General features: G+C 35.2%; 58 protein-coding genes, 1 other RNA gene and 1 riboswitch (1 of these 60 only partly in view). Of the genes, 28 read left to right on the top strand and 31 right to left on the bottom strand.

Annotated elements, in window-relative coordinates; all coding sequences use genetic code 11:
- The 3 genes from prc to J3U27_RS01510 form a co-directional block, all read right to left on the bottom strand.
- On the bottom strand, positions 1–2,032 hold the 5' portion of the coding sequence (gene prc, locus J3U27_RS01520) for a carboxy terminal-processing peptidase (protein WP_267376646.1). It extends 41 nt beyond the left edge of the window; only the first 2,032 of its 2,073 coding nucleotides appear in the window; its start codon is at positions 2,030–2,032; the stop codon falls past the left edge of the window.
- A 9-nt stretch (positions 2,033–2,041) separates the two neighbouring features.
- A complete protein-coding gene (proQ, locus tag J3U27_RS01515) occupies positions 2,042–2,578 on the bottom strand; it encodes an RNA chaperone ProQ (protein WP_065562206.1) in 537 nt (178 codons plus the stop codon).
- Positions 2,579–2,642: 64 nt separating this feature from the next.
- The gene (locus J3U27_RS01510; RefSeq protein WP_065734288.1) at positions 2,643–2,999 is read right to left on the bottom strand and encodes a DNA-binding protein; all 357 of its coding nucleotides are present in this window, start codon (positions 2,997–2,999) and stop codon (positions 2,643–2,645) included.
- Positions 3,000–3,176: 177 nt separating this feature from the next.
- Here J3U27_RS01510 and J3U27_RS01505 point away from each other — a divergent pair, with 177 nt between their 5' ends.
- From J3U27_RS01505 to rnpB, 3 genes are all read left to right on the top strand, one after another.
- Complete coding sequence (locus J3U27_RS01505; protein WP_065562208.1) at positions 3,177–3,458, top strand: helix-turn-helix domain-containing protein; 282 nt, start codon at positions 3,177–3,179, stop codon at positions 3,456–3,458.
- A 209-nt stretch (positions 3,459–3,667) separates the two neighbouring features.
- A complete protein-coding gene (bamE, locus tag J3U27_RS01500; RefSeq protein ID WP_065562209.1) occupies positions 3,668–4,030 on the top strand; it encodes an outer membrane protein assembly factor BamE domain-containing protein in 363 nt (120 codons plus the stop codon).
- Positions 4,031–4,208: 178 nt separating this feature from the next.
- An RNA gene (rnpB, locus tag J3U27_RS01495) (RNase P RNA component class A) lies at positions 4,209–4,597 on the top strand.
- Between the two features lie 2 nt (positions 4,598–4,599).
- Here rnpB and J3U27_RS01490 read toward each other — a convergent pair.
- From J3U27_RS01490 to J3U27_RS01465, 6 genes are all read right to left on the bottom strand, one after another.
- Positions 4,600–5,286: a DedA family protein gene (locus tag J3U27_RS01490; RefSeq protein WP_065562210.1), complete on the bottom strand. Its 687-nt coding sequence runs from the start codon at positions 5,284–5,286 to the stop codon at positions 4,600–4,602.
- A gap of 30 nt (positions 5,287–5,316) precedes the next feature.
- Positions 5,317–6,774: a metalloprotease TldD gene (gene tldD, locus J3U27_RS01485; RefSeq protein ID WP_065734287.1), complete on the bottom strand. Its 1,458-nt coding sequence runs from the start codon at positions 6,772–6,774 to the stop codon at positions 5,317–5,319.
- Positions 6,775–6,823: 49 nt separating this feature from the next.
- A complete protein-coding gene (rng, locus tag J3U27_RS01480) occupies positions 6,824–8,299 on the bottom strand; it encodes a ribonuclease G (protein ID WP_065562212.1) in 1,476 nt (491 codons plus the stop codon).
- A gap of 12 nt (positions 8,300–8,311) precedes the next feature.
- Positions 8,312–8,803 (bottom strand): rod shape-determining protein MreD, encoded by a 492-nt coding sequence (gene mreD, locus J3U27_RS01475; RefSeq protein ID WP_065734286.1) that lies wholly within the window; start codon positions 8,801–8,803, stop codon positions 8,312–8,314.
- Positions 8,793–9,632: a rod shape-determining protein MreC gene (gene mreC / locus J3U27_RS01470; protein WP_065562214.1), complete on the bottom strand. Its 840-nt coding sequence runs from the start codon at positions 9,630–9,632 to the stop codon at positions 8,793–8,795. Before mreC ends, mreD begins: the two co-directional genes overlap by 11 nt.
- Positions 9,633–9,741: 109 nt before the next feature.
- On the bottom strand, positions 9,742–10,785 hold the full coding sequence (locus tag J3U27_RS01465; protein ID WP_065562215.1) for a rod shape-determining protein: 1,044 nt from the start codon (positions 10,783–10,785) through the stop codon (positions 9,742–9,744).
- Between the two features lie 368 nt (positions 10,786–11,153).
- On the opposite strand from J3U27_RS01465, the gene accB reads away from it, so the two are divergent.
- The 3 genes from accB (at position 11,154) to J3U27_RS01450 (ending at position 13,700) form a co-directional block, all read left to right on the top strand.
- A complete protein-coding gene (gene accB / locus J3U27_RS01460; protein WP_065562216.1) occupies positions 11,154–11,609 on the top strand; it encodes an acetyl-CoA carboxylase biotin carboxyl carrier protein in 456 nt (151 codons plus the stop codon).
- A 40-nt stretch (positions 11,610–11,649) separates the two neighbouring features.
- The gene (accC, locus tag J3U27_RS01455) at positions 11,650–12,996 is read left to right on the top strand and encodes an acetyl-CoA carboxylase biotin carboxylase subunit (protein WP_065562217.1); all 1,347 of its coding nucleotides are present in this window, start codon (positions 11,650–11,652) and stop codon (positions 12,994–12,996) included.
- 65 nt (positions 12,997–13,061) lie between these two features.
- The gene (locus tag J3U27_RS01450; protein ID WP_065562218.1) at positions 13,062–13,700 is read left to right on the top strand and encodes a bifunctional 4-hydroxy-2-oxoglutarate aldolase/2-dehydro-3-deoxy-phosphogluconate aldolase; all 639 of its coding nucleotides are present in this window, start codon (positions 13,062–13,064) and stop codon (positions 13,698–13,700) included.
- A gap of 46 nt (positions 13,701–13,746) precedes the next feature.
- On the opposite strand, the gene J3U27_RS01445 is transcribed toward J3U27_RS01450, so the two are convergent.
- Both J3U27_RS01445 and J3U27_RS01440 read right to left on the bottom strand, forming a co-directional pair.
- On the bottom strand, positions 13,747–14,517 hold the full coding sequence (locus J3U27_RS01445; protein ID WP_065562219.1) for an ABC transporter permease: 771 nt from the start codon (positions 14,515–14,517) through the stop codon (positions 13,747–13,749).
- Positions 14,510–15,448, bottom strand: coding sequence for an ABC transporter ATP-binding protein (locus J3U27_RS01440; RefSeq protein WP_065734285.1), 939 nt, complete (start codon positions 15,446–15,448; stop codon positions 14,510–14,512). The genes J3U27_RS01445 and J3U27_RS01440 overlap by 8 nt, the downstream gene beginning before the upstream one ends.
- Positions 15,449–15,559: 111 nt before the next feature.
- Between J3U27_RS01440 and mog the strand changes: the two genes are divergently transcribed.
- The 4 genes from mog to J3U27_RS01420 all read left to right on the top strand — a co-directional run bounded on the left by mog (position 15,560) and on the right by J3U27_RS01420 (position 19,034).
- Complete coding sequence (gene mog, locus J3U27_RS01435; RefSeq protein ID WP_267376645.1) at positions 15,560–16,138, top strand: molybdopterin adenylyltransferase; 579 nt, start codon at positions 15,560–15,562, stop codon at positions 16,136–16,138.
- A gap of 184 nt (positions 16,139–16,322) precedes the next feature.
- The gene (gene argR, locus J3U27_RS01430; protein ID WP_065734283.1) at positions 16,323–16,781 is read left to right on the top strand and encodes a transcriptional regulator ArgR; all 459 of its coding nucleotides are present in this window, start codon (positions 16,323–16,325) and stop codon (positions 16,779–16,781) included.
- A 97-nt stretch (positions 16,782–16,878) separates the two neighbouring features.
- A riboswitch (Lysine riboswitch) is annotated at positions 16,879–17,053 on the top strand.
- A 74-nt stretch (positions 17,054–17,127) separates the two neighbouring features.
- On the top strand, positions 17,128–18,489 hold the full coding sequence (gene lysC, locus J3U27_RS01425; protein ID WP_065734282.1) for a lysine-sensitive aspartokinase 3: 1,362 nt from the start codon (positions 17,128–17,130) through the stop codon (positions 18,487–18,489).
- A gap of 302 nt (positions 18,490–18,791) precedes the next feature.
- Positions 18,792–19,034, top strand: a complete 243-nt coding sequence (locus tag J3U27_RS01420; protein ID WP_065562224.1) for a GlsB/YeaQ/YmgE family stress response membrane protein — start codon at positions 18,792–18,794, stop codon at positions 19,032–19,034.
- Between the two features lie 111 nt (positions 19,035–19,145).
- Here J3U27_RS01420 and J3U27_RS01415 read toward each other — a convergent pair whose 3' ends face one another.
- Entirely contained in the window at positions 19,146–19,451 is a 306-nt protein-coding gene (locus J3U27_RS01415) for a hypothetical protein (protein WP_267376643.1), read from the bottom strand.
- Positions 19,452–19,562: 111 nt separating this feature from the next.
- Here J3U27_RS01415 and cysS point away from each other — a divergent pair, with 111 nt between their 5' ends.
- Entirely contained in the window at positions 19,563–20,954 is a 1,392-nt protein-coding gene (cysS, locus tag J3U27_RS01410) for a cysteine--tRNA ligase (protein ID WP_065734280.1), read from the top strand.
- Between the two features lie 47 nt (positions 20,955–21,001).
- Here the strand turns inward: cysS and trmJ are convergent, their stop codons facing one another.
- Entirely contained in the window at positions 21,002–21,739 is a 738-nt protein-coding gene (gene trmJ, locus J3U27_RS01405; protein WP_081299459.1) for a tRNA (cytosine(32)/uridine(32)-2'-O)-methyltransferase TrmJ, read from the bottom strand.
- Between the two features lie 246 nt (positions 21,740–21,985).
- Here trmJ and raiA point away from each other — a divergent pair, with 246 nt between their 5' ends.
- The 5 genes from raiA (at position 21,986) to J3U27_RS01380 (ending at position 27,032) form a co-directional block, all read left to right on the top strand.
- A complete protein-coding gene (raiA, locus tag J3U27_RS01400; RefSeq protein ID WP_065562226.1) occupies positions 21,986–22,315 on the top strand; it encodes a ribosome-associated translation inhibitor RaiA in 330 nt (109 codons plus the stop codon).
- Between the two features lie 94 nt (positions 22,316–22,409).
- Positions 22,410–23,561 carry a bifunctional chorismate mutase/prephenate dehydratase gene (pheA, locus tag J3U27_RS01395; protein WP_065562227.1) on the top strand — a complete coding sequence of 384 codons (1,152 nt, stop codon included), beginning with the start codon at positions 22,410–22,412 and terminating at the stop codon, positions 23,559–23,561.
- On the top strand, positions 23,561–24,595 hold the full coding sequence (gene mutY / locus J3U27_RS01390; protein WP_065562228.1) for an A/G-specific adenine glycosylase: 1,035 nt from the start codon (positions 23,561–23,563) through the stop codon (positions 24,593–24,595). The genes pheA and mutY overlap by 1 nt, the downstream gene beginning before the upstream one ends.
- A gap of 74 nt (positions 24,596–24,669) precedes the next feature.
- Positions 24,670–25,854, top strand: coding sequence for an MFS transporter (locus tag J3U27_RS01385; protein WP_220225059.1), 1,185 nt, complete (start codon positions 24,670–24,672; stop codon positions 25,852–25,854).
- Between the two features lie 137 nt (positions 25,855–25,991).
- Entirely contained in the window at positions 25,992–27,032 is a 1,041-nt protein-coding gene (locus J3U27_RS01380) for an NADH:flavin oxidoreductase/NADH oxidase (protein WP_267376640.1), read from the top strand.
- 45 nt (positions 27,033–27,077) lie between these two features.
- Here the strand turns inward: J3U27_RS01380 and J3U27_RS01375 are convergent, their stop codons facing one another.
- Entirely contained in the window at positions 27,078–28,262 is a 1,185-nt protein-coding gene (locus J3U27_RS01375) for an FAD-dependent monooxygenase (protein WP_267376637.1), read from the bottom strand.
- A 14-nt stretch (positions 28,263–28,276) separates the two neighbouring features.
- The gene (tatA, locus tag J3U27_RS01370) at positions 28,277–28,447 is read right to left on the bottom strand and encodes a Sec-independent protein translocase subunit TatA (RefSeq protein WP_141673909.1); all 171 of its coding nucleotides are present in this window, start codon (positions 28,445–28,447) and stop codon (positions 28,277–28,279) included.
- Positions 28,448–29,094: 647 nt separating this feature from the next.
- Between tatA and J3U27_RS01365 the strand changes: the two genes are divergently transcribed.
- Together J3U27_RS01365 and J3U27_RS01360 are read left to right on the top strand one after the other, a co-directional pair.
- Entirely contained in the window at positions 29,095–29,784 is a 690-nt protein-coding gene (locus J3U27_RS01365) for a LexA family transcriptional regulator (RefSeq protein WP_065562232.1), read from the top strand.
- Between the two features lie 245 nt (positions 29,785–30,029).
- Complete coding sequence (locus J3U27_RS01360; RefSeq protein WP_065734275.1) at positions 30,030–31,865, top strand: ABC transporter ATP-binding protein; 1,836 nt, start codon at positions 30,030–30,032, stop codon at positions 31,863–31,865.
- Positions 31,866–31,930: 65 nt separating this feature from the next.
- On the opposite strand, the gene dacB is transcribed toward J3U27_RS01360, so the two are convergent.
- Entirely contained in the window at positions 31,931–33,364 is a 1,434-nt protein-coding gene (dacB, locus tag J3U27_RS01355) for a serine-type D-Ala-D-Ala carboxypeptidase (protein ID WP_065734274.1), read from the bottom strand.
- Between the two features lie 172 nt (positions 33,365–33,536).
- Between dacB and J3U27_RS01350 the strand changes: the two genes are divergently transcribed.
- Positions 33,537–34,553: a TerC/Alx family metal homeostasis membrane protein gene (locus tag J3U27_RS01350; protein ID WP_267331219.1), complete on the top strand. Its 1,017-nt coding sequence runs from the start codon at positions 33,537–33,539 to the stop codon at positions 34,551–34,553.
- Between the two features lie 54 nt (positions 34,554–34,607).
- On the opposite strand, the gene cycA is transcribed toward J3U27_RS01350, so the two are convergent.
- Positions 34,608–35,981 (bottom strand): D-serine/D-alanine/glycine transporter, encoded by a 1,374-nt coding sequence (gene cycA / locus J3U27_RS01345; protein WP_267331218.1) that lies wholly within the window; start codon positions 35,979–35,981, stop codon positions 34,608–34,610.
- A gap of 198 nt (positions 35,982–36,179) precedes the next feature.
- On the opposite strand from cycA, the gene mltA reads away from it, so the two are divergent.
- From mltA to asmA, 3 genes are all read left to right on the top strand, one after another.
- Positions 36,180–37,253 (top strand): murein transglycosylase A, encoded by a 1,074-nt coding sequence (gene mltA, locus J3U27_RS01340; protein ID WP_267376634.1) that lies wholly within the window; start codon positions 36,180–36,182, stop codon positions 37,251–37,253.
- A 69-nt stretch (positions 37,254–37,322) separates the two neighbouring features.
- Positions 37,323–37,904: a dCTP deaminase gene (gene dcd, locus J3U27_RS01335; RefSeq protein ID WP_065562238.1), complete on the top strand. Its 582-nt coding sequence runs from the start codon at positions 37,323–37,325 to the stop codon at positions 37,902–37,904.
- Between the two features lie 32 nt (positions 37,905–37,936).
- Positions 37,937–39,811 carry an outer membrane assembly protein AsmA gene (asmA, locus tag J3U27_RS01330; RefSeq protein WP_267376631.1) on the top strand — a complete coding sequence of 625 codons (1,875 nt, stop codon included), beginning with the start codon at positions 37,937–37,939 and terminating at the stop codon, positions 39,809–39,811.
- An 82-nt stretch (positions 39,812–39,893) separates the two neighbouring features.
- On the opposite strand, the gene hslU is transcribed toward asmA, so the two are convergent.
- The 11 genes from hslU to sucC all read right to left on the bottom strand — a co-directional run bounded on the left by hslU (position 39,894) and on the right by sucC (position 49,668).
- On the bottom strand, positions 39,894–41,222 hold the full coding sequence (hslU, locus tag J3U27_RS01325) for an HslU--HslV peptidase ATPase subunit (protein ID WP_065734269.1): 1,329 nt from the start codon (positions 41,220–41,222) through the stop codon (positions 39,894–39,896).
- A gap of 28 nt (positions 41,223–41,250) precedes the next feature.
- Positions 41,251–41,778 carry an ATP-dependent protease subunit HslV gene (gene hslV / locus J3U27_RS01320; protein WP_065562241.1) on the bottom strand — a complete coding sequence of 176 codons (528 nt, stop codon included), beginning with the start codon at positions 41,776–41,778 and terminating at the stop codon, positions 41,251–41,253.
- A gap of 181 nt (positions 41,779–41,959) precedes the next feature.
- Positions 41,960–42,985 carry a cell envelope integrity protein TolA gene (tolA, locus tag J3U27_RS01315; RefSeq protein WP_416380518.1) on the bottom strand — a complete coding sequence of 342 codons (1,026 nt, stop codon included), beginning with the start codon at positions 42,983–42,985 and terminating at the stop codon, positions 41,960–41,962.
- A gap of 17 nt (positions 42,986–43,002) precedes the next feature.
- Entirely contained in the window at positions 43,003–43,422 is a 420-nt protein-coding gene (gene tolR, locus J3U27_RS01310; protein WP_086364301.1) for a colicin uptake protein TolR, read from the bottom strand.
- 2 nt (positions 43,423–43,424) lie between these two features.
- Entirely contained in the window at positions 43,425–44,105 is a 681-nt protein-coding gene (gene tolQ, locus J3U27_RS01305; RefSeq protein ID WP_065734266.1) for a protein TolQ, read from the bottom strand.
- The gene (gene ybgC, locus J3U27_RS01300; RefSeq protein WP_065734265.1) at positions 44,106–44,501 is read right to left on the bottom strand and encodes a tol-pal system-associated acyl-CoA thioesterase; all 396 of its coding nucleotides are present in this window, start codon (positions 44,499–44,501) and stop codon (positions 44,106–44,108) included.
- Between the two features lie 166 nt (positions 44,502–44,667).
- Positions 44,668–44,772, bottom strand: a complete 105-nt coding sequence (cydX, locus tag J3U27_RS01295) for a cytochrome bd-I oxidase subunit CydX (protein WP_065562246.1) — start codon at positions 44,770–44,772, stop codon at positions 44,668–44,670.
- 9 nt (positions 44,773–44,781) lie between these two features.
- Positions 44,782–45,918, bottom strand: coding sequence for a cytochrome d ubiquinol oxidase subunit II (cydB, locus tag J3U27_RS01290; protein ID WP_065562247.1), 1,137 nt, complete (start codon positions 45,916–45,918; stop codon positions 44,782–44,784).
- 19 nt (positions 45,919–45,937) lie between these two features.
- Positions 45,938–47,509, bottom strand: coding sequence for a cytochrome ubiquinol oxidase subunit I (locus tag J3U27_RS01285; protein WP_267376626.1), 1,572 nt, complete (start codon positions 47,507–47,509; stop codon positions 45,938–45,940).
- 101 nt (positions 47,510–47,610) lie between these two features.
- Positions 47,611–48,477, bottom strand: a complete 867-nt coding sequence (gene sucD, locus J3U27_RS01280) for a succinate--CoA ligase subunit alpha (RefSeq protein WP_267376624.1) — start codon at positions 48,475–48,477, stop codon at positions 47,611–47,613.
- Positions 48,478–48,501: 24 nt separating this feature from the next.
- A complete protein-coding gene (gene sucC / locus J3U27_RS01275; RefSeq protein ID WP_065562250.1) occupies positions 48,502–49,668 on the bottom strand; it encodes an ADP-forming succinate--CoA ligase subunit beta in 1,167 nt (388 codons plus the stop codon).
- 173 nt (positions 49,669–49,841) lie between these two features.
- On the opposite strand from sucC, the gene fldA reads away from it, so the two are divergent.
- The 5 genes from fldA (at position 49,842) to cls (ending at position 53,446) form a co-directional block, all read left to right on the top strand.
- On the top strand, positions 49,842–50,354 hold the full coding sequence (gene fldA / locus J3U27_RS01270) for a flavodoxin FldA (protein ID WP_065562251.1): 513 nt from the start codon (positions 49,842–49,844) through the stop codon (positions 50,352–50,354).
- Positions 50,355–50,431: 77 nt separating this feature from the next.
- Positions 50,432–50,890, top strand: a complete 459-nt coding sequence (gene fur, locus J3U27_RS01265; protein WP_065562252.1) for a ferric iron uptake transcriptional regulator — start codon at positions 50,432–50,434, stop codon at positions 50,888–50,890.
- A 64-nt stretch (positions 50,891–50,954) separates the two neighbouring features.
- The gene (locus tag J3U27_RS01260; protein ID WP_220225071.1) at positions 50,955–51,497 is read left to right on the top strand and encodes an inner membrane-spanning protein YciB; all 543 of its coding nucleotides are present in this window, start codon (positions 50,955–50,957) and stop codon (positions 51,495–51,497) included.
- Between the two features lie 27 nt (positions 51,498–51,524).
- A complete protein-coding gene (yciA, locus tag J3U27_RS01255; RefSeq protein WP_065562254.1) occupies positions 51,525–51,977 on the top strand; it encodes an acyl-CoA thioester hydrolase YciA in 453 nt (150 codons plus the stop codon).
- A gap of 5 nt (positions 51,978–51,982) precedes the next feature.
- Positions 51,983–53,446, top strand: a complete 1,464-nt coding sequence (cls, locus tag J3U27_RS01250) for a cardiolipin synthase (RefSeq protein WP_267330098.1) — start codon at positions 51,983–51,985, stop codon at positions 53,444–53,446.
- Between the two features lie 49 nt (positions 53,447–53,495).
- Here the strand turns inward: cls and cpdA are convergent, their stop codons facing one another.
- Positions 53,496–54,326, bottom strand: a complete 831-nt coding sequence (gene cpdA / locus J3U27_RS01245) for a 3',5'-cyclic-AMP phosphodiesterase (protein ID WP_267338240.1) — start codon at positions 54,324–54,326, stop codon at positions 53,496–53,498.
- 162 nt (positions 54,327–54,488) lie between these two features.
- Complete coding sequence (gene nudF, locus J3U27_RS01240) at positions 54,489–55,112, bottom strand: ADP-ribose diphosphatase (RefSeq protein WP_220225073.1); 624 nt, start codon at positions 55,110–55,112, stop codon at positions 54,489–54,491.
- 138 nt (positions 55,113–55,250) lie between these two features.
- Between nudF and tolC the strand changes: the two genes are divergently transcribed.
- The gene (tolC, locus tag J3U27_RS01235; protein ID WP_267330096.1) at positions 55,251–56,597 is read left to right on the top strand and encodes an outer membrane channel protein TolC; all 1,347 of its coding nucleotides are present in this window, start codon (positions 55,251–55,253) and stop codon (positions 56,595–56,597) included.
- A 56-nt stretch (positions 56,598–56,653) separates the two neighbouring features.
- On the opposite strand, the gene J3U27_RS01230 is transcribed toward tolC, so the two are convergent.
- Positions 56,654–57,544, bottom strand: a complete 891-nt coding sequence (locus J3U27_RS01230; protein ID WP_065734255.1) for a LysR family transcriptional regulator — start codon at positions 57,542–57,544, stop codon at positions 56,654–56,656.
- Positions 57,545–57,671 lie beyond the last annotated feature (127 nt).

Genomic DNA, 57,671 nt, shown 5'->3' with positions numbered 1-57,671 from the left:
TTTTACTTTCTTCAATACTTGGATAATTAGGTATTAAGTCAAACAAGATCTCTACCGATTCATCTAAGAATGGATCTGGCTGTTTATAATCTTTAGGTAGTTCCTTTAAATTTTTAATAGGTGCTAGACCTGCACGGTTTAAACGTTCATTCATACGCTTAAGGTCTCGCTCTTCTTTAGTTTTTTGCTCTGTTTCACGTTCATTTTTATTTAATGAGACAGTGAGATTGTCATTTTTTTTGCTATTAAATTCTTTAATGTCTTCTTCGATATAGTTGAATTCTGGGTTTTTAGCAATTCGAGCTTCATGTTGCGATTTTAAGTTTGCTAATAGTGGTTTGATGTTTGCTACAGTTAAATAGTCTGCAGAAGGAATTTTATCCCATGGCATAGCATTATCTAAGAATCGTTCACCAGTTTCATCAACATATTGGCTTTTGGTCATTTCAATATCAGGATCAACACCCTTTAATTGGGTACTGCCACCATTAATACGATAGAATTTTTGGACAGTATATTGAGCACCACCAAGTTCAGGCCAGCTTGGGTGTAAACGGGCATCAACTGGGTATGAGATACCTCGTGAAGTTTGTACTGTTCCCTTGCCATAGGTGGTTTCACCAACAATTACTGCCCGACCATAATCTTGCATCGCTGCTGAGAAAATTTCTGATGCTGAAGCACTATAACGGTTAATCATCACAACAATTGGACCGCTGTAGTCAATACCTTTATTTTTGTCATCATAAGTCGTGATTTTTTGAAGGTTATCACGCACTTGTACGACTGGACCATTGTCAATAAATAAACCTGTTAACTCAATAACTTCAGCTAAGGAACCACCACCATTATTGCGCAAATCAATAACTAGGCCTTGTAATTTTTCGCTGTTAGCTTCCATTAATAATGATTGAACCTTTTTGCTTAACCCAATATAGAAGCTTGGTATTTCAATAATACCGACTTTGCCTCGGCTATTATTGATAACTTTTAATTTTGCTTCTCGATCTTCAAAATGAATTTTGTCACGTTTAAGTTCAATGATTTTAGGTTTGCTGTTATTGCCCGCTGGTAAAATTTCTAATTTTACTATGGTGTTTTTAGGACCGCGTATTTTGTCAACAATATCCTCTAAACGCCAACCGATTACATCTTCTATAGGAGAATTGCTTTGCCCAACCCCGATAATTTTATCGCCAACTGTTAATAATTTACTTTTTTCGGCTGGGCCGCCAGTTACAAATGACATGATTACAGTATAATCATCTTGTTGACTAAGTGTGGCACCGATTCCTTCAAAAGATAAACTCATTTCAGAATCAAAATCCCGTTTTTTACGCGGCGCTAAATAGCTAGTATGAGGGTCAATTTCGCGAGCAAACGCATTCATAAAGACTTGGAAACAATCTTCATTATTAGATTGTTCAATAGTTTTTAATACGCGTTTATATCGTTTAGTTAATACTTCACGAATCTGAGTCTCGTTTTTACCCGTTAATGCTAAATTTAGCTCGTCATATTTAACGCGTTTTTCCCAATAGTCATCAAGTTCTTTTTCATTAGTTGCCCATGCTAGGTCTTCACGCTTAAAATTAATTTCGTCTTTAGCGCTAAAGTCCATTGGACGTTGCAATACTTCAAGCGCATATTGATATCGGTTGTAGCGTTTTTGTAAAAAAAGGTTGTAGATATCGTAAGCTGTTTTTAGATCGCCATCTCTTAATTCTTGACCTAATTGTTCTTGGTAATTACGGAATTTATTTACATCATCTTGAAGAAAGATAGTTTTATTACCATCTAATAATTTGAAATAGCGATCGAAAATTTTAGCTGAAAATGCACCATCTAAGGAAAAATCACGATAATGTGATTGAGTAAAGAAATTAGTTACTCGTTTGGCAACAACTTGATGTACTTCATCTTGTTTTAGAACTGGAATTTGTTCCGTTGCAGGAGCTTTGGCCTGAGCCGTTGTACTAATAATACATAAAATGAGACCGAATTTAACAAAACCTTTCAGTAACTTATTCATATAAATTCTCTATCGATTAATAATATGCTCAGGTTTGACTGTTAGTTCCATTCCTGTTCCTACTTTGACTTTGATGTGCTCTTTTTCAATAGTGATGATCTGTCCTTTGACTGGTTTTTGACCAACATTGACTCGAACAAAATCACCAATTTTCAAAGCTCTAGGTTTTCGAGAAGGTTTAGGGGCTGCTTTACGTTTTTGTTTTGCCCTTTCCTTAGCTTGCTCCTTGCTTTCTTTTAATTGTTGCTGAGCATGTTCCATTTGTTCTTTGGTAATAACTTCAGTTGGGTTACCATCTAAGTCAACGCGATTTGCACCTTCCTTTATGCAATATAGATAGCGCCAACCCATGGTGTAGGCTCTAAGTGCAATGCGAAGTTTGGTTTTGCTCAATAATTCACTATTTTCTAGGCGAGAAATAATATCTTGAAAGATGCCAATTTTTAAAGGCTTTGCTTCCCCTTCAATAGTAAAACAATTAGGAAACTGCTGGTTTAAATAATTAATAATCTCTTTAGTATTTGTTAATTGAAACTGATTTTCCATTGATTATTCCATTGCTACTAATAATTTTCTGACGATAAAGTATATCTCAGCTTGTACAATAACACTAATTATCTTTTTTGTGTTTGTTAATAAAAGAAATAAAATCTTTGATACCATTTCGCATTATCCATGAACTGACAATCGTTTGTTCTTCTGTAGATAATTGTTCAAATGCTGTCATCCACAGTTGTAATGGATTAATTGGCGAAACAACGTAAGTTGCACTCTCTTCCTCTAGATACAAAGCTTTTTTAACATCTATTGACAAGCTGCTAATGTGATATTCAATAGCTTTACCACGAACGCCTGAACGTTTACGAGAAGTCCAGTTTTCAGATCTTGCTTTACGATTTATACCTTGTGTTGTTGATGGCATCCCTGCAATACTTAATAGTTCTTTTGGTGAGAACCACTCTTTCATTCTAATAATCCTATTTTAAGAAACAAGAAAAAGTTATAGAAATTAAAGAAACTTTGATACAATATTAAGAAACTACTTACCATTGTTATTTAAAGTTAAATTATAAACTTACTGGTTTTGATAACTAGAAAGCATAACATAGATATTTAAGGTTATAAACTAAGAAGGAAGAAAAAAATGGAGATTAAATCTAATGATTGGCATAAAGCAGACATTATTGCCGCATTAAAAAAGAAAGGGACAACTCTCGCTGAACTATCTCGTCAATCCGGACTAAGTTCCTCAACACTTAGCAATGCGCTTGTTAGACCTTGGACAAAAGGAGAGTCAATTATCGCTAAAGCACTCAATTTAAAACCCTCGCAAATTTGGCCAAGCCGTTATATAAATTCAATGACAAGACAGCCAATTAAGCGAGTTTTGAGAAAAAGTTCAGATAATACATCTTCAAATCATTAACTGACAACAATCTAATTAACACTTTTTTACAAACATATGGAAACATATAGAAACACTTGTTTTCATGTGTTCGTTTTTGCTTTATTCTTTTATCAATTCAATTCATCTATTTTCTTTATTTAAACTAACTTGATTATTTTCATCAATATTAATCCTATGCTATGATTAGCCATCTTTTGATATAAATCATAGTTTAATAGGCAATTATTATGAAAAATCTTAGTAAAATTTTGGTGCTTTTATTTTCAGTATTAGCATTATCCGCATGTTCACAAAAAAATTATTTAGAACAAGGTACCCCACTAAGTCATGAGAAAGTGGATAAAATTGTTGAAGGCTCAACCACTGAGGCACAACTGCTGCATATTTTTGGTCAACCAGCAAGTAAGGTTAGTATTAATGCTAACGAATCAAAATGGACTTATACATATCTTAAAAAAAGTTCAACCAAAAATGCAATTTTTGGGGAAACTCAATACGACATTCTTGAAGGTACGTTAGAAGTAGTGGTAAACCAAGGTGTTGTAACTTGGTTTAACTATTCGCAAAACAATAAACAGAAGAAGTGGTAATTATCATTTGATTATTAAGCACATCAATTAGATGTGCTTTTTTATCTATTTGCTTAATGATTGTTCTTACCGTTAAATCCCCTTATTCTCAGATTTTAATTTCATATTTTGTTTAGATTCCATTCATATACTTTATTCCGCTCTGGACAAAAGTCTTTATTACGTTATACTCATTTGCGAAATTAACCAGACAATCGCTGCTTTGTTGTAGTCCCTTGTAAAAGGGAGACAAACAGAGGGGAGGAAAGTCCGGGCTCCATAGGGCAGAGTGCCAGGTAACGCCTGGGGGGTGTTGGCGAGAGCGAACATTCACGACTAGTGCAACAGAAAGTATACCGCCGATGGCTTAGCAATAAGATCAGGTAAGGGTGAAAGGGTGCGGTAAGAGCGCACCGCGCAGCTGGTAACAGTTGTGGCATGGTAAACTCCACTCGGAGCAAGGTCAAATAGGGATTCATTGGCGCGGCCCGCGTTGAATCCGGGTAGACTGCTTGAGCTAATGCGTGAGTATTAGCCTAGAGGAATGATTGTCCACGACAGAACCCGGCTTATCGGTTAATTTCACCTTTTTATTCTTTACGGTTTTGCTTTGCTTGTTTTTTATTACTTAACCAACGCTTTACTGCTAACCAAATCGAAAATACTAATCCTAATACCAATAAAAATACTGGTATTAACATTAATAAAGACATAATCTGTTTTTCGTATGTTTTAAAAATTGGTGATAAACCAAATAAATAGCCTAATGTAACAATCAAAAATATCCATAATGTTGCACTTACCCAATTGTAGATGTGAAATTTACGGCTATGCAAACCTGATAACCCCGCCATCATTGGTAATAATGTGCGAACAAATGCAATAAATCGTCCAATAAATAGTGCTTGTAAGCCATATTTGTGGAATAGTACCTCTGATTTATGGTGATATTTTTCTGGCAAATGTGCCATCCAATTCTGTACAGTTTTGGTATTACCCAACCACCGGCCTTGTGCATAACCGAGCCATGTGCCGAAGGCAGCACCAGCAATTAGAATTAAGTTTATAAGACCAAAATGAAAAACATCAAGACTTATCAATACGCCAGTTAGAAACAGTAAACTATCACCCGGTAAAAAAGCAGCGGGTAACACACCGTTTTCTAATAGAATGATGACAAATAGCATTCCATATAATATCCATAACACATCTGGGTTTGAGAGTGTTTTTATATCCATATGAACAAATGCTTGGTATAGTGTAATGATTGTATCCATTTAGCTTATTTTCTCATTAATGTATTATTATTAGTGGTTAATAGTACCACCTACGGTTAAATTATTCACTTTTAAAGTCGGTTGACCAACTCCAACAGGAACGCTTTGCCCTGCTTTACCACAAACACCAACACCTGGATCAAGTTCGAGATCATTGCCTACCATTGAAATTTGTTGCATCGTTTCAATACCTGATCCAATAAGCGTTGCACCTGTGACCGCCGTAGTAATTTTACCTTTTTCAATTAAATAGGCTTCTGAAGTTGAGAAGACAAATTTCCCTGAAGTTATATCGACTTGCCCTCCTGCAAAATTAGGTGCATATAGTCCATAATCTACACTTTGGATGATTTCATCAAAACTCGATGTTCCCGCTAGCATGTAGGTATTGGTCATTCTAGGCATAGGTAAACAGGCATACCCTTCACGGCGACCATTGCCAGTCGAATGGCAATTCATTAATTTTGCATTAAGCTTATCAAACATGTAGCCTTTTAAAACACCGTTTTCGATTAATACCGTTTTTTGACTTGGCGTACCTTCATCATCAATAGAGAGTGAACCTCGACGATTTTCAATGGTTCCATCATCAACGATAGTACAAAGCTCTGAGGTAACTTGTTCGCCAATTTTTCCTGAAAACACAGAACTATTTTTACGATTAAAGTCTCCCTCTAACCCGTGTCCTACTGCTTCGTGAAGTAACACACCTGGCCAACCTGCACCTAAAACAACTGGCATGGTGCCTGCTGGAGCCGGTTTGGCTGAGAGCAAAACTAAAGCTTGACGCACAGCTTCTCGGGTATAACTATCTACATAACTTTCACCTGTTTTCGCATTAGTCGTTAAAAAATAGTCATAACTAAATCGACCACCACCGCCACTACTCCCTCGTTCACGTTTACCATCTTGTTCGACAAGGACGGATACTGATAAGCGAACTAAAGGCCTAACATCTGCACATAAGGTACCATCAGTGCCAGCGATTAAAATGTCTTCATAACTACCAATTAAGCTTGCTGAAACTTCAATGACTCTTGGATCAATTGAACGTGCTAACTTATCAACTTGGTGTAATAAGGCAATTTTTTGCTCTTGCGAAAAGCTATTTATCGGATTAAGCGATGGATACTTGATGATATTGTTAGCCGTTTTAAATGGAGTAACCATAATGGGGGTTTGATTTTTAGTAATAGAGTTTGCGGCTAATACACTTTGCTCTAATCGAGCTAAAGAAAGCTGATCAGTATAAGCAAATCCTGTTTTTTCACCAATAATCGCTCTAACACCAACACCTTGATCGCGATGAAAAGAGGCATTTTTAATAATGCTATCTTCAAGAGACCAACTTTCGTAATAACCAGATAAAAAATATAAATCACCAAAATCAATTTGCCTTGAACTAAGCATATCAAGCAAATTTACTATATCTTGCTGATTTAAGTTATTTGGATTGAGTAACCGTTCACTCACTTGGGCTACGTTCATAAATTCCTTAATCTAATGATTATCAATATAAAAACTGTAAAATGTATTATTACATAAGTACTACATCATATTGTTCTTGAATATAAAGTGGTTCAACTTTTACTTCAACACGTTTGCCAACAAACACTTCAACTTCTGCTAGCGCATGTGATTCATCCGTCGTTAATGCATTAGCCACTGCAGCTGAGGCATAAACCAAAAAGTATTCAGAGCGGTGAGCTTTGTATATACGAACAATTTCACGGAGTATTTCATTACAAACCGTTTCTACTGATTTAACAATACCTCGACCTTTACATGCAGGACACTCTTCACAAAGTATATGACCAATACTTTCTCGAGTCCGCTTACGTGTCATTTCAACTAACCCCAAACCAGAGAAAGTGTTCACGGATGTTCGTGCTCGGTCTTTGGCTAAAAAGTCTTGTAAAGATAGTAACACTCGTTCACGGTGAATATCTTCTTGCATATCAATAAAATCGATAATGATAATACCGCCTAAATTGCGTAATCGTAATTGACGCGCAATCGCAATGGTTGCTTCGATATTGGTGTTGAAAATAGTTTCTTCTAAATTACGATGACCTACAAATGCACCAGTATTAATATCAATGGTCGTCATAGCTTCGGTTTGATCAATAATTAAATAACCACCCGATTTTAATTTGACTTTACGGTCTAACGCTCGTTGAATTTCGTTTTCAATATCATACAGATCGAAAATTGGGATATTACCGCGATAATGGGTTAATTTGTTGGTAACTTCTGGCATAAATTCCTGTGTAAACTCAACCAACAAATCATAAGTAAGTTTAGAGTCAACCAAAATTCGTTCAATTGGGTCGCCAACAAAATCCCGTAATACTCGTTGAGATAAAGCAAGCTCACCATAGACTAAATATTTGCTGATTGGACGCGCCATTCGTTCTTGAATTTTTGCCCATAAACGTTTTAAAAAATTGGCATCTTGTTCAAGTTCGTGAGCATTTGCTCCTTCGGCAGCAGTTCTAACAATAAAACCACTTTCATCGGTAACATATTGTTCAACAATTTTTTTAAGCCTTTCACGCTCTTCTTCCGATTCAATTCGTTGCGATGTCGCTACATGAGCAGAGTTAGGACCAGGCATTAAAACTAAATAACGCGAAGGTAAAGTTATATCTGTAGTAAGTCTGGCACCTTTAGTCCCCAAAGGATCTTTAACAACTTGTACCATTAAATCTTGGCCTTGACGTACCAATTCAGAAATATCTTTAACTTGAAACTGTTCTTGTTCACTGTCCGATACGCATTCGGTATGCGGCATGATATCCGAGGCGTGCAAAAAAGCAGCTTTTTCAAGACCGATATCAACAAACGCAGCTTGCATACCCGGTAAAATACGAATGATTTTGCCTTTATAGATATTTCCTACAATACCTCGACGTGATTCACGATCTACGTGGATTTCTTGTAATATCCCATCTTCAATATATGCCACCCGAGTTTCTGATGGCGTTACGTTCATTAATAATTCGACAGACATAATGATCCCTTATTAATTAATAGCAAAGTTCCGTCTTATTAGTCGTAAGAATAGATAAATCACTATCCATAATACCCCATCAACAAAACTAGATACTAAAATTAAAGGTGAAATCGTTATGGTATGATAAATACTGACTTGAAACAGAAATACTAATATATTATAACAAAGCGAAACGGCAAAAATAATAATTGATTGTTGCCATAAAGCTAAATTACGGATTAACTGGAATTTAAACATTAACAAATAAGCCACGCATGAAAAAATAAATGCGTGAATACCTAAAAGCGATCCTGAGAATAGATCTAAAATGATACCTAATAAAAATGCTATGCTCATACCAATTCGGTGCGGTAATGCTATTAACCAATAGGCCATAATTAACATTAATAAATGTGGCTTAAACATATTATATTCAGGTGACCACGGTATGATTTGTACACATAAGCCAATTAGCAACGTTAACCAAATAACCAGTATACTAATTCGATTATTACCCCTCATGTTTTACTCCTTGATCGCCCCACAATAACAGTAGATAACGTAAACGTTTTAAATCTGCGGTTGGCGTAGCAGAAATAATGGGGGTGGAATCACTTATATCAAGCTTTACTGAGCTAACGACAGCCACTGGGTACCCTTCTGGGAAGCGACCATCAAGTCCAGAAGTGACTAGAACATCACCAACTTTGACATCAACATTGTTAGGTAAAAAATCAAGCGTTAAATCGTTACTGCATCCATTACCGACAGCTACCATTGAAATATCATTTCTTAATACTTGTACTGGAATTGCATGTTGATAATCACAAACTAAGATCGCTCGGCTTGTTGATTGAGCGGTTTGATAAATTTGTCCAACAATACCTTTTTCATCTACTACCGGCTGGCCTATATATACACCGTCATTTTTACCTTTATTAATTACCACTTGATAAACGTAAGGATCAGTATCAGCTAATAATACTTGAGCAGCCATTTTATGTTCATCATGTCTTAAAGGTGAACCTAATAGCCCTCTTAGGCGGTCATTTTCATGCTTTAAATGTTCAAGCAATAATAGATTACTTTTTTGTTGCATTAAGGTTTCTTGCAGTTCTGCATTTTCTTTAATTAGTGTCTCTTGTGTTTTCGACATTTCATACAGCGAATCAAATGATGATTTTGGTGCATTTGAAACATGATAAAGTGGCGAAATTAAGGTATCTAAATAATAACGAACCTCTTTAAAAGGACGATAATTGATATCTAACACTATTAACGTCAAAGCGAGTGCCAGTGATATAAATAATTGAACACTCAGAGGCGAACGTTTAGAAAAAAGTAATTTCATTGTCCAGTATTTACCTGTTATATATCTAGAATTTAACTATTTTAAGATATGACTCCGCCGACAATGTCGGCGGAAAAAATGAAATATTCGTTACTTGCTAGTAATATTATTACTCTTCACTGAAGAGATCACCACCATGCATATCTACCATATCAAGAGCTTTACCACCACCACGAGCTACGCAAGTAAGTGGGTCTTCAGCTACAACAACGTGAATCCCTGTTTCAGCAGATAATAATTTATCAATATTACGTAATAATGCACCACCACCAGTCAATACCATACCATGTTCTGAAATATCAGAAGCTAGTTCTGGAGGACATTGTTCTAGAGCAACTTTAACAGCACTAACAATACCACTTAATGGCTCTTGTAATGCTTCTAAGATTTCATTCGAATTTAGTGTAAAACTACGTGGCACACCTTCAGCTAAGTTACGACCACGTACTTCGATTTCAAGGACTTCATCACCTGGATAAGCACTTCCAATGAAGTGTTTAATTTTTTCTGCGGTCGCTTCACCAATTAATGCACCATAATTGCGACGAACATAATTGATTATTGCTTCATCAAAACGGTCTCCGCCAATGCGTGCAGAAGCGGAATAAACTACACCATTTAATGAAATAACAGCCACTTCTGTTGTACCGCCACCGATATCAACAACCATTGAACCAGTTGGTGCAGAAACTGGTAAATCAGCACCAATTGCCGCAGCCATTGGTTCTTCAATTAAATAAACTTCACGAGCACCAGCACCTAATGCTGATTCACGAATAGCACGACGTTCCACTTGTGTTGCGCCAACTGGCACACAAACCAATACACGAGGGCTTGGTCTTAAGAAGCTATGGCTGTGAACTTGTCGAATAAAATACTGTAACATTTTTTCAGTGACGGAAAAGTCTGCAATCACACCGTCTTTCATTGGTCTGATAGCTGCAATATTACCAGGTGTTCGCCCTAGCATCTGTTTCGCAGCATGGCCAACGGCAGCAACACTTTTAGGTGTTCCTGAGCGATCTTGACGAATGGCAACAACTGAAGGTTCGTTAAGCACAATGCCTTGCCCTTTTACATAAATAAGCGTGTTGGCTGTACCTAAATCAATCGATAAATCATTTGAAAACAAGCCGCGAACTTTTTTGAACATAATAAAAACTCTTCCTAGAATTAATCTTGTTTAAATATATTTGAGTATTAGAAGCAAACTTAGGCGTCTACAAAATATATATTTTAATTTTATCCGACAAATAATAGTTCATTTATCAGATAAAAACCACAGCCAGCCTCAATAATAATTAAGGGTTATATTGTATCGCAATTTAAAAATAATACCTAGAAAATAGTATAACAAGTGTTTGTAAAGGAGATATATAATGACAAATTATGATTTACAGTGTATCCTTCCGCGTTAATGTTGAGTTACTATTTTTAGTATCGAATTAAAAGATTACTTTTAAGATATTAAAGGTACATTAAAATAATTGTTATTTATATCAAATAAACACGGTGTAATTCATGGATATACGTAAAATTAAAAAGTTAATTGAATTAGTAGAAGAATCAGGTATTTCTGAGCTTGAAATTTCTGAGGGTGAAGAATCGGTTCGAATTAGTCGGTCGACACCTACCTATACAGCTCCAGTGCAAAACATTCAAATTCCCCAACCGGTTGCTGTTCCTGCTCCTACAGTCACTGCGGCTACAGTTGAAGCAGAAGTCATCACAGAAACTAATAGTGGCACAACCATAAAATCACCAATGGTTGGTACGTTCTATCGAACTCCAAGCCCTGAATCTAAAGCATTTGTTGAAGTCGGTCAGTCTGTAAATGTTGGTGATGTGCTTTGCATTGTTGAAGCAATGAAAATGATGAACCAAATTGAATCAGAAAAAGCAGGGACCATTAAAGCTATCTTAGTTGAAAATGGTCAACCAGTTGAATTCGATCAACCACTATTCATTATTGAATAATCAGAATTATTTGTTAACTTAGACGATTAAGAGATTGAATATGCTTGATAAAATTCTTATTGCTAACCGCGGAGAAATCGCTCTTCGTATTTTAAGAGCATGTAAAGAACTTGGAATTAAAACTGTCGCTGTTCACTCTTCGGCAGATAAAGACTTAAAACATGTGCTACTTGCAGACGAAACCGTTTGTATAGGTCCAGCAGCTTCAGCCAAAAGTTATCTTAATATCCCTGCATTAATCTCTGCTGCCGAAGTAACCGGCGCAGCAGCTATTCATCCTGGATATGGATTTTTATCAGAAAATGCGGATTTTGCTGAACAAGTTGAACGTTCAGGCTTTATATTTATCGGTCCAAAACCTGATACTATTCGTTTAATGGGTGATAAAGTTTCAGCCATTGAAGCAATGAAAAAAGCAGGCGTACCTTGTGTTCCTGGTTCTGATGGTCCTCTTGGCAGTAATATGGACCTTAATAAGCAAATTGCTAAAAAAATTGGTTATCCAGTTATTATTAAAGCGTCTGGCGGCGGCGGCGGTCGTGGAATGCGTATTGTTCGTGAAGAAAAAGATCTCGAACAATCAATCAAAATGACTAAACTTGAAGCAAAAACTGCATTTAATAATGATATGGTTTACATGGAAAAATTCCTAGAAAACCCACGCCATATCGAAATACAGGTTTTATCTGATGGACAAGGTCATGCAGTTTATTTAGGTGAACGCGATTGTTCAATGCAAAGACGTCACCAAAAAGTACTTGAAGAAGCACCAGCGGTTGGTATTACACCGAAAATGCGTAAATTCATCGGTGAACGTTGTGTTAATGCATGTATCGAGATTGGATATCGTGGTGCAGGTACTTTTGAGTTCTTATTTGAAAATGGTGAATTCTACTTCATCGAAATGAATACTCGTATTCAAGTAGAACACCCAGTTACTGAAATGGTTACTGGAGTTGATCTTATTCGTGAACAAATTCTGATTGCAGCTGGACAACCTTTGTCAATTAAGCAAAGTGACATTGAAATTAAAGGCCATGCAATTGAATGCCGAATCAATGCCGAAGATCCAAAAACATTTATGCCATCTCCGGGCAAAATAACACGTTTCCATGCTCCGGGAGGATTTGGTATCCGTTGGGAATCACATATATATGCTGGCTATACTGTACCACCATATTATGATTCAATGATCGGTAAATTAATCGCCTATGGTGAAACTCGTGAAGTCGCTATTGCCCGCATGAAGAATGCATTAGCAGAACTGGTTATTGATGGTATAAAAACCAATATCGAACTTCATCTAGAGATTTTAAATGATGAAGGCTTCATAAAAGGTGGCACGAACATTCACTATTTAGAAAAGAAATTAGGTATTTATGAGTAAAATAAGCCCTCAATAGTTTGAGGGCTTATTGCTGTATAGAAGTAAATAAAGTATAGGTAATACATATGAAAAATTGGAAAAAAAGCGCTGAAGAGATTTTAACATTAGGTCCAGTAGTTCCTGTTATTGTTATTGAGCGTTTAGAAGATGCCGTTCCTTTAGCAAAAGCATTGATTGCTGGTGGCGTGAAGGTTCTAGAAGTCACATTAAGAACAGCTTGTGCACTTGACGCAATTAAGAAAATTATTAACGAAGTTCCAGAAGCTGTAGTCGGTGCCGGTACTGTAACCACAGTAGAGCAACTTAAACAAGTAACTGAGGCAGGTGTAGAATTTATCATCACTCCGGGTATTACTGACTCTATTTTAAAAGCAGCAGTTGAAGGCCCTGTGCCAGTTATTCCTGGGATTGCAACCATTTCAGAATTATTAACAGCTCAAGAATATGGTTTAACAGCATTAAAATTCTTCCCTGCTGAAATTAATGGCGGTGTTGCTGCGTTAAAAGCGTTTGCTGGTCCTTGTGGTTATATGAAATTCTGCCCTACTGGCGGTGTGAATCCTAAAAACTATCGCGATTATTTAGCGCTTGATAATGTTCTTTGCGTTGGTGGAACTTGGTTTATTCCAACTGATGCAATTGCTAAAGGTGATTTTGCTAAAATTACTGAAATGGCAAAAGAAGCCGTTGCAGGAGCAAAATAAGTTTTATCTTACCGCCGACATTGGTCGGCGGTTTAGTCAGTTCTGTCTAACTTCTAAGACCTCTTCCACTTTCAATTATTCGCCATGCTATAAAATATAAAATGCTAACAAATAATATAAGCATCGAAAAAGTAATGACTAATGAAACATCACTAATACCTAAAAAACCATAGCGAAATCCATTAATCATATAAACAATAGGATTAAGTTTAGAAACCCATTGCCAAAAAGTAGGTAACATAGTGATTGAATAAAAAACTCCGCCCAAGTAAGTTAACGGTGTTAATACAAAGGTTGGAATAATACTTATATCATCAAATGATTTTGCAAATACTGCATTTAACAATCCAGCTAATGAAAACAAAATTGAGGTTAATAATAAGGTGAAAACTACAAAAGTCCACGAATGAACTTCATATCTAACAAAAAATAACGATACAGCAGTGACCAACACACCAGTTAATAAACCACGCATTACACCACCACCAACATATCCCCAAATAATAATATGAGTCGGAACAGGAGCAACAAGTATTTCTTCAATATTACGTTGAAATTTAGCACTAAAAAATGAAGAACAGACGTTTGTATATGAATTGGTTATGACCGACATCATAATTAAGCCTGGCACAATGAATGCCATATAACTAAAGCCACCCATATCACCAACTCGCGAACCGATTAAATTACCGAAAATAATAAAATATAGTGACATTGTAATAACAGGAGGAATCAGTGTTTGGATCCAAATTCTTAAAAATCGGGTAACTTCTTTACGCCAAATACTTTTTAAGGCAATCCAATATAAATTATTCATCAATAGCTCCTTTGGTATCATTTCGCAACAAATCTACAAATAATTCTTCTAATCGATTAGCTTTATTACGAACACTAATCACTTTTATGTTTTGTTGATTGAGTTGTTCAAATAACTGATTTAATCCTTGTTGTTTATCTACGTTTACTTCTAACATGCCAGATTCAATATCAGTATAATTATACCCTTTAAGGGAGATTGGTGTTGATGTTGGTACATAATCAATAATAATTGTTTCAGATTGACTTTTTGCTAGTAAATCACGCATTGAAGAGTTAGCAATTAATTCTCCGTGCTGAATTATACCAATGTGACGGCAAAGCATTTCTGCTTCTTCCAAATAATGCGTGGTTAATATAATGGTGATACCTTGTTTATTAATCTCACGTAGAAAATCCCACATGGAACGACGTAACTCTATATCAACCCCAGCAGTAGGTTCATCCAGAATTAATAATTTAGGTTCGTGGACAAGTGCGCGAGCTATCATTAGTCGTCTTTTCATCCCACCTGATAACATATTAGCTCTACTATGTCGTTTATCCCATAAATCTAAAATACGCAGATACTTTTCAGCTCGTTGTAAAGCCAATTTTCGTGGCAACCCATAGTAACCACCTTGATTGGTAACAATTTGGATTACTTCTTCAAATTGGTTAAAGTTAAATTCCTGAGGAACAAGTCCTAATTGTCTTTTTGCATTAACAAGATCCGTATCTAAGTCATATCCAAAGATTTTAACTTGGCCTGAGGTTTTAGTAACTAAAGAGCTAATAATACCAATGGTGGTTGACTTACCTGCACCATTTGGTCCAAGTAAAGCATAAAAATCTCCTGCCGCTACAGTTAAATTAATTCCTTTTAATGCTTCTACACCATTTTTATATTTTTTCTTAAGCGCTATAAGTTCTAGTGCAGGTGTTGACGACATAAATGTATCCTAATTGAGTAAATTGCTATTTGAATAATATGATATCATGTTTAATCAATTGACAATATTGTTTAATATTTAGATAAATATATGGATTAAGGAATAAATGTTATGGTTAAAATTGGATTAGTTTCAATATCAGATAGAGCATCACAAGGCGTTTATCAAGATGAAGGTATTCCAGCTTTGTTATCATGGTTGAAATCTGCATTGAAAACAGCTTTTATTACCGAACAACGCATTATTCCCGATGAACAAATCATCATTGAAAAAACATTATGCGAAATGGTTGATGATTTACAATGTAATCTGATTTTAACCACAGGCGGAACAGGACCAGCAATAAGAGATGTAACACCTGACGCAACTTTAGCTATCGCAGATAGAATAATGCCCGGATTTGGCGAACAGATGCGGCAGATTAGTTTACATTTTGTTCCAACTGCGATCTTATCCAGACAAGTTGCTGTTATTCGTAAGCAATGTTTAATTTTGAATTTACCAGGTCGACCAAAATCAATCAAGGAAACACTTGAAGGTGTAAAGGATGATGAAGGTAACACTATTGTTACTGGCATATTTGCAAGTGTTCCATATTGTATTGATCTGCTAGAAGGTCCTTACATCGAAACACATGATCACATCATTAAATCATTTCGTCCCAAAAATGCTATAAAATCTAATCTTTAATTTTATGCAAATGTCATGCATAATTATGTAGATTATATTCAATATTTGAATGAAGCTTTATAAGCACATTAGCTTAATTAGCAATCATTAAAAATAACTGACCGTAATCAAGCATTTTAGTTAACCCGTTAATATGACTTATTGTTTTAATCAGTTAGTCATAAATTAAATTTAAAGGAACAGTATGAAACAAAAAGATCTCACTAAAACTTTCAAAGAAATGCTTTTACAAGAAAAGTTTAGTTCTCAGATAGGTATCGTACAAGCCTTACAAGAGCAAGGATTTGATAATATAAATCAATCTAAAGTATCGCGAATGTTAACTAAATTTGGCGCTGTAAGAACTCGCAACGCAAAATCTGAGATGGTTTATTGTTTACCTGCTGAAATGAGTGTTCCAACAACAAGCAGTCCATTAAAAAATTTAGTATTAGATATTGATTACAATAGTTCAATGGTTGTTATTCGAACAAGCCCAGGCGCAGCTCAGCTTATTGCGAGATTGTTAGATTCAATCGGTAAATCAGAAGGGATTTTAGGCTCAATTGCCGGTGATGATACGATTTTTAGCACACCAACTAAAGATTGTTCTGTGAAAAAACTATATCAAACGATTATTGAATTATTTGAACGGAGTTTATAATTAACAGTTTATTTTAACAAAGCTCTATAATTTTTTTTAATATTTAACCTATTGACACATTTGGTAAAATCGTTAATCCTATACGACACTGAAATCAGAATTAAGAAGAGGCGCATTACTCAGGCAGATCATTTTAGGGACTGGAGCCGCAAATAAATGATTGAGGGGATGTAATGCCGAGGTTTAATTGTTATTCCAGAAAGCAATTAAATCGACTGCAAGGGCTGAATCCCTTGGGTTGTCACCCTAACAGGTGGAGCGCTTCATGGTATGTATTTTTTTAATTGTATTAGGACATGCCCGCTCTATCTCTGTTAAAAATAAAAATTTTTAATATGAGGAATACATGGAAAGATCATTTATAATTGCTAAGTTTGGCGGTACTAGTGTTGCAGATTATCCCGCAATGGTTAATAGTGCCAATATTGTTATAGCTAATCCTAGTGTCAAAGTTGTTGTGTTGTCTGCCTCTGCAGGTATAACAAATTTACTGGTAGCATTAGCTGAAGGTCGTGATGCCAATGTAAGAGCAAAACATATCGCTAAAATTCAATCGATTCAATACAACATATTAGAAAATCTTCCTGAAAATCCAACCCTACGCGCTGAAATTGACCAAATAATTGCAAATATTGCCTCATTATCAGAAGCTGCAAGCTTGGCAACTTCCCCTGCTTTGACGGATGAATTAGTCAGTCATGGCGAAATAATGTCATCAAAACTATTTGTCGAAATATTAAAACAAAAACAAAAAAATGCCCTATGGTTTGATGTACGTAAAGTGATGCGTACCGATGACAAGTTTGGTAAAGCCGTACCAAAAATTGACGAAATTAAACAACTTTGCTGTGCACATTTAAAATCTTTGAATCCAGAAGCTATCGTAGTTACTCAAGGATTCATTGGTAGTGAAAGTACGGGCAAAACCACAACTTTAGGCCGTGGTGGTAGTGATTATACCGCAGCTCTTCTTGGTGAGGCTTTAAACGCCACGCAAATAGACATTTGGACCGATGTTGCTGGTATTTATACTACCGATCCTCGTATCACATCTGGTGCGAAACGAATTGACGAAATATCATTTGCTGAAGCAGCTGAAATGGCGACCTTTGGTGCTAAAGTTCTACACCCTGCAACACTTGTTCCTGCTGTACGTAGCAATATTCCAGTATTTGTTGGTTCAAGTAAAGCACCAGAAGCAGGTGGAACTATCGTTTATAACACACATAGCATAAAATCTGCACTACCTTCATTTAGAGCGTTAGCGCTTCGTCGCAAACAAACATTATTGACTTTAACTAGCTTAAATATGCTACACGCACAAGGCTTTTTAGCTAATGTCTTTACCATATTGGCTAAACATAATATTTCGGTTGATTTAGTCACCACCTCTGAAGTTAGTATCGCATTAACCATTGATACTACAGGCACTAATACCAATGGAAATAGCCTATTAACAAAAGCATTATTCGATGAATTATCAACAGTTTGCCATGTTGAAGTTGAAGAAGATTTAGCACTAATTGCCATCATTGGTAACAATCTAACCACAACAAAAGGTATCGCTAAAGAAGTCTTTGGCGCTTTAGATGACTTTATTATTCGACTTTGTTGTTACGGTGCTAGCACCCATAATCTTTGCCTTCTAGCAAGAAGCAATGATGCTGAAGATGTAATAAAGGTTCTACACAAAACGATTTTCGAATAGTTCAATATCAGGGGCGATTACATTATCGCTCCTAATCATTAATCATATAAATCAACAATTAAACAAAATACCTAGAATATTTGAAAAAATAATTGTAAACTACGCCTAATATTTGTATGAATTTGTGTTTCATACATCTATAGCTTCATACTGTTCTACATAATAATCATTTTTCTTCATATTTAGATAACAATTTTTAAAGCTGTAAATTTTACGTTTTATTAATATCTGTTCAACAACTATCATCGTTATTTTTTAGCTATACTAGTAACTTTCAACTTAATTAGACGAAGGAAATTATCATGGGTATTTTAAGCTGGATTATTCTAGGATTAATTGCTGGATGGATCGCTAAGTTTTTTATGCCATTAGGCCGTGTTGGTGTGATAAAAACTATCCTACTTGGTGTAGCTGGTGCATTAGTCGGCGGTTATATCAGTACCTTCTTTGGTTGGGGTAGTGTGACTGGTTTTAACTTCCCAAGCTTGTTTATCTCTGTGCTAGGTTCTATTTTACTTATTTATCTTTACCGCCTTTTTAAATAAATTTAATAGCAATTTAAATTGGCGAGTTTACTCGCCAATTTTCACTCATCTATCCAATCAAAGTTCTCTCATTTATATCAATGTTTAAAACCTATTAACTTAAATAGCTTTTTAAGTATCCAAATTAATATATATGATAGTGATTGATAAATTAGCAAAAGACGCTAGAAGACATGCCAAAAAACCAACATAAAGTGCAATAAACTTATAAAACCCTATATTGCCAAAGCCTCCTAAATCCTTGTTAACTAAAACCACAAAGAATACTATTGCTAAAAGAATCCACGTAAATAAAAATAGTAATTTTTCTAAGCAATTATCAAATTTAAAGCCTATTGCAATACAAATAACTTGAAAGGCAGTGAATATAATCATTAAAATTAGCCCGAAAGCTCCTACCCCAAATTTTGATATCATCAATTAATTCCATTTAATTTATTTAACGAGATTATAAGAAGTAATTTCGCCACTTCCAGTTTTTTGTTATATTAAACACTAAAATTTATCAAATTTATTCTGCAGGATAAAATGCTCAAAATATTTAATACATTATCACGTGAGAAAGAAATATTTAAACCAATTACACCAAATAAAGTTGGGCTATATGTTTGTGGTGTTACTATCTACGATCTATGCCACATTGGCCATGGCCGTACTTTTGTCGCATTTGATGTCGTTACTCGTTATTTACGTTTTTTAGGTTACGATCTCACTTATGTTCGTAATATTACCGATGTCGATGACAAGATCATCAAGCGTGCATTAGAAAATGGTGAAACTTGTGACGAATTAACTGAACGTATGTTAAATGAGATGTATGCCGATTTCGATGCACTTAATATCAAACGACCAGATGTCGAACCTCGAGCAACTCGTCATATGTCACAAATCATTGAACTTGTTGAAGAGTTAATAAGAAAAAATCACGCTTATATTGCTGACAATGGAGATGTGATGTTTTCGGTAGATAGTGATCCTAACTACGGTATTTTATCACGCCAAAATTTAGAACAGTTACAAGCAGGTGCTCGAGTTGATGTAGTGGACGTAAAACATAATCCAATGGACTTCGTTCTCTGGAAGATGTCAAAACCCAACGAACCAAGCTGGGATTCACCATGGGGGAAAGGTCGACCTGGTTGGCACATTGAATGCTCTGCAATGAATAGCCATCAATTAGGCAACCATTTTGATATTCATGGCGGTGGTTCTGACTTAATGTTCCCACATCATGAAAACGAAATTGCCCAATCAACCTGTGCCCATAATGGCCAATATGTAAATTATTGGATGCACTCAGGCATGGTAATGATAGACCAAGAGAAAATGTCCAAATCACTGAATAACTTTTTCACTATCCGTGATGTTTTAAAACATTATGATGCTGAAACTGTTCGATATTTCTTATTATCAGGCCATTATCGTAGTCAACTTAACTATAGTGAAGAAAATCTAAAACAAGCTCGTACCGCTTTAGAAAGACTTTATACGGCTTTGAGAGACACCGATGCTAACTATCCGCACAACACGCCAGATAGCGATTATCATCGACAATTTTGTCAGGCAATGGATGATGATTTCAATACTCCAGAAGCTTATTCAACTCTATTTGATTTGGCTAGAGAGATCAACAAAGCTAAAGCAGAAAATAACATGCCATTAGCTAATGAACTAGCTGCTGAGTTACGTTATTTATCTTCTGTACTTGGTTTACTTGAACAAGATCCGGTTAAATTCTTACAAGGTAATAGTCAAGATGATGAAGATACACAGCTAATTGAAGCGTTAATTAAACAACGCAACGATGCTCGAGCAAGTAAGAATTGGGCTTTAGCTGATGAAGCTCGAGATAAACTAAATCAAATGAATATTATTTTAGAAGATGGTGCTAACGGCACAACTTGGCGTAAAAAAACTTAATAATAAAAAATCCCCTAGATTTACACAAAACTAGGGGACTAATCTCACTATTTTTTATCTATTGACGTTAAAATTCCCCGTAAAATATTGAGTTCTTGCTGTTCAATACCAGCTCGCGTAAATAATCTACGTAAACGACCCATAATCTGCCCAGGATGATTAGGATTAATAAATCCGGTTTTTAATAACGTATGCTCTAAATGCTGATAAAACCGTTCAATATCTTCGCTTTTAGGATACTGAACCTCATTCAGATTATCATCATCATGTTTTAAAGATGCCTCTAAAGTTGACAACATTGACATTCGAATTTCGTAAGTTAGAACCTGAACTGACATAGCTAAATTTAAAGAGCTATAATCTGGATTAGCTGGAATACCAACATGAAAATGGCACTTTTGTAATTCATCATTAGTTAATCCAACTCTTTCTCGACCAAAAACTAAAGCCACTTGAGCATGATGCGCGGTTTCAGCAATAATTTTGTCGCCACACTCTTTCGGGGTTAAGTTTGGCCATTGCAAACTTCTAGGACGCGCACTGGTACCTATAACCAATGAACAATCTGCTACCGCCTCTTCAAGGGATGAAAAAATCTGTGCCTGTTTGATAATATCACTCGCCCCGGCTGCCAGTGAAATCGATTGGGAATCGGGTTTTATTACAGGGTTCACTAAACATAAACGAGTTAATCCCATCGTTTTCATTGCACGAGCAGCAGACCCCATATTACCAGTATGCGAAGTTTCAACTAAAACAATCTTAACATTATCTAAATAGCTCACATATTCCTCATTAAATAACTAAACTTAATACTTTAAATCAATCTAAATAAACCACAGTATATAATAAAAAACAGATTAAAAGCAGTTCTGTGCTGCTTAATATCAAATACCAATAAATTATTTTAGACAAAAGTCACAAAAATCTTAATATAAACTCAATAACCTATTGACTAAATGTGAAAAATTTGTCAATGTAATCAATATAATAATAGCTCAATTAGTAAGTAAACATAGTGGAGGTCAATTATGACTTTAAGTATCACAAGTAAACAAATGGACATTACTCCTGCAATTCGTAGTTATCTTGAAGATAAGTTTTCGAAATTAGATAAATGGAGAGCTCTACTAATCAACCCTCACTTTATCTTATCTAAAGAGCCCGATGGATTTATTATTGATGCAACCATTGCAACCAAAGGCTCGCCACTAGTTGCTTCCGCTAAACACACTGACATGTATGCTGCAATTAATGATTTAGTTGGTAAACTTGAAAGACAACTAAATAAACTCCAACATAAAGGTGAGTCGCGCCGTGCATTTGACAGTATTAAAAATACAGTAATTGAAGAAGAATAATAATTTATAATTTAACAAAAAGGCACTTTAATAGTGCCTTTATTTTTTTGCTTGTTATAATATTACCCATCGAATTTTTAATCTATTAATGAATATGACAACCAGTCCTTTATTGCCTTTACGAAACAAAATTAACCAACTTGATCAAAAATTAATTGAAATCATTGCTGAAAGACGCCAAATTTCAGCCGAAGTTATCCAGGCTAAAATAAAAGCAAATATCCCTGTGCGTGATTTAGATCGTGAACGTTCATTGATTAAGGCATTAATCGAACAAGGTAAACAATATCATCTTGATGACCTATTAATTAAGCGTTTATACCAAATTATTATTGAAGATTCGGTTCTACTACAACAGAAGTTTTTACAAGAAAAACTCAACCAAGGCGTTATCTCATCAGCTAAAATTGCTTTCTTAGGACCAAAAGGTTCATATTCACATTCAGCAACTCGCCGTTATGCTAGTGCCCATTTTGATCAATTGACTGAATCAAGTTGTAATACATTTAAAGATGTTTTTGAAAAGATTGAATCAAAAGTTGTTGATTATGGAATTGTACCGATAGAAAACTCGAGTTCGGGATCTATTAATGAAGTGTATGATTTGTTACAAAAAACCAATTTACATATTATTGGTGAACTATCCTTAATGATTGATCACTGCATTTTAGCTCTTCCTAACACTAAACTTGAGCAAATAGATACTATTTATAGCCACCCGCAACCATTCCAACAATGTAGTAATTTCTTAGAAAAGTATCCGCATTGGAAAATTGTTTATTGTGATAGCACTTCGTCAGCAATGGAAACCGTAGCTAAATTAAATCAACCAAACATTGCAGCTATGGGAAATAAAGACGGTGGTGAATTATATGGCTTACAAGTTCTGGAGCACAATTTTGCTAATCAAAAAGAAAATATCACCCGCTTTATTGTGTTATCGCGTGAATCGATTGAAGTTTCCGATCAAATTCCGGCCAAAACTACAATCTTGATGAAAACGGGCCAACAAGCTGGGGCTTTGGTAGATGCTTTATCCGTATTACGTAATCATAATATTGTTATGACAAAACTTGAATCACGCCCTATCCATGGCACATCTTGGGAAGAGATGTTTTATATTGATTTACAAGGTAATATCAATGATTACGAAATGCAGATCGCACTTAAAGAATTAGCTTCCATCACTTTATATACTAAAGTGCTTGGTTGTTATCCTAGTGATTCTATTACCGCTGTCATGTAATGACTAACTTAAGTTTTTCAAATGCCGTACTCAACTGGTATGAACAGTACGGCAGAAAATCATTACCATGGCAAATTGAAAAAAGCCCTTATCATGTTTGGTTGTCAGAAGTTATGCTGCAACAAACACAAGTTGCAACTGTTATTCCATACTTTAAGCGCTTTATTAAACAGTTTCCTAAAATTACCGATTTAGCGAAGGCTCCAATTGATGATATCTTACATCTTTGGACTGGACTTGGTTATTATGCACGTGCTCGTAATTTACATAAAGCAGCACAAGTTATAGCTGACAAGTTTGGGGGAAAATTTCCAACCAAATTTGAGGATGTTATCGCCTTACCAGGCGTTGGGCGCTCAACCGCTGGGGCTATCCTATCTCTATCACAAAATCAACATTATCCAATATTAGATGGTAACGTAAAACGGGTTTTAACCCGAACTTTTGCTATAGACGGATGGCCTGGTAATAAAAATGTCGAAAATCAACTTTGGCAATTAAGTGAGCAAGTCACGCCTAAAAATGAAGTTGCTAAATTTAATCAAGCCATGATGGATATTGGTGCAATGGTTTGTACTCGTTCTAAACCCAAATGCACTTTATGCCCTTTACATCAATTATGTATTGCTTATAAGACCGACAGTTGGCAACAATATCCAACTAAAAAACCTAAAAAGACTATTCCTGAAAAAACCGCCTACTTTTTAATGCTTGAACATGACAACATGATTTGGCTTGAAAAAAGACCGCCTGCTGGTATTTGGGGCGGATTATATTGTTTACCACAATTTGCAAGCGAGCAAGCATTAACTGACTGGCTAGACAGCCATGGTATTAAAACTAGCAAACCCAAACAGTTAATTGCATTTCGACATACTTTTAGCCATTTTCATTTAGATATTGTGCCTATTTACTGTGAGATCAAAGGCAATACTAAATGTCTAGATGAATCGAATGGTTATTGGTATAAACTAAAATCGGAAAATGCAAAAATTGGCTTAGCAACACCTATTTATAATCTATTAAATCAATAATCAACACAATCTATCAGTATCTAACAACCTTTTGATATATAATTACACATTATTTATTTTCTAAATTGTTTATTATGAATAGCAAACAAGCTCAAGGGCTATCTGCATGGTTAGTATTCCTAATGGCATTTGCCATTGGCGTCGCGGTAGCGAGTAATTATTATGCACAACCACTATTACACTCGATAACTAATGATTTACATATTGCAATTAAACATGCAGGTTTTATCATTATGGCTGCACAATTTAGTTATGCTGTTGGCTTGCTGTTCATTACCCCACTGGGTGACAAAATAGAACGTAAACGATTAATATTGACCTTGATGATATTATCAACCTGTGGACTAATTATTAGTGCAACTTCACAAAACTTATGGTTACTTATGCTTGGTACGGCTATGACAGGTCTATTTTCAACCGTAGCCCAAGTATTAATTCCATTTGCCGCAACACTATCACGACCAGAGCATCGAGGTAAAATTGTCGGTACATTGATGAGTGGTATGTTGCTAGGTATATTATTAGGTCGTGCATTCGCTGGTTTTGTTTCTTCGATGACAGATTGGCATTATGTTTATTGGATTGCCGCGTCAGTAATGATCATTGTTACTTTGCTACTTTGGTTATCATTACCAACTTATAATAACACCATCAGTATTAACTATTTTCAACTGTTATTATCAATTGGCTCACTATATAAACAAGAACCTGTTTTACGAATTCGCTCATTGTTAGCAGTTATTTCCTTTGCGTTATTTTCACTGTTATGGACGCCGCTTGCCTTTTTATTAAGTAATAAACCTTACTATTATTCTGATTTTATAATCGGTTTATTCGGCCTAGCCGGTGCCGCAGGTGCACTAGGTTCGCCTATTGTTGGCAAATTATCAGACAAAGGAAAAGGCTTTTTAGCCACGACCATTGGCCTAATATTACTTCTTGCTTCATGGGTACCACTTTCTCTTGCTGAATATTCACTTTTAGCCTTAATTATTGGGGTAGTATTACTGGATTTTGCTGTTCAAGTTACTCATGTATCAAACATGAACGCCATTTATCAAATTCGACCAGAAGCACGTAGCCGTATGAACACTGGTTATATGGTAAGTTATTTTATCGGAGGCATGTTGGGTTCTATCGCTTCCACTTATCTGTATAGCAACTATGGTTGGATCGCGATAATTATTGCTGGTACAGTTTTAGGATTATTGGGTTTATTATGTTGGCTCTACTATCTTAAATCAGTTCGCAAACCATAAACGATTTAATTGCAAAAAAAAGTTGAGGAACGGGGTTTTTTAACGTTTATTTGCTCTAATATTCCGTTTTTAAACACTATATACTATTCGTCAGTTAACTTAAACATTTGCACCATTAATAAAAACAGGAGCCATCCATGGCTAAAATAGCCTATATTAATACGCCATTTAAAGTAAAAAATTTATTACTCAAAAATCGTATTGTTATGCCGCCGATGTGTCAATATCAAGCAAAAGACGGATTGGCTAATGATTGGCACTTTGTTCATTATGTTTCACGAGCGGTTGGGGGCGTGGGTTTAATAATTTTAGAAATGACCAATATTGCTCCAAATGGTCGAATATCGCCAAATTGCTTAGGTCTATGGAATGATGAGCAACGCGATCAGCTTAAACGTATCGTTGATGCGGTTCATGCTCAAGAAGGAAAAATCGCTATTCAAATTGCCCATGCAGGACATAAAGCTTTGGGTGAGTCTGACGTCGTATCCTGTTCTCCTATCCGCTATGATGGGAACGTCGAAGCGAATCCAAAATGGCAATATCAAATGCCAAGAGAATTAACCAAAAGTGAAATCGCTGATATTATCGAAAAATTTAAACAATCAACCAAACGTGCGGTTGAAGCAGGTTTTGACGCAATTGAAATACACGGTGCACATGGTTATTTAATCCATCAATTCAGCTCATCAAAAACGAATATTAGAACGGACGAATATGGTAAGGATAAATTATTATTTGGTGAACAAGTAATTAAAGCAGCAAAATCAGTGATGCCAAAAGATATGCCACTAATTGTTCGGTTTTCGGCTCAAGAATACGGTACTAATGGTTACGATATTAATTATGGTTGCCAAATTGCTAAACGTTTTGCACAAGCAGGCGCAGATGTTTTAGATGTGAGTGGCGGTGGTGATGGTCAGTTAGATCCAAAGCATACGCCTCTATTTCATGCTGGATACCAGGTTTATTTAGCGCGTGCTATTAGAAAGGTCACTAATTTGCCAATTATTACTGTTGGTATGCTTGAAGACCCTTATCTTGCTGATTATGTATTAAGTACTGGCGATGCTGATTTAGTTGCAATTGGTCGAGGTTTATTGAAAGATCCTTACTGGCCGCTAAGAATTCCAGCATCTCCATTTATCCCAACATCTTATCAAGTAGCTTTTAAATAAACTAATGATAATCCTGTAGTGTTAGCTACAGGATTAATTTACAAACTAAATTTTCATGGCATATTTGATGAGACGTTTCTTTATTGGCGAAAAGTTATCAATTGCGTTCATCCCAACTGTTCTCACCATTTTTTTAAAAGCATTATCGCCATTAAACATATCTTGAATAGTTCGCATTGCGGTTAACATGACTAAAGCATCTTTACGGCGAGTGAATTGGAATGATTTTAAGTTTTCTACTAAACCAATATCTTTATCTTCATCAATAAGTTTATTAATGGTTGCCACCAATAATGCAGAATCTTCAAATCCTAAATTAACTCCTTGACCAGCCAATGGATGAATAGTATGGGCTGCATCACCAATTAGCACTAACCGATGTTTAATAAATTGTTTTGCAAACCGAGCTTTTAATGGAAACACCATTCTCGGATTGACCAACTGACATTGTCCTACTTTATCACCGCTTAATTTAAACAGCTCTTGGCAAAACTCAGATTCAGTTAACGAAGTTAAAATAGCTGCTTGCTCTGGTTTAGTTGACCATACTAAACAACTGTAATTGGGTTGCCAAAGTGGTAAAAATGCTACAATACCATTAGGGTAAAAAATCTGCCTAGCACATGCTTGGTGAGGATATTGTGTTTCAACGGTTGTAATCACTGCATGATGAAGGTAATCACGCTCAAACACAGAAATTTTTTCCTGTCTGCGCAGCCAAGAGTGTGCGCCATCAGCACCTATAATCAGTTTTGCTTGTAACCGAGTATTATCCGAAAGCGTTAAAAAAGCATAATCTTCATTATAGCTATTATCTATAGCGGCCAAATTGAAAATAGTGATATTTGAATTTGCTTGAGCATGTTGATACAGGTAGTAAGAAATTAAATTATTTTCGATGATATACCCAAGATTTGGATAACCATAATCTTTAGCATGTGCAGTAAGATGCGCTAAACCGTTTTTTTCCCAAACTCCGATCTCGCTAAAAGCATGAACACGTTCGCTCGCACATAAATCGTTCCAAATACCAATTTGAGAAAAATATTGCTGACTTGCGCCATTAATTGCAGAAGCTCTAATTCCTATTTCGTCAAAAGCAAAATTTTGATTATCATTAACGTTAACATCAACAATAGCTACAGTTAAATTAGATTGGCTAAGAGCACATGCAGTTGCTAAACCAACCAATCCACCACCAACGATGGCCACATCAAATTGCGTTTTCATATCAATAAATAGGGTTATTTCTTATCAAGCTTATTATCATCTTCAACATCATCATTCATCGCTTTTTTAAAACCTTTCAATGCTGAACCAAGATCAGAACCTAAATTACGTAATTTCTTTGTTCCGAAAATGAGAACCACCACGGCAAGAAAAACTAATAGATGTGGAATGCTAAATGACATAATTAAAACCTCATTTAAAAATGTATCGCTATTTGAACAAGTTAAACGAACAAATAGATTATTTAATATTGGAATTGATTATACTCTTTTTATGATGGGATTTCATGACAAGTTAATTTAGATAAAAAAAAGACCCGCATAAAATATACGGGCCAACATGAAATATAAGGAATATAAGGAAAGAAAACAATGAAAAATCCTTACGCTGCTTATTATCCACTTTTTTTCTTTTTAGTCAACGTTTTTATTTGCCTTTCAGCAAATGTAGCAATTTTAGCTAAAAAATGACTTTAACCATTATAAATCAATAGATTAAAATAACACCCAACATATAAATAAGAATAATAAATATTTGATAAATATCAATTACGCATTAAAAAAAACTTAATATCTATAAAACTACTTGAAATTTCAACGGAAAAACAAAGACAATAAAACGGAAAAAAAAGCCATACTTCTTATTATAACACTCGCTGTTTTTTTATTTTTATGCGAGAAAAGAATATTTTTCCATAATATAAAACGCGTTTAAACAAAAAATCGCATTAAAACTTAATAAAATTAAGAAGATTGATTCAAATTCATATATAAAACTCATAAAAAATACAATATAATTATCAAACGGATGAAAAAATAAAAACGAAATAAGTATGATTAAAAATAAAAATGTAAAAACTTTTAAAGATAGGCTACATTCGTCAATGCAAGGATTATCTGTTTCATCCTTTGCAAAAAAATGTGATATGTCAGAAACGGTAATACGAGATTATTTGTCTGGAAAAACCTACCCTTCACTAACTCGTTTAGAAGTAATTGCTGAAAAATGTAATGTTTCATTCAACTGGTTAGCTACCGGTTATAAATTGGAAGTGTTGGATCCTAAAGACGATGATAATAACGAAGTTTATAATGAAAATATCTATCGTATCCCGGTTTATAAAAAACAATTACCAACTAAAGAAGAGGCGCAAAATCAACGTTACGTACGTGAAACGCCACCAGTAATGAATTATCCTATTGTTGAAGGTTGGGCTTCTCATCGTGGTTTAGATATCAAAAAACTTATAATCTATTGGGCGAAAGGTGATTTAATGGCACCTGAAATCGAAAATAATAATGGATTAATTATTAATACAGAAATAAACGAAATAATCGATGGCGCAATTTATTTAATTGAATACGAGAATTTCACTCTACTAAGAAAAATTCGCCTATCACTCGGAAATTGGATTTTGATTTGTAATAATCATCAATACCCAACGATTGAGGTTCCTAAAGCTCATTTCGAAAAATATAATATTGTCGGGCGCGTTGTACAAATTATTAAAGATGTTTTTTAAGACAATTATTAGTAATCTAGTACTTTTCACTATATAATTTCCCATGAGGAAAGCTCAAAAACCCCTTTCCTCAACTTTTTTTAATTTTTATTAATGTTAGTTTAATAGGTATTGGAGTGATGTCTCTTTTAATTTAAAAATATCATATTTCGCTTATAGCACTTAGCATTTGGTAATAAAACCCTCACTTTTTTAGATCATTGGTAAACCTATCAATGAATAACCTTTTAACTAATAGGTCTAATATGTATCGATTTTTTGAAAAATTGGTATCACCTTATCCACAAGATGAACCACAGCCGATGGCTAAAAGTTTTTTTAGTTTTATTTGGCAATCGACGAAAGGCACACGTTCTTTCCTTCTATTATTAATCATACTGAGTTCATTAGCTGGCGCGTTTGAAGCCTTTTTATATGCTGCACTCGGTAAAGTTGTTGACTGGCTGGCAGCTGTTTCACCAAGTCAATTTTGGCAGCAGGAAAAATCAACCTTAATTGTTTTTACGATTATTATATTAGCTAGCACGATCATTATTGCCTTACAAACTATCATTAAACATCAATGTTTGGCGGGAAACTTTCCAATGCGACTGCGTTGGAATCTACATCGATTAGTGCTAAATCAAAGTATGCGCTTTTTTCAAGATGAATTTGCCGGCCGTATATCAGCAAAAGTGATGCAAACCGCACTTGCGGTTAGGGATACCTGCTTTTTGGTTGCTGATATCTTTATCTATGTTTTGATTTCGTTTATTACTATGGCAACAATCATAGGTCAGTTAGATCTTTGGTTATTAGTACCGTTTATGGTTTGGTGTTTTGTTTATGGCATTGCGATGTATTACTTTATTCCACGACTAAGTAAAGTGGCTAGTATGCAGGCTGATGCGCGTTCAACCATGACTGGCCGAGTGACTGATGCTTACACGAATATTATGACAGTTAAACTGTTTTCTCATGCAGGCAATGAAGCAAAATATGCACAAGAGTCGATGGACGAATTTTTAGTTACCGTTAATAAACAAATGCGTTTAGTTAGTAGTTTTGAAATTGTTAATCATTTATTGTCTATTTTCCTCGTTCTTGGTACTACCGGCTTATCATTATGGCTATGGACTAATGATTTAATTGGTGTTGGAGCTATCGCCACTACAACCGCTGTCGCACTTAGATTGAACGGCTTTTCACATTGGATTATGTGGGAAATGGCAGCATTATTTGAAAATATCGGCGTGGTTAAAGATGGTATGAATACGTTTTCTGTTGCTAAAACTGTTGTCGATGAACCTGATGCACCAACTCTTAAGGTGACTGATGGTAAAATCGAATTTAAAAATATTAATTTTAGTTACGATGCAAAATTAAACAATGCCATTATCGACAACTTAAATTTAACCATTAAACCAGGTGAAAAGATCGGTTTAGTTGGCAGATCAGGGGCGGGTAAATCCACTTTAATCAATTTATTGTTGCGATTTTATGATTTACAAAATGGTCATATTTTTATTGATAATCAAGACATCACCAAAGTCAATCAAGAAAGCTTACGCGCTCAAATTGGTATGGTTACCCAAGATACTTCACTATTACACCGCTCAGTAAGAGATAACTTATTATACGGTAATAACCATGCCACAGAACAAGAGATGATAATCGCAGCTAAAAAAGCTCATGCCGATAGTTTTATTGAAACCTTAGTAGATGCTAATGGAAGAACTGGATATGATGCTTTTGTTGGTGAACGTGGGGTTAAATTGTCCGGAGGACAACGCCAACGTATCGCTATTGCTCGAGTTATTTTAAAAAATGCACCAATTCTATTGTTAGATGAGGCAACTAGTGCACTTGATTCTGAAATTGAACAAGCTATTCAAGAAAGCTTATATACGTTAATGGAAGGTAAAACGGTTATTGCTATTGCCCATCGATTATCTACAATCGCGGCGATGGATCGATTAATCGTTTTAGATCAAGGAAAAATCATCGAACAAGGAACACATCAAGAGTTACTTAGTAAAGATGGACTTTATGCTCAACTTTGGAAGCATCAAAGTGGTGGTTTTTTAGCTGAAAATTTTTAACTTAAAATTTAGGGCGATGAGTAAATAACATCGCCCCAAAATCTTAATTCTCAAATTAGTCAAATCTAATTAATGAAATTTTTATAAAACTCAGATTCGAACTTCATAACTGCCCCGTTTTTAGGTTCCCCTTTACTATCAGCCCGATACCCTGATAATAATTGAACAAAAGCGACATAACGTCCGTCTGATTTTTGAATAAATCCGGCTAAATTATAACTACCTTGAATATAGCCTGTTTTAGCCATAACTACATCTTTAAATGGTGCTTGACTGAAGCTTTTACGGTTTTGCAACGTTCCATCAACACCCGCAATTGGTAATTTTTCAATAAAAGCGAGTTGATTGTTATGTGCTGAAATATACTGCAACACTTCCATTAGTTTGTTGGCGCTAACTAGATTAAGACGAGATAAACCCGAGCCATCGGCAATCACTAAGTTTTCTAAGTCAATACCTGCTTTTTTACGAAGGATTTGTTTAACCGCATCACCACCATTACGCCATGTTCCTGCAGTATTATAATAGCGTGCGCCAAGTGTTCTAAAAATGGTGTCAGCATACAAATTATTTGATTTTTTGAGCATAACCGTTATTAACTCAGAAAGCGGTGCTGATTGACTTGATGTTAATAACGTTAAGGAACCAGTGGATTTTTGTTTTCTTTCAAAAACACGTCCACCATAAGTTATTTTTTGTTGTTTTAATTCATTTTTTAAAACAGTCGAAAAATATTCGGTTGGATCCATTACTGCAAATTTTAATGGTGTTTTATCCGCATTAGAAGCGATGCATCCAGATAAATAGTAGCGATTTTTATCAGCATTAACATCAAGCTCACAATATTTATCATGTGCGTCTTTACTACTAGCGGAAATCGTTCTGACATCACCTGAAACCATAACTGGAATATTAGATGAAACAGAAACTGATGCTTTACCACCTACTTTACCCGGAGTAATTGTTGCATAAAAGCAGTTATCATCAATTGTTGCAGCTGATGCAGGGGCATTGTAACAAGCGGTTAAATTATTCCATGACCACCCTTCTGCTTTATCATGACTAGCAAAAATTGAAGTGTCTAAAATAACATTACCTGAAATTTTTTCTACACCCTTTTGACGAAGGGCGCTAATCATATTTTTTAATCTTTCTCGACTAAAAGTGGGATCACCACTCAATTTGATAATCAGATCACCATTGAGTTGTTTATTACTAACTGAACCATTCGCGTACATTCCAGTAACAAACCGAAAGTCATTACCCAGTTCAAGCTGTGCAGCTAGTGCAGTTATTACTTTTTGCGTACTAGCTGGCTGTTTAAATTGATCACTTTTGTATTTGGCTAATGTTTTAGGATTGCCATCAACAGTTTGCACTAAAATTGATAAATCACTCCCTTTGGGTAATGATGATATATATGGTTCAACCGATTGTGCTTGCAATAAGCTTGAATAAAAAGCAACGATAAATAGAAAAGATACCCTTATATTTGTCATGAATGTATGCTCAAAAAATTTATTAAATATATTAGTGTGGAAACAAATATATCTTTTTTTGATAAGCCTATCAATATATACTCAGTCTCTTTAAAAATAATGTTCTAAATACCATTATATTTTACATTTTTGAATTTAATCCAAGAGATAATTTAATATAGGTAACAAAGCTATGATTCATCATTCATTAGGTTTTCCAATCGAAACTGTACTGATGTTCGTCATTTTGGCTTTAACTGCGATTATAATTGATTTATATGCTCACCATAACGATAAACCCATTAGCCTAACCAGCGCAATATTATGGTCTTTATTCTGGGTTGCTGTTGCATTAGGTTTTGCACTTTATCTTTATCTTCACCATGGAAGTGAGATAGCAAGTTTATTTATCACGGGTTATGTGCTTGAAAAAGCGCTTTCGGTAGACAACTTATTCGTTATTATGGCGCTGTTTTCATGGTTTGCTATCCCTAACAATTATCGACATCGATTACTTTATTGGGGCGTAATTGGTGCGATTATTTTCCGAGCTATTTTTGTTGTAATAGGTACGGGTTTATTATCGTTAGGTCCTTGGATGGAATTGTTCTTTTCAGTAGTGGTTGCTTTAACTGGATTTATGATGCTGAAAAACCAAGGTCAAGATGAGAAAATTAAAGATTATTCAGAACATTTTGCTTATCGTATTGCTAAACGTATTTTCCCTTCTTACCCTAAGATAGTTGGTCATCACTTTTTATTAACCCGAAAACAACTAAACGCGGAGTTAACGAAGCCAGAAAATAGCGACCTAATTCATAAAATGCCAAAAAGTGCCTTATATGCAACACCACTATTTTTATGTGTTGTGGTGATTGAGTTGAGTGATGTTATGTTTGCATTTGATTCTGTTCCCGCAGTAATCGCGGTCAGCCAAGAACCACTGGTTGTTTATAGTGCAATGATTTTCGCTATTTTAGGGTTACGGACTATGTATTTTGTTTTAGAAGCAATGCAACAATATCTTGTTCATTTAGGCAAAGCTGTAGTCTGCCTACTATTTTTTATCGCAGCAAAACTGGCTTTAAATGCTAGCGACCATCTATTTAATTATGGTATTAACATAAGCCCTACTCTCAGCCTTTATATAGTATTAGGCATTTTATCTTTAGGTATTATTGCAAGTTTTATTTGGCCAAATAAATCCTAAAAAATAATAAGGGAATTGATAATCGGCAGTAAACCTGCCGATTAAAGATGAGAGCTATTGGCGTGTTGATGAACGAATAAAGTAACTCACACCTAAAATAATAAACCATAGTGGGGTTGCGATCAGTGCTTGGCGAGTATCAGCTTCAAATGTCAATAATACAATCACAAAAGCAAAAAACGCTAAACAAACATAACACATAAAAATTCCACCAGGCATTTTAAATTGTGATTCTTGATGCAAATTAGCTTTTTTACGGCGATAAGCAATATAGGAAATCAATATCAACGACCAAATAAACATAAATAAAATGGCAGAAATCGTCGTTACAATAGTGAATGCTTCCATCACATTTGGTACTAAATAAATCAGTACTACCCCACCGAACAAGCAGGTACATGAAAATAACAAACCATTAGCGGGGACTGAACGTCTTGATAATTTACCAAATGGTTCTGGTGCATCTTGTTTTTTAGCAAGACCAAACAACATTCGACTGGTTGAGTAAATACCACTATTTGCTGAAGAAGCCGCCGAAGTTAATACCACAAAATTGATAATACTTGCTGCAGCAGGTAAGCCAATCAAGGTAAATAGTTCAACAAATGGGCTTTTATTGGGTGAAATAAACTGCCAAGGTGTTACACTCATGATAATAATCAAGGCAAAAACATAGAAAAAGATAATTCGTGCTGGCACTGAATTAATTGCCCGTGGTAAATTTTTATTTGGATCTAGTGTTTCAGCCGCTGTAGTTCCAACAAGCTCAATACCAACAAAGGCAAAAATTGCAATTTGGAAACCAGCAAAAAATCCCATCGTACCATGGGGAAAGAAACCACCATACTCCCAAAGATTAGAAAACGCAGCCGTAGTATTGGTTTGTTCTGAATGATAAGCCGTGAAGACTAAAACAAGTCCAATAGCTATCAAGGCTAAAATGGCCACTATTTTGATCATAGAAAACCAAAACTCAGTTTCACCAAACATCCTAACAGTTAACAAATTCAAAGTTAAAAGCACAATAACTGTAAGTAGCATTGGGATCCATGCTTGTAGTTCTGGAAACCAGTGTTGAGCATATCCTGCGATAGCAACAACATCTGCAATTCCGGTAATTACCCAACAAAACCAATAAGTCCAACCAGTAAAAAAACCAGCCCAAGGACCCAATAAATCGTTAGCAAAATCACTGAATGATTTATAATTTAGGTTGGATAATAAAATTTCTCCCATTGCCCGCATAACAAAAAATAAAACAAACCCAATAATCATGTACACAAAAACAATAGATGGTCCGGCAAGGCTGATTGTCTTCCCAGAACCCATAAATAATCCCGTACCAATTGCACCACTTATTGCTATTAGTTGAATATGTCTACTGGAGAGATTTCGTTTAAGATCATTATTTGAAGACGTACTGTTCATCGTATCGATTACCTGTCGTTTTTACAATTTTCGTTTTTTTATAAGAAGTAAAGGACTATAAAGTCTACAGCGCTAAATCGCAAGCTCAATCACATGAAAAATTTTTATAGCAATATCATAATTATTGGTAGTTTCTTATAATAGAATTGTGTAGCATAACCAACCATATCATTTAACTTATTACAATAAATTATCAAGATGAAAGAAAACAAATTTCACATTTATCTATTATGTTTAGCATTTATCATGTCACTACTTGCTGGCTGCCAGAGTGATCCTAATTCATCAAGTAAACAATTTAAAGACGGTAAACTACCACATGATTTAAATGCCAGTCGTCCGCATTTAGCTGTGCCTGTAAATATTTCTGACTATACGATTCAAATTGAAAAAATAAAAACAACATCGCCTTCTTTGTATCGTAAAAATGAACATATTTATAAAGCCGTTGATGCTTGGATTAATCGCTCATTGGGCTCAGCAGAATTCCATAAAGTGGGTCTAAAAAGTTATGAAATGGCTGGTAAAGATGGATATGGTAATGTACATCTAACCGGTTATTACACTCCTGTTATTAAGGCTAGATACCAACCAACTGGTGAATTTAAATATCCAATTTATAGAATGCCAACCCAATCTAAAGGGCCGTTACCAAGTCGAGAACAGATCTACAATGGCGCATTAGCTGGAAAAGGACTGGAGATCGCTTATAGTAATTCATTAATGGACAATTTCATAATGGAAGTCCAAGGAAGTGCCTATATCGATTTTGAAGATGGTAATCCGCTTGTTTTCTTCTGTTATGGTGGAAAAAATGGCCATGGCTATTCAAGTATAGGACGCTTATTGGTTGAATCAGGAGAGATCGCTAAAGAAGATATGTCTATTCAATCCATAAGAGATTGGGCAAAAAGTAAGAGTGAAAAGAAAGTCAAAGAGCTATTAATCCAAAACCGATCATTTGTGTTTTTTAAACCGCAATATAACGCCGAAGTAAAAGGTGCAGCAGCAGTACCTTTAGTTGCCAATGCAGCAGTGGCATCAGATAAAACATTAGTCCCAACCGGTTCAGTTGTATTAGTTGATGTACCACTGCTTGATAATGATGGTCAATATCGTGGAAGGCGCGAAGTTCGTTTAATGGTTGCGCTTGATGTTGGCGGGGCAATTAAAGGCCATCACTTTGATCTTTATCTAGGTATTGGAAACAAAGCAGGTAAACAAGCAGGTTATTACAATCATTTTGGTCGAGCTTGGGTGATACAACCTTAACCAACCAACATCGACGCCATCAAAAGAACCTGCTAGAATAAGATAAAAAGCAGACTTTAAGGATAACTTATGAGATTATGTGACCGTGATATTGAAGCATATTTAGATAGTGGTAAATTAAAAATCACGCCACAACCTGCATCAAGTTGTATTAATGGAGCAACAGTAGATGTTCGATTAGGTAATCAATTTCGTACTTTCAGAGAGCATACAACACCTTATATTGATTTAAGTGGACCTAAAGAAGAAGTTGCAGCCGTTCTAGATCGCGTTATGAGCGAAGAGATGATATTAGCTGAAGGTGAAGCATTTTATTTACATCCAGGCGAACTTGCTTTAGCAGTGACACTCGAATCAGTTACGATTCCTGATGATTTGGTTGGCTGGTTAGATGGCCGTTCATCATTAGCTCGCTTAGGACTTATGGTACATGTTACTGCTCATCGTATCGATCCAGGCTGGCATGGACAAATTGTTTTAGAATTTTACAACTCAGGAAAGATACCAGTAGCACTTAGACCTGGTATGACTATTGGTGCGTTAAGTTTTGAAACACTTAGTGGACCAGCTTCTAGACCATATAATCGCAGACAAGATGCAAAGTATAAAGACCAACATGGCGCTGTCGCCAGTCGTATTGATAAAGACTAATACAGTTCATAACCTTAATAAAGGACATTAATATGATAAAAAAAATATTGGTTACGCTATTTATCTTAATTTTGGTCATTGTTATCAGTATCGCTTCCCTTATTATATTTGTTGATCCTAATAATTTTCGTGGTTACATTTCACAAACAGTGAAAGACAAAACAGGGTATGAACTGACTATAGAGGGCAATCTACGTTGGCATATCTGGCCTCAAGTTAGTATTTTAACTGATTCGGTTAAATTATCCGATAGCGGTGCAACAAAACCTCTTTTAACCGCTGACAACATGAGGCTTGATGTTGAGCTTCTTCCTTTGTTTTCAAAAAATTTAGCGATTAAAAATGTATTTATTAAATCAGCAACAATCAATATTACGGATGAAAGCAAAGGTGAAAATGCTAAAAATAGCACTCAAGCCATAACTAATTCTTCAGAAAAACAACCATCTGAAGATAAAAAAAATCCATCTGATTGGAAATTCAGTTTAAATAAGTTTGAAATAGCGGATAGTACAATTGCATTTCAGCATAATCATGATTTGATAAATTTCAGAAATATTAATCTGTTATTAGAAAAAAATAACGATAAAAACCTTTCTCTTGAACTCAATGGGAACATCGATAAAAACCAGCAAGACTTATATTATTCATTAAACGCCAATATTGATTTAGCCCAATTCCCTGAAAAAGCAGTTATTGATTTAAAAAAATTGGATTACACGTTTAACGGCATAGTCAATTCAGAAAAAGAGATAAAAGGTAATGTAACTGGTGTATTTAATTATCAAAAAGCACCAATGCAATTGGATAGCCAAAATTTGGTTTTTTCAATTAACGATAATGATTTTACAAGTAAGATCAATGTCCGTTTTGATAACAAACCGGTGATCGATTTCCAATTAAATTCAAATAAATTTGATTTAACACCTTTCATCCAAAAAAATGAAAATTCAACGAAAAGTACTAACGTTCAACAAACTTCGCCAGTTGTATCGAATGTTTCCAAAAATGATAATGAATTAAGTATGCTTAATTCATTTGATGGAAAAGCAAAAATAAATATCAAAGAAGTCAAAGCGGATAAAATTGCATTAGGTAATTTGAATGTTGAAGTTGACAATCAAGATGGTATAGCAAACTTAAAAAATCTAACTTTCAATTTTGCAAATGGGCAAATTGCTGCCAACGGCACCGCTAATGGTAAACAAAAAAACCCACAAGTTAAATTGAATACCAAAGTTAGCAATATCAATTTAAGCTCATTTTTTACGCAAATGAATATGGCTTATGATCTTGATGGAATATTCAATGCTTCTGGAGTATTAGAAGCCAATACATTATCAACAACTAAATTATTAGAGAACATTAAAGGTAATGCTAATATCGTCATTACTAATGCTAAACTAAATAATATTAACATCCAAAGCATCATCGAAAATGCCGCCGCGAAATATAGCAATGGTAATATAAGTTCTGAAAATCATAAAAAATATACTGAGTTTCATAAAATCACAACCAATGCTTATATAAATCAAGGTAACATTGATCTTAATTCACTCAATGCAAACTCTGAAACATTAGATGTGATAGATAGTTCAGGAAGAGTGGGAATGGTTAATCGTGATTTAGATGTTAATCTAAATATAAAAATATTAGGTGGTTGGAATAGTAAAAGTGAAACTATTGCAAAACTACAAAAAGTGACTATACCACTACGTATATATGGTCAATTTTCTAATTTACACTATCAACTAGATATTGCCAAAATAGTATCTGATGTGCTTAGTGATAAATTACAACAACGTTTAGATAAGCTACGTGATAAATTAGAAAACAATGGTTCCAGAGATAAAGATAAATCTAGACAAAAAGCAGTTGATATTTTAGGTGAATTTATTAAGAAATAAATATTTGATGAAATAATGATAATAGATATAAAAAAAGGTGAGCTAAATAACTCACCTTTTTTTATTCAATTAATCTACTTGATTATAAAATGAATTTGCTCAAATCTTCATCAGCAACAAGTTTATCAAGATGATCGCTGACATATTTAGCATCAATTGTAATGGTTTGACCACCCAATTCACTGGCTTCGAAAGAAACCTCTTCCATCAAACGTTCAAGCACAGTATGCAAACGGCGAGCACCGATATTCTCATTTTGTTCATTAACTTGCCAAGCAGATTCAGCAATTTTACGAATCCCATCTGGTGTAAAATCAATATTAACACCTTCTGTTGCCATTAATGCTTTATATTGCACTGTTAACGACGCATTAGGTTCCGTTAAAATACGCTCAAAATCTTCACTAGTTAATGCTTGTAATTCAACGCGAATTGGTAAACGTCCTTGCAGCTCAGGAATCAAATCTGAAGGACTCGCAGTTTGGAACGCACCTGATGCGATAAACAAAATATGATCAGTTTTTACTGAACCATGTTTAGTTGAAACAGTACAACCTTCAACAAGTGGTAGTAAATCACGCTGAACACCTTCACGTGAAACATCAGGACCAGATGAATTACCACGCTTACACACCTTATCGATCTCATCGATAAACACAATACCATTTTGCTCGACAGCTTCAATGGCTTCGTGTTTAAGATCATCGGGATTAACCAATTTAGCAGCTTCTTCTTCAATTAGCTGTTTCAAGGCATCTTTGATCTTCATTTTACGAGCTTTGGTTTTTTGACCACCTAAATTTTGAAACATTGACTGAAGTTGGTTGGTCATCTCTTCCATACCTGGCGGTGCCATAATTTCAACACCAATATTAACGCCAGCTATTTCAATCTCAATTTCCTTATCATCAAGAGCGCCTTCACGTAATTTTTTTCTAAATGCTTGTCTAGCAGTTGAATCATTATTGTTTTCAACTTGTCCCCAACCATCTTTTGCTGGCGGTACTAGCACATCTAAAATACGTTCTTCAGCTAATTCTTCTGCTCTATTACGATTTCGTTCAATTGCTTCTTGACGAATCATCTTAACAGCAGAATCGGTAAGATCACGAATGATTGAGTCAACTTCTTTACCTACATAACCAACTTCCGTAAATTTTGTGGCCTCTACTTTGATAAATGGAGCATGTGCAAGTTTAGCTAATCGTCTTGCGATTTCTGTTTTACCCACCCCTGTTGGGCCTATCATAAGAATATTTTTTGGGGTAACTTCATGACGTAATGCTTCATCAAGTTGCATACGACGCCAGCGATTACGTAAAGCAATAGCAACAGAACGTTTTGCTTTATCTTGTCCAATAATATGTTGGTTTAATTCGCTTACAATTTCGCGAGGAGTCATTTCAGACATAATAATATTTCTCTTAAATCAGTTTTAATTAGTAATTAAGCTCTTCAATAGTTTGGAAGTTATTGGTGTAAACACAAATGTCACCAGCTATTGATAGCGATTTTTGTACAATATCATGCGCAGATAATGAAGTATTATCTAATAAAGCTCTTGCAGCAGCTTGAGCATAAGGTCCACCAGATCCAATCGCAATCAGATCATCTTCTGGTTGAATAACATCCCCTGTACCAGTAATAATTAATGATGCGGTTTCATCAGCTACAGCAAGTAATGCTTCTAACTTACGCAACATCCTATCGGTTCGCCAATCTTTGGCTAGTTCAACTGCCGCTTTAGTTAAATGGCCTTGATGCATTTCTAATTTACGTTCAAATAATTCAAATAAAGTAAAAGCATCTGCTGTACCTCCAGCAAATCCTGCTATCACTTTATTATTGTATAAACGGCGAACTTTTCGAGCATTACCTTTCATAATAATTCGTTCACCTAATGTAACTTGCCCATCGCCTCCAATAACGACTTGACCTTCACGACGGACACTGACAATTGTTGTCATATTCTGCTCCTTCTCTTACTAAAACACTTAATTCGGAATGAATAGAGAATATATTGGGATGATTAATAAATTTTCAACATCTGATTATTAAAATGCGAAATATTTATTTATTAAAATATTTATTTATTAATAGATGAAATGGTTAAATATCGTATTAAGATTTAAGCAGTTCAGATCTTACTTATTTGGGTTGGAAATCAATAGTCATTGTTTTAACTTCATTATATAACTTACTAGAAGGTTTTGGTATAACCGCTAATTTAGTAGCTGCTAAAGCCTCTCGACATAAATCAGCATCACCGCCTTTTGAGGTGACATTCAGCAATAATCCATCAGGTGCTATCTGGATTTGCAATGTACAAGTTTTTCCTCGATAAAGATTTTGCGGATTAATAAACTTATTACTAATTGCATTTTGTACTAACGATCTATATTTATTTAATTCGCCATCTGAGACACCTTTACGACTAGCTGCACCACCAGAAACATCAGGAGAGCCTGATGTAAGACCACCTAAGAGCTCATTAAGCGCTTTATCCTTTTTTGCTTGCTCAGCCCTTTTTGCAGCTGCGGCCTTCTCGGCGGCAGCTTTTTCTGCAGCGGCCTTTTCTGCAGCAGCTTTCTCAGCAGCAGCCTTTTCTGCAGCGGCTTTTTCTGCAGCGGCTTTCTCAGCAGCAGCTTTTTCAGCAGCAGCTTTTTCTGCAGCGGCTTTCTCAGCAGCAGCCTTTTCAGCAGCAGCTTTTTCTGCAGCGGCTTTTTCTGCAGCGGCTTTCTCAGCAGCAGCCTTTTCAGCAGCAGCTTTTTCTGCAGCGGCTTTCTCAGCAGCAGCCTTTTCAGCAGCGGCTTTCTCAGCAGCAGCTTTTTCGGCAGCAGCTTTCTCTGCAGCGGCTTTTTCTGCAGCAGCTTTTTCGGCTTCGGCTTTTTCGGCTAATTCTTTAACTTGTTTGTCTAATTGCTCTTGACGCTGTTGATTTGCTTTTTCCTGATTAACTTGCGCCTGCAATTGTCTTTGATATTGTTCGGTCATAACTGACGGATCAATCATGATTGCGTCAATAGAATTACCATTAATACTACCGTAATTTTCTCCATTATCATCAGGAATAAATTGATATCCTAAAACAATAATCAATATACCATGTAAAATAATGGATATGATAACTGGTAGACTTAGTTTTGATCTTAACTTGTTAGACATTGCTGACATTTTTTATAATTATTAATTTAAATTGGTTGAGTCATCAAACCGACCGATTTAACACCCGCAGATTGAAGCAAATTCAAAGCTTTTATAATTTCTTCGTAAGGAACTTGTTTAGCTCCACCGACTAAAAACACTGCTTTATCATTCAATGACATTTGCTGTTTAACTTCTGCAACAATTTGCTCTTGAGGTATATTCGATTGTCGATTTTGATCAATAATTATTGCATAAACACCAACTCCGGAAACCTCAATAATAATAGGTTTATTATCGGAAGGTGAAACAGTTTTTGACTCTGTCGCTTCAGGCAGATCAACTTCAACACTTTGACTAATAATTGGGGCTGTCGCCATAAAAATCAATACTAATACAAGCAATACGTCAAGTAACGGTACAATATTGATTTCTGATTTGGTTGAATAGCGTGAACGTCTACTCATAATTATTTCCTAACAGCTACTGCTTGACGTTGTAAAATTGTAGAAAACTCATCAATGAAGTTCAAATAGTTTTGTTCCATTCGACTTACACTTAATGATAATCGATTATATGCTAATACAGCTGGAATCGCCGCAAACAAACCAATAGCTGTTGCAATTAACGCTTCCGCAATACCTGGTGCAACCATTTGTAATGTAGCTTGCTTAACTGCGCCAAGTGAAATAAAGGCATGCATAATACCCCACACAGTACCAAAAAGACCAATATATGGACTGATTGAACCGACTGTTCCTAAGAATGGAATATGCAATTCTAAGTTATCTAATTCACGATTCATTGCTAAACGCATTGAACGAGATGCGCCATCTAATGCAGCTTCTGGCATATTTGGATTAATTTGATATAAACGAGAAAATTCTTTAAATCCCGAATAGAAAATATGTTCTGTGCCACAGATCTCTTCTTTATTGAATTTTGCTTTATCAAAGAGCACATTTAAGTCTTCGGCAGACCAAAAACTATCGTCAAACTGTTCGACTTGTTTTTTTGCTTTGCTTAAAATTTTGCTACGTTGGAAAATGATAGCCCAAGACATTACCGAAAATGCTAATAACAATAACATAACACCTTGTACTAAAAGTCCAGCTTGTAAAAATAGATCAATAATATTGAGATTATCCACTTAAATTAACTCCAAAACTAATAACTTGGGAAGCGCACACGGCTTCATTTTAGTCATATTGACACAAGCAATAACGACATCAGCGCTGCTGATAATTTGCTTATTCTGGTTTAAAATTGTCTGTTTAAAAATAATAGACGCCTTACGAATTTGCTCAACCTTAGTGCTGATAGTTAGCATGTCATCTAAACGGGCTGGAAAATCGTAGCTAATATCCATCTTTTTGACAACAAATGCAATACCTTCCTGTAATAACTTTTGCTGACTAATATCAAGATGTCTTAGCATTTCCGTTCTAGCTCGTTCAAAGAAGGCTAGATACCTAGCATGATAAACTACTCCGCCAGCATCTGTGTCTTCATAATAGACTCTTGCATTCCAATTGAATTGTTTCATATTTTATAATTTGAACAAAAAATTTGCGTCATTATATATGATTATAAAATTCGCTGCACTATGATATAAAAATAGTTAAATGAAAACAATTATCATTTGTTAATTATTTGTCTAATATACAGCCCTATAACTAAAAAGGTGGCAATTTGCCACCTTTTTATCTATTTTATGACTCTTTAGTTTCTTTATCGTTATTTTCAAGCCAAAGTCCTGTAACAACTGCAAGCATACAAGCTGCAATTAATCCTGCTAACCATAGAAAGTAATACATAATAAATCCTTAATAAAGTGAATGTTTATTATTTTCAATATGATTTTTATCTAAACGGCCAAACATCTTAATGTAACACCATGTGGTATAGAACAGAATGAGTGGTACAAAGATTAGTGCTACACCAAACATGATATTAAGTGTTAATTGGCTAGAAGATGCGTCCCAAATTGTCAAACTCGCATTTGGCATAATGCTTGAAGGAATGATGAATGGGAATGTCGCAATACCATATGTCAGTAATACACAAGCAATGGTTAGTGCAGAAGATAAAAACACTAATCCATTTTTATTTAAACTAGAAAATAAAATAGTAAATAAAGGTAATAAAACACCTAAAGCTGGTACAACCCATAATATTGGATAGTTCATGTAATTTTTTAACCATGAAACATCTGTCGAAACAGTTTTGCTCAATGGGTTTGAAACACCATTAGGATCTATAGCGCTAGTTACCTCATAACCATGAATACCGAAGGCAACCCAAACTCCAGCTAATACAAATGCAATTAACATAATTAAACTAGCTATTTGAGTTGCTTTTCTTGCTCTTAAATAAAGTTCACCAGAAGTTTTCATTTGCAACCAAGCACCACCATGAGCAACGATTAACATTAAACTCACAACACCTGCTAATATTGCAAATGGGTTAAGTAAACCAAAAAATGACCCATCATAAAAAGAGCGATAACTATTATCAAATCTAAATGGAACGCCTTCTAACAAGTTTCCGAATGCAACACCGAAAACAAGAGCAGGAACAAAGCTACCTAAAAAGATTGCAATATCCCACATATTACGCCATTTAGAATTTTCTAATTTACTACGATAATCAAACCCAATTGGTCTAAAAAACAGTGCACATAACACCAAAATCATCGCAATATAAAATCCGGAAAAAGATACCGCATAAGCCATAGGCCAAGCAGCAAAAATACCTGCACCACCAGTAATTAACCAAACTTGGTTACCATCCCAGTGTGGTGCTATTGCATTTATCATAATACGGCGTTCAGTATCAGTTTTGCCAATAAATGGTAGTAAGATACCAACACCCATATCAAAACCATCGGTGACAACAAAAGCGATTAACACAACGCTAATCAGCACCCACCAGGTGACTCTTACAATTTCATAATCAATCATTGTATATACTCCCTATGCCTTATTCTGATATCGATTGTGTTTTTTCATAATGATAGCTGCCAGTACCTAAAGAGCTTGGTCCTAATCGAGCAAACTTAAACATTAAGAACATCTCAGCAACTAAGAACATTGTATAAAGTCCACAAATAAGAACCATAGTGAATAGTACTTCACCTGGAGTTAATGATGAATTAGCTACTCCAGTTGGCAATATGTCTTGAATTGCCCAAGGTTGACGACCATATTCTGCAACAAACCAACCACATTCACATGCTAACCAAGGGAATGGGAGTGATAAAAGAAGTAAACGGCATAACCAACGTTTTTCACCAATTTTATTTTTGTAAGTTGACCATAAAGCAAGGCCAGTACCTAAAATCATTAATAAACCAAAGCCAACCATTCCTCTAAATGCCCAGAATAAAGGCCATACAGCTGGGATTGAATCTTCAGTCGCTGCTTTAATATGTTCTTCAGTAGCTTCTGGAATTGTTAGGTTATCTTTATCGGTAAAACGTTTAACTAGGTAACCATAGCCTAAATCAACTTTATTATCTTCAAAGGCTTTTAATACCGCAGGGTCTTTATCACCTTTTTGAATTTTTTCTAAATTTGAATACGCTAAAATACCATTACGAATTCGAGTCTCATTAACCGCTAAAATATCTTTTAAACCAGTTACTTTGGTATCTAATGAGCGAGTTGTCATAATTCCCATCGCATAAGGAATTTCAACCGCAAACAAGTTCTCTTTTTTCTCTTGTGAAGGGAACGCAAGAACGTTGAACGACGCAGGTGCTGGTTGAGTTTCCCATTCAGCTTCAATTGCAGCTAATTTAACCGGCTGTACAGTAGTCATTTCATGACCAGCTTCATCACCCATAATAGCGACCACAATTGACATAATAAAACCAAATACTGCAGCTACAGCAAAAGAGCGCTTAGCAAATGGTAAATCACGTTTTTTGAGTAAATAATATGAACTAATACTTAAGACAAAAATAGCACCAGTTAAATAACCCGCTGCTACGGTGTGAACGAATTTATATTGAGCAACAGAATTGGTAATTAACTCAAAAAAACTTTGCATTTCCATTCTTGAGTTAATCGGATTAAAGTCTGAGCCGACAGGGAACTGCATCCAACCATTGGCAACTAAAATCCAGAGCGCAGAAAGATTAGAACCAAAAGCCACACACCAAGTGACCATTAAATGCTTGCCACGGCTTAATCTATCCCATCCAAAAAAGAATAAACCAACCATGGTTGATTCTAAGAAAAATGCCATTAATCCTTCTATTGCAAGCGGTGCACCGAAAATATCACCTACATAATGCGAATAATAAGACCAATTTGTACCAAACTGAAATTCCATAGTTAAACCAGTAGCAACACCAACAGCGAAGTTGATACCAAATAGTTTACCCCAGAATTTAGTCATATCTTTCCAGACTTGCTTACCACTAACAACGTATACCGTTTCCATAATTGCAAGCATAAACGCCATACCTAGCGTTAATGGTACAAAAATAAAATGATACATCGCAGTGAGTGCAAACTGAAGGCGTGACAGTTCTACTATATCTAACATAAAGCGCTCCCTTATCCTTAAATGCCCACAAATTTTGTAACGTTATTATTGTACAACAAAATTTAATGAATAAAAATTGATTAATGTCAAAAAAATAAAACTTAAAAATGTTTTTTTATTGCTTCACCAATTTGAGCTAAGCTACTTACAACAGTAACACCTGCTGATTGCAGTGCTTTAGTTTTTTCTGCTGCGGTACCTTTATTGCCAGAAATGATTGCACCTGCATGTCCCATACGTTTGCCGGCTGGGGCCGAAACACCAGCTATATAAGCAACCACAGGTTTAGTAACATGATGTTTAATATAGTTGGCGGCTTCTTCTTCTGCGCTACCACCAATTTCACCAATCATAACTATTGCTTCTGTTTTAGGATCTTGTTGGAGTAATTTTAATATTGAAATAAAATCACTGCCGGGAATGGGATCACCACCGATTCCGACGCAAACGGATTGGCCTAATCCAATATCAGTTGTTTGTTTAACTGCTTCATAAGTTAGCGTACCTGAACGCGAAACAATCCCAACTTTACCAGCTAAATGAATATGTCCAGGCATGATACCAATTTTACACTCATCAGGAACAATAATTCCTGGGCAATTTGGACCAATCATCACAACATCATTTTGGGTTAATTTTTCTTTAACAATAAGCATATCCAAGGTTGGAATGCCTTCTGTAATACAGACGATTAATTTTATACCTGCATCAATGGCTTCTAAAATTGAATCTTTACCAAAAGCAGCGGGAACATAAATAACGGTTGCAGTTGCACCGGTTGCTTCAACTGCTTCTTTAACGGTATTAAAAACAGGTAAACCTAAATGTGTCGTACCACCTTTGCCTGGTGTTACACCACCAACTAATTTAGTACCATAAGCCAGTGCTTGTTCAGAATGGAATGTACCTTGGCTGCCAGTAAATCCCTGACAAATAACTTTTGTATCTTTATTAATCAAAATTGACATAGTAATTATTCTCCACCCATTCTCTTATTGTGCAACACTGACGATCTGTTGGGCTGCATCGACTAAACTTTTTGCGGTAATAACATTTAATTTACTTTTAGCTAAAATATCTCTTGCTAGTTCTGCATTATTACCTTCAAGACGAACGACAACAGGAACAGTCAAACCTATTTCCTTAATTGCATCAATAATGCCATTAGCAATAAGATCGCAGCGAACAATACCACCAAAAATATTGACTAATATTGCTTTCACATTTTTATCAGAAAGTATCAATTTAAAGGCTTCGGCAACCCGTTCTTTTGTCGTGCCACCACCAACATCTAAAAAGTTTGCTGGCTCACCACCATAAAGTTTAATCATATCCATAGTTGCCATAGCAAGGCCTGCGCCATTAACCATGCAACCAATATTGCCATCTAAAGATACATAGCTAATGCCTTGTTTAGCCGCTATCGACTCCCGTTCGTCTTCCTGTGTAGTATCTCTTAATACGACTAAATCAGGATGTCTAAACATAGCATTATCATCTAGCACAACTTTAGCATCTAGACAGATTAACTCCTGTGTATCGGTAATAACTAAAGGATTGACTTCTGCTAAAGAAACATCTTTTTCAATGAAAAGATTAGCAAAATTAACAAATAATTTAGCGAATTGATTGACTAATTTACCGGTTAAGCCAAGTTTAAAAGCTAACTCTCGGCCTTGATATCCGCATGGTCCTGTTAAAGGGTCGAGTGATATTTTATGAATTAAATGTGGCGATTGCTCAGCGACTTTTTCGATCTCAACACCACCTTCGGTAGATGCCATAATCACAATGCGTTTTGTACTACGATCAACAACCGCCCCTAAATAAAGCTCTTTCTCTATATTAGACGCTTTTTCAATTAAAATTTTATTAACTGGTTGCCCTTTAGACGTTGTTTGATAAGTCACTAAATATTGACCTAACCATTTTTCAGCAAACAATCTAATTTCATTAAAATCTTTAGTACAAATTACCCCGCCAGACTTACCACGTCCGCCTGCATGAACTTGGCACTTTGCTACCCAAGCATTAGATTGAGAAGAGAGCTCAGCCAATGTATCTTGTATTTCATCGATTGAATTACACACATAACCTTCTGGCACTGGCAAATTATATTGTTTAAATAGGTGTTTTGATTGATACTCATGCAGATTCATAAATAATTCCGAAACGTCGATTGCCATAAAATAGTGGCTAATTTTAATTCAAGTTGAAAAAATTGTGTAGTAAATAATTACTTATGTTTGGAGTAATTGAGAATTATTGCTGATAACTACCGACAGTGTTATACTCAAAACATGTATATTGTAAAAACAGTAAAGGTAAAAATATGGCACAAGTTGGAATTTTTTTTGGTAGTGACACAGGCAACACAGAAAATGTAGCTAAACAAATCCAACAAATTTTAGGTACAGACAAAGCAGATCTTTTTGATATCGCAAAAACAACAAAAGAACATATCGAAAAATATGACTTCTTATTTTTTGGTATTCCAACTTGGTATTACGGTGAGTCTCAAGCGGATTGGGATGATTTTTTTCCTAACTTAGAAAACGTTGACTTTAATGGCAAAACAGTCGCAATATTTGGCTGTGGTGACCAAGAAGATTATGCTGAATATTTTTGTGATGCAATGGGAACAATTCGCGATATTATCGAACCTAAAGGCGCAAAAATTGTTGGTCATTGGTCTACTGAAGGTTACAGTTTTGAAGCATCTAAAAGCTTAGTTGATGACAACCACTTTGTAGGTTTAGCCATTGATGAAGATCGCCAACCTGAATTAACAGAAGAAAGAATTAATAATTGGGTAAACCAAGTAAAAACCGAAATGAATATTTGATCTATCAGAGTGATTTATTTTATTTTCCGTTCATATTTTATAATATGCCTAATTAATTAACTAAATTGGAATGTAATATGACAAATCATGATAAAGATAACAATGCAGCACTCAAAAGTGCGGGTTTAAAGGTTACGTTACCGCGATTAAAAATTTTAGAATTACTACGCGATCCTTCATGCCAACACATTACTGTGGAAGATCTTTATAAAAAACTACTTGATATGGGCGAAGAGATTGGTCTTGCTACAGTATATCGTGTATTGAATCAATTTGATGATGCGGGTATTGTAACACGCCACAATTTTGAAGGAGGAAGAGCCGTTTTTGAGCTTGCCTCACAAAAACATCATGACCACTTAATTTGTTTAGATTGTGGAGAAGTTTTTGAATTTCGAGACGAAATTATCAACAAACGTCAAAAAGAAATTGCAGAGCAATATGGCGTGGAACTCACCTTTCATAGCTTATATCTTTATGGTCATTGCAAATCAGGTAACTGTAAAACTCATCCGGAACTTCATACAAAAAAATAAGCCTATTTAATAGGCTTTTCACTTATTGAGAACTCTTACTTTTATCTTTCAGGTTAATAATTAAATGAAGCAGCTATTAAATTTTATACCACTTATCGTCTTTTTTATATTTTTAACAATTTACGATATTTTTGTTGGCGTACAAGCCTTGATGGTTTCAGCAACCATCTCATTTTTAATTATTCTTGTTATGTATAAAAAAATTGATAAAGTCGAGCTCGTCTCCTATCTGATGATAATGATTTTTGGTGGCATAACACTTTATACGCAAAATCAAGACATAATTAAATGGAAAGTAACCATCATAAACTTCTTATTTGCTGCTGCATTATCTATTAGTCAGTTTGGTTTCAAAAAAAATCTACTACAAAAAATGTTAGGTAAAGAGATACATCTCGATATCGCTATTTGGAATAAACTCAACTTGATATGGATCGCTTTTTTTACGGTTTGCGGTTCATTTAGCCTAGTTGCAACCTATTATGCATCAAGTGATTTCTTCTGGATCTTCAAAGTATTTATTTTACCGATTGCATCATTAGTCATGTCATTGATATCGGGCATTTACATCTATCGGCATATGAATAAAATGGCTGATAACGGATAAAAAAATATAAGTAGGAGTACTTTCAACATGACGCAAGATAACCCTAATGGACAACTCGTTTTACGCACTTTAGCCATGCCAGCAGACACCAACCCTCATGGCCATATATTTGGCGGGTGGATAATGTCACAAATGGATTTAGCCGGTGGTATTTTAGCTAAAGAAATTGCTAAAAGAAGAGTAGTAACAGTAAATGCAAGTAGTATCACCTTCTACAAACCAGCAATGGTTGGCGATGTTGTTTGTTGTTATGCACATTGTATAAAAACCGGTACAACATCCATTACAATTGGTATTGAAGTTTGGATAAAAAAAATAACAGATGCTGATAATGCAACACAACGCTTCTGCATTACTGACGCGACATTTACTTATGTTTCTGTAGATAAACATAATAATCCAAAACCGTTGCCTGAAATATTTCAAAATTTCGATTGTACTAAAGACCCAATTAGTAAACTAAACTTAAGTTATAGCTGATAATTATGCAATTTACATCATTTCATGCCTTAGTAAGTACATTAATATTTCTTGTTTACTGGTTGCTTATTGTGTCAACCACCTTACGTATTGTCTTTAAAAGACGACCAACCACTTACGTAATCGCATGGATGTTAGTAATATATATATTACCTATAATTGGTGTCATTCTCTATTTTGCACTAGGTGAAGCTCATCTTGGTCAGCAAAGAGCTAAACGTGCGCAAAGAATGCGCCCGACTATTACAAAATTTATTAATCGGTTAAGTGATTTTCCTGACATCTTTACCACCAAAGTCAGCCAGGTTAGTAAACCCATTTTTCAACTCTGCAAACATCAAACAGGTCTTGATGGGATCAGAGGCAACCACATTGAATTACTGAGCAATACCGATGCCATTTTTGACCAACTAATTCAAGACATAAACCAAGCCAAGTCAAATATCGAAATGGTCTTTTACATCTGGAACGAAGGTGGTAGAGCTGACGATGTTGAACAAGCGCTTATACAAGCCACACAACGAGGCGTCACCTGTCGCCTAATGATTGACTCAGCCGGTAGTCGACATTTTATCCGCTCCAAAGCCAGCCAAAGAATGCGAGACGCAGGCATAACCATCATCGAAGCATTGCAGGTTAATCTATTAAGATTTATGTTTAGACGACTTGATTTACGACAACATCGAAAAGTCGCCATTATTGACAACTACATCTCATATACTGGTAGCATGAACATCGTAGATCCACGATTCTTCAAACAAAATAAACATGTTGGGGAGTGGGTTGATATCATGATCAGAATGTGTGGTCCAGTAACCACACTAATGGGTGCAATATACGCCAGTGACTGGGAACTAGAAACAGGAAAATATTTAGCCCTTCCTCAAATTACTGATTTCGCAGAGCCGCCAGAAGATAAAAAACATATTATGCAACTGATTGCTTCAGGTCCTGGTTATACTGAAAACATGATCCATCAGGTACTCTTAACCGCAATCTACTCAGCTCAAGAACAAATTATATTCACAACGCCATATTTAGTACCAAGTGATGATATTTTACATGCAGTATGTACAGCCGCTCAACGAGGTGTTGAAGTAATCATCATCGTCCCTAAAAAGAATGATTCGCTAATGGTCAAATGGGCAAGTCGAGCATTCTTTTCTGAATTATTAAACGGTGGGGTTAAGCTTTATCAATTTAACGATAATTTACTCCATACCAAAAGTGTATTAATCGACAACCAACTTAGTTTAGTTGGAACCGTTAACTTAGATATGCGAAGTTTATGGCTCAATTTTGAAATCACAACGGTAATTGATGATGCACAGTTTGCAAAATCACTATCTACACTGTTAGAACAATATTTATCACAATCAGACAAAGTGGATATTGAAAAATGGAAAAAACGACCAATCTGGCAACGGATTGTTGAAAGACTATTTTATTTTTTTGCTCCATTGCTCTAAACAATCGTTGTAAAAATTAACGTTTGAGTAACCTTTGAAAAGATAGATATTAGTAACCTTTTTGCGAAACATCAGGCAAAAACAGATTATCTGCAATACGGAAAACGTTAGATTCAATTGTTCCATCTTCATTAAGCTTAATTTCACGCCAGCCTGGAGCTTCATCATTAGATAATTGAAACTCATAACAATTTGGCTTGAATTGAAAACAAGTAGATGGTGTAGAAAACGCGTGGCAATTATGCCAAACATGATCTTGTTGTTGATGAATATGCCCCCAACCAAGACCTTTTATTGAAGGAAATTTTTTAACGATTTCCTCAAGTTCATTACTATTTTTTAAAATATGCTCATCTAACCAATGACAACCCGAATTAATAGGATGGTGATGCAAAAAGACCATCACATTTTTATCAGTATGAGCTAATAACGTCTTTTCAAGAAATTGCAACTCAGATTGAGGTAACAAACCACATGCCTGACCAACAACTTGGCTATTTAAAAGCACAATCAACCAATTATCACCTAGCGATACCACTTTATTTTCAGCCAGTTGGTAATTCGAAAAAACTTCCTGCATATAACTAAAATTATCATGATTACCAGCCAACCAAACACATGGCGTATTAAACTGCTTAATCTGCTCGGCAAAGCGGGCATAGGATTTCTTCGAACCATCTTGCACAAAGTCACCTGTTGCAACGATCAAATCATACTTTCTATTACCGCGCTTAATTTCATTAATAACCGATAAAAAACTCGCATTTGACTTAATGCCTAATAAAGCACCATCCTCATCAGCAAACAGATGTGTATCAGTAATATGCAAAATATTTGCACAATGCTTATTCTGTATTTGAAGCGTTAAAAGTGACGCCAAAATCTACCTCAATAATTATATATATGAAATCATGCCAGCAATAGAATTGATATTGTGATCAACATCACAATTTTTTATTTTTAAATCATGATGTTATACTAAATTGTAAAATAAAATTTATTTTTAGGGAAGCAATAATTTCCTGAATTTAACAAAAATAGCTTATTTCCACTCATTTCTTAGTGTCGAATGATTAAGTTGTAACCATTGTAATGCAATAATTGATGCCGCATTATTAATTACGCCTTCTTCAACCCACTTATAGGCTTGCTCACGGCTGACTACATGAACCTTGATATCCTCGTTTTCTTCAGCTAAACCGTGCACACCTTTTGCGGTTGAAGCATCAACCTGACCAACCAAAACATGTAACTTCTCAGTTAAACCACCTGGTGATGCAAGATAACTAATAATTGGCTTACATTGCCCAACAACAATACCCGCCTCTTCCAAGGCCTCTCGTTTTGCTACTTCTTCAATCGACTCATTCTCATGATCCATCATCCCGGCAATCAACTCTAACATCCAAGGCGAATCTTCTGTCTCAATTGCAGCTATCCGAATTTGCTCAATAAGCACAACTTCATCACGCTTATCATCATATGCTAAAAGCACCACAGCATGGCCACGCTCCAGAATTTCGCGACTCACCACCTCACTGATTGAACCATCAAATTTACGGTATTGAAAACGGTATTCCAATAACGAAAAAAAGCCCTTATATAAAATGCGTTTAGTTAAATTAAAAACATCTTTCTTGTTATAAAGCACAGGTTTAAATTTCATATCAAATTCTCAATTTTAAGCTAAATTTTAATAAAAAGTGCGAATCACGAATAAGTATACTTTCTATATGCTAATTATCTGTTAAAATTATGCAATTGAAAATATTATTCTATTTTATTGCTTTTAAAGAGAAGATTAATGAAAAAAACTTTAACCTTTTTAATTGGCTTAGCATTAAGTCAATCTGTGTTTGCTGAAAACTTAGTACAGGTTTATGAACAAGCGAAACAAACCAACCCAGATCTACGCAGTTCATTAGCTGAAAAAGATAAAGCTTACTCAGCAATTTCAGGTTCTCGTGCAAGCTTACTTCCGCAAGTTGGCCTTAGTGCTTCTTATGGTGTATCACATGGACGTCGAGACGATAGCGGTGTTAAATCTAAAAGCGGTAGCTTATACCAAGTTGGTGTATCACAAAGTATCTTTAATTTTTCTAATTGGAAAGCGTTAGATATCACCAAAAAACAAGCCACTATTGCGGATATCTCTTATCAATACCAAGGCCAAACATTAATTTTAAACACCTCGGTAGCCTATTTTAACGTATTAAAAGCCCTTGATGCATTAAGCTTTATCGATGCACAGAAAAAAGCAATTGGTCGTCAATTAGAACAAACTCGCCAACAACATCAAGTTGGGCTAGTTGCTATTACCGACGTACAAAATGCTCAAGCAAATTACGACTTAACTGTTGCACAACAAGTTAATGCATTAAATGATTTAAATAATGCGCTTGAAGCATTACGCCAAGTAAGTGGACGCTTCTATTCTCAACTTGCCAGCGTTGACACTAAAACCTTTAGAACTGAGCAACCAACTCAAATCAACACATTGTTAAAACAATCTGAAACCACTAATCTCAATTTATTAACAATGAAGTTAAACCAAGAGATTGCTCGCGACCAAATCAAAATGGCTCAATCCGGTTTTATGCCTACTGCTAGCTTAGAAGCATCAACCAACCTAAATAAAAGCGAGAGTTATGGTGATACCAATTACAAGCGTCATACTGCCGGTAAAAAATATGCAGGTGATAACAGAATTGGGGTTAGCGTTAGCTTACCACTATTCTCTGGTGGCGCAACAGTATCACAAGTACAACAAGCACAACACAGCTTCGTAAGCTCAAGTGAAAAACTTGAAAGTACTAATCGTAGTGTGATTAACCAAATCCGCTCATCTTACAACAACATCTCATCATCGATCAGTGCGATTAAAGCTTATCAACAAGCGGTTGTTTCAGCACAAAGCTCATTAGAAGCAACCTCTTCTGGATACCAAGTGGGAACACGTACTATCGTTGACGTACTTAACGCAACAACACAACTGTATAGCTCAAAACGAAATCTTTCTGATGCTAAATACAACTATTTAACAAGTTTATTACAGTTAAAATATGCAGTTGGAACCTTAACGGCAAGTGATCTAGATTACCTAAACAATATGTTAGGTAAAGAAGTAAGCACACTTGCAACAATAAAATAATTCAATAAAAATTAATAAAAAAGCGATCATCAGATCGCTTTTTTTATTTATCCTGATTAAGTCATCGCATTAATAATAAAATCGATAAAAATATTGAGCTTAGGCAACCGTTGCTTATCGGCGGTATACAACAAATGGACTTCCCTCGCCGGCGGTAAAAAATTTTGTAAAACTGGGATTAATTTATTTTGTTTAATTGACTCTCTCAACGTCGACTCAGGTAACATCGTAATACCTAACCCTTCAAGGGCGGCCACAGCTAGTGCTGCCGTATTATTACTTTGAAATGATCCTGTAATTGGAACATTAATCAATTCACCATTTATCTTAAACGGCCACAAATTATCTTTTTTGTTTGAATTAACATATTGATAGATCAAACATTGATGTTTCTTCAAATCATCAGGTACCGCTGGCACACCATAACGAGCCAAATAACTTGGCGATGCAGCAAAAATAAGTTGCAAATCACTAAGCTTTCTCGCAATTAATCCCGAATCACTTAAAGAACCGATTCGAAACACCACATCAAAATCATCTTTAACTAAATCAACATAACGATCGTTTAACTGAATATCAATATTCACCTTCGGATAACATTTCATAAAATGGCTGATAACCGGAACCAAATTAAATTGACCATAACTCACCGGTGCACTAATTCTTAAACGACCTTTCGGCTCCTTACTATATGTTTGTGCTAATGTCTTAGTATTCTTAATCTCACTTAAAATAAATAGACATCGCTCATAATACTGCTTGCCAAACTCGGTCAAATTTTGCGATCGCGTCGTTCTATTTAACAACTTTAAGCCCAAATAATTTTCTAAAAACAAAATATACTTCGCGACCATTTGTGGAGAGGTATTTAAAGAGATTGAAGTTGCAGCAAACGATCCGGTCTTAACCGTTATCACAAAAGCTTCCATACACTTAACTAAATCCATATTATCAACCACCAGTTGTTAATAAATAAATTTTGACACTATTTATAGTCATTTTATATATAAATATAATACACATCCTTAATTAAAAAAAGAAAATACTCTAAACAAAAAATTGTTATCATATGTG

It is taken from the genome of Gilliamella sp. B2911, from assembly GCF_026536965.1.
Taxonomy (GTDB): Bacteria; Pseudomonadota; Gammaproteobacteria; order Enterobacterales; family Orbaceae; genus Gilliamella; species Gilliamella apicola_E.
Note: the sequence above shows the minus strand (reverse complement) of the source record. Positions and strands in the feature narration are given on the sequence as shown.

Coding starts and splice junctions, on each gene's coding strand:
- proQ (WP_065562206.1), bottom strand. CDS start 2,578: ATGGAAAATCAGTTTCAATTAACAAATACTAAAGAGATTATTAATTAT.
- J3U27_RS01510 (WP_065734288.1), bottom strand. CDS start 2,999: ATGAAAGAGTGGTTCTCACCAAAAGAACTATTAAGTATTGCAGGGATG.
- J3U27_RS01505 (WP_065562208.1), top strand. CDS start 3,177: ATGGAGATTAAATCTAATGATTGGCATAAAGCAGACATTATTGCCGCA.
- bamE (WP_065562209.1), top strand. CDS start 3,668: ATGAAAAATCTTAGTAAAATTTTGGTGCTTTTATTTTCAGTATTAGCA.
- J3U27_RS01490 (WP_065562210.1), bottom strand. CDS start 5,286: ATGGATACAATCATTACACTATACCAAGCATTTGTTCATATGGATATA.
- tldD (WP_065734287.1), bottom strand. CDS start 6,774: ATGAACGTAGCCCAAGTGAGTGAACGGTTACTCAATCCAAATAACTTA.
- rng (WP_065562212.1), bottom strand. CDS start 8,299: ATGTCTGTCGAATTATTAATGAACGTAACGCCATCAGAAACTCGGGTG.
- mreD (WP_065734286.1), bottom strand. CDS start 8,803: ATGAGGGGTAATAATCGAATTAGTATACTGGTTATTTGGTTAACGTTG.
- mreC (WP_065562214.1), bottom strand. CDS start 9,632: ATGAAATTACTTTTTTCTAAACGTTCGCCTCTGAGTGTTCAATTATTT.
- J3U27_RS01465 (WP_065562215.1), bottom strand. CDS start 10,785: ATGTTCAAAAAAGTTCGCGGCTTGTTTTCAAATGATTTATCGATTGAT.
- accB (WP_065562216.1), top strand. CDS start 11,154: ATGGATATACGTAAAATTAAAAAGTTAATTGAATTAGTAGAAGAATCA.
- accC (WP_065562217.1), top strand. CDS start 11,650: ATGCTTGATAAAATTCTTATTGCTAACCGCGGAGAAATCGCTCTTCGT.
- J3U27_RS01450 (WP_065562218.1), top strand. CDS start 13,062: ATGAAAAATTGGAAAAAAAGCGCTGAAGAGATTTTAACATTAGGTCCA.
- J3U27_RS01445 (WP_065562219.1), bottom strand. CDS start 14,517: ATGAATAATTTATATTGGATTGCCTTAAAAAGTATTTGGCGTAAAGAA.
- J3U27_RS01440 (WP_065734285.1), bottom strand. CDS start 15,448: ATGTCGTCAACACCTGCACTAGAACTTATAGCGCTTAAGAAAAAATAT.
- mog (WP_267376645.1), top strand. CDS start 15,560: ATGGTTAAAATTGGATTAGTTTCAATATCAGATAGAGCATCACAAGGC.
- argR (WP_065734283.1), top strand. CDS start 16,323: ATGAAACAAAAAGATCTCACTAAAACTTTCAAAGAAATGCTTTTACAA.
- lysC (WP_065734282.1), top strand. CDS start 17,128: ATGGAAAGATCATTTATAATTGCTAAGTTTGGCGGTACTAGTGTTGCA.
- J3U27_RS01420 (WP_065562224.1), top strand. CDS start 18,792: ATGGGTATTTTAAGCTGGATTATTCTAGGATTAATTGCTGGATGGATC.
- J3U27_RS01415 (WP_267376643.1), bottom strand. CDS start 19,451: ATGATATCAAAATTTGGGGTAGGAGCTTTCGGGCTAATTTTAATGATT.
- cysS (WP_065734280.1), top strand. CDS start 19,563: ATGCTCAAAATATTTAATACATTATCACGTGAGAAAGAAATATTTAAA.
- raiA (WP_065562226.1), top strand. CDS start 21,986: ATGACTTTAAGTATCACAAGTAAACAAATGGACATTACTCCTGCAATT.
- pheA (WP_065562227.1), top strand. CDS start 22,410: ATGACAACCAGTCCTTTATTGCCTTTACGAAACAAAATTAACCAACTT.
- mutY (WP_065562228.1), top strand. CDS start 23,561: ATGACTAACTTAAGTTTTTCAAATGCCGTACTCAACTGGTATGAACAG.
- J3U27_RS01385 (WP_220225059.1), top strand. CDS start 24,670: ATGAATAGCAAACAAGCTCAAGGGCTATCTGCATGGTTAGTATTCCTA.
- J3U27_RS01380 (WP_267376640.1), top strand. CDS start 25,992: ATGGCTAAAATAGCCTATATTAATACGCCATTTAAAGTAAAAAATTTA.
- J3U27_RS01375 (WP_267376637.1), bottom strand. CDS start 28,262: ATGAAAACGCAATTTGATGTGGCCATCGTTGGTGGTGGATTGGTTGGT.
- J3U27_RS01365 (WP_065562232.1), top strand. CDS start 29,095: ATGATTAAAAATAAAAATGTAAAAACTTTTAAAGATAGGCTACATTCG.
- J3U27_RS01360 (WP_065734275.1), top strand. CDS start 30,030: ATGTATCGATTTTTTGAAAAATTGGTATCACCTTATCCACAAGATGAA.
- dacB (WP_065734274.1), bottom strand. CDS start 33,364: ATGACAAATATAAGGGTATCTTTTCTATTTATCGTTGCTTTTTATTCA.
- J3U27_RS01350 (WP_267331219.1), top strand. CDS start 33,537: ATGATTCATCATTCATTAGGTTTTCCAATCGAAACTGTACTGATGTTC.
- cycA (WP_267331218.1), bottom strand. CDS start 35,981: ATGAACAGTACGTCTTCAAATAATGATCTTAAACGAAATCTCTCCAGT.
- mltA (WP_267376634.1), top strand. CDS start 36,180: ATGAAAGAAAACAAATTTCACATTTATCTATTATGTTTAGCATTTATC.
- dcd (WP_065562238.1), top strand. CDS start 37,323: ATGAGATTATGTGACCGTGATATTGAAGCATATTTAGATAGTGGTAAA.
- asmA (WP_267376631.1), top strand. CDS start 37,937: ATGATAAAAAAAATATTGGTTACGCTATTTATCTTAATTTTGGTCATT.
- hslU (WP_065734269.1), bottom strand. CDS start 41,222: ATGTCTGAAATGACTCCTCGCGAAATTGTAAGCGAATTAAACCAACAT.
- hslV (WP_065562241.1), bottom strand. CDS start 41,778: ATGACAACAATTGTCAGTGTCCGTCGTGAAGGTCAAGTCGTTATTGGA.
- tolA (WP_416380518.1), bottom strand. CDS start 42,985: ATGTCAGCAATGTCTAACAAGTTAAGATCAAAACTAAGTCTACCAGTT.
- tolR (WP_086364301.1), bottom strand. CDS start 43,422: ATGAGTAGACGTTCACGCTATTCAACCAAATCAGAAATCAATATTGTA.
- ybgC (WP_065734265.1), bottom strand. CDS start 44,501: ATGAAACAATTCAATTGGAATGCAAGAGTCTATTATGAAGACACAGAT.
- cydX (WP_065562246.1), bottom strand. CDS start 44,772: ATGTATTACTTTCTATGGTTAGCAGGATTAATTGCAGCTTGTATGCTT.
- cydB (WP_065562247.1), bottom strand. CDS start 45,918: ATGATTGATTATGAAATTGTAAGAGTCACCTGGTGGGTGCTGATTAGC.
- J3U27_RS01285 (WP_267376626.1), bottom strand. CDS start 47,509: ATGTTAGATATAGTAGAACTGTCACGCCTTCAGTTTGCACTCACTGCG.
- sucD (WP_267376624.1), bottom strand. CDS start 48,477: ATGTCAATTTTGATTAATAAAGATACAAAAGTTATTTGTCAGGGATTT.
- sucC (WP_065562250.1), bottom strand. CDS start 49,668: ATGAATCTGCATGAGTATCAATCAAAACACCTATTTAAACAATATAAT.
- fldA (WP_065562251.1), top strand. CDS start 49,842: ATGGCACAAGTTGGAATTTTTTTTGGTAGTGACACAGGCAACACAGAA.
- fur (WP_065562252.1), top strand. CDS start 50,432: ATGACAAATCATGATAAAGATAACAATGCAGCACTCAAAAGTGCGGGT.
- J3U27_RS01260 (WP_220225071.1), top strand. CDS start 50,955: ATGAAGCAGCTATTAAATTTTATACCACTTATCGTCTTTTTTATATTT.
- yciA (WP_065562254.1), top strand. CDS start 51,525: ATGACGCAAGATAACCCTAATGGACAACTCGTTTTACGCACTTTAGCC.
- cls (WP_267330098.1), top strand. CDS start 51,983: ATGCAATTTACATCATTTCATGCCTTAGTAAGTACATTAATATTTCTT.
- nudF (WP_220225073.1), bottom strand. CDS start 55,112: ATGAAATTTAAACCTGTGCTTTATAACAAGAAAGATGTTTTTAATTTA.
- tolC (WP_267330096.1), top strand. CDS start 55,251: ATGAAAAAAACTTTAACCTTTTTAATTGGCTTAGCATTAAGTCAATCT.
- J3U27_RS01230 (WP_065734255.1), bottom strand. CDS start 57,544: ATGGATTTAGTTAAGTGTATGGAAGCTTTTGTGATAACGGTTAAGACC.